At 69.5% G+C, this 41,072-nt stretch carries 38 protein-coding genes and 1 tRNA gene (1 of these 39 cut by a window edge); 15 read left to right on the plus strand and 24 right to left on the minus strand.

Translation table 11 applies throughout. From position 1 onward, the window contains the following. On the plus strand, window positions 1-1,022 hold the 3' portion of the coding sequence (locus DEA06_RS08780) for a DUF4032 domain-containing protein (protein ID WP_116647656.1). 283 nt of this gene lie to the left of the window's left edge; the window shows 1,022 of its 1,305 coding nt (coding positions 284-1,305); its start codon lies beyond the left edge, outside the window; the stop codon is at window positions 1,020-1,022. A gap of 44 nt (window positions 1,023-1,066) precedes the next feature. Here DEA06_RS08780 and DEA06_RS08785 read toward each other — a convergent pair whose 3' ends face one another. The 3 genes from DEA06_RS08785 to cysS form a co-directional block, all read right to left on the minus strand. After that, window positions 1,067-1,708: an NAD(P)H-binding protein gene (locus DEA06_RS08785; RefSeq protein ID WP_116647657.1), complete on the minus strand. Its 642-nt coding sequence runs from the start codon at window positions 1,706-1,708 to the stop codon at window positions 1,067-1,069. A 67-nt stretch (window positions 1,709-1,775) separates the two neighbouring features. Then, a complete protein-coding gene (gene rlmB / locus DEA06_RS08790) occupies window positions 1,776-2,783 on the minus strand; it encodes a 23S rRNA (guanosine(2251)-2'-O)-methyltransferase RlmB (RefSeq protein WP_116647595.1) in 1,008 nt (335 codons plus the stop codon). Then, the gene (gene cysS / locus DEA06_RS08795; protein ID WP_116647596.1) at window positions 2,776-4,203 is read right to left on the minus strand and encodes a cysteine--tRNA ligase; all 1,428 of its coding nucleotides are present in this window, start codon (window positions 4,201-4,203) and stop codon (window positions 2,776-2,778) included. Before cysS ends, rlmB begins: the two co-directional genes overlap by 8 nt. A gap of 63 nt (window positions 4,204-4,266) precedes the next feature. Here cysS and DEA06_RS08800 point away from each other — a divergent pair, with 63 nt between their 5' ends. After that, a complete protein-coding gene (locus DEA06_RS08800; RefSeq protein ID WP_116647597.1) occupies window positions 4,267-5,187 on the plus strand; it encodes an EamA family transporter in 921 nt (306 codons plus the stop codon). Between the two features lie 123 nt (window positions 5,188-5,310). On the opposite strand, the gene ispD is transcribed toward DEA06_RS08800, so the two are convergent. Beyond that, the gene (gene ispD / locus DEA06_RS08805; RefSeq protein WP_116647598.1) at window positions 5,311-6,510 is read right to left on the minus strand and encodes a 2-C-methyl-D-erythritol 4-phosphate cytidylyltransferase; all 1,200 of its coding nucleotides are present in this window, start codon (window positions 6,508-6,510) and stop codon (window positions 5,311-5,313) included. A 19-nt stretch (window positions 6,511-6,529) separates the two neighbouring features. Further along, window positions 6,530-7,012 (minus strand): CarD family transcriptional regulator, encoded by a 483-nt coding sequence (locus DEA06_RS08810; protein ID WP_116647599.1) that lies wholly within the window; start codon window positions 7,010-7,012, stop codon window positions 6,530-6,532. Between the two features lie 132 nt (window positions 7,013-7,144). Here DEA06_RS08810 and DEA06_RS08815 point away from each other — a divergent pair, with 132 nt between their 5' ends. After that, window positions 7,145-7,651, plus strand: a complete 507-nt coding sequence (locus DEA06_RS08815; RefSeq protein ID WP_240606877.1) for a DNA modification methylase — start codon at window positions 7,145-7,147, stop codon at window positions 7,649-7,651. 55 nt (window positions 7,652-7,706) lie between these two features. Here DEA06_RS08815 and DEA06_RS08820 read toward each other — a convergent pair whose 3' ends face one another. Together DEA06_RS08820 and DEA06_RS08825 are read right to left on the minus strand one after the other, a co-directional pair. Continuing rightward, on the minus strand, window positions 7,707-8,390 hold the full coding sequence (locus DEA06_RS08820) for a response regulator transcription factor (protein ID WP_116647601.1): 684 nt from the start codon (window positions 8,388-8,390) through the stop codon (window positions 7,707-7,709). After that, on the minus strand, window positions 8,387-9,604 hold the full coding sequence (locus DEA06_RS08825) for an ATP-binding protein (protein WP_116647602.1): 1,218 nt from the start codon (window positions 9,602-9,604) through the stop codon (window positions 8,387-8,389). The genes DEA06_RS08820 and DEA06_RS08825 overlap by 4 nt, the downstream gene beginning before the upstream one ends. A 169-nt stretch (window positions 9,605-9,773) precedes the next feature. On the opposite strand from DEA06_RS08825, the gene phoU reads away from it, so the two are divergent. After that, entirely contained in the window at window positions 9,774-10,445 is a 672-nt protein-coding gene (gene phoU / locus DEA06_RS08830; protein ID WP_116647603.1) for a phosphate signaling complex protein PhoU, read from the plus strand. A 64-nt stretch (window positions 10,446-10,509) separates the two neighbouring features. Here phoU and DEA06_RS08835 read toward each other — a convergent pair whose 3' ends face one another. After that, complete coding sequence (locus DEA06_RS08835; protein WP_116647604.1) at window positions 10,510-11,259, minus strand: phosphoglyceromutase; 750 nt, start codon at window positions 11,257-11,259, stop codon at window positions 10,510-10,512. On the opposite strand from DEA06_RS08835, the gene DEA06_RS08840 reads away from it, so the two are divergent. Beyond that, complete coding sequence (locus tag DEA06_RS08840) at window positions 11,258-12,094, plus strand: class I SAM-dependent methyltransferase (RefSeq protein ID WP_116647605.1); 837 nt, start codon at window positions 11,258-11,260, stop codon at window positions 12,092-12,094. The genes DEA06_RS08835 and DEA06_RS08840 overlap by 2 nt on opposite strands. Window positions 12,095-12,128: 34 nt before the next feature. Here the strand turns inward: DEA06_RS08840 and DEA06_RS08845 are convergent, their stop codons facing one another. From DEA06_RS08845 to DEA06_RS08860, 4 genes are all read right to left on the minus strand, one after another. Further along, window positions 12,129-13,244 (minus strand): FUSC family protein, encoded by a 1,116-nt coding sequence (locus DEA06_RS08845; RefSeq protein WP_205781246.1) that lies wholly within the window; start codon window positions 13,242-13,244, stop codon window positions 12,129-12,131. Beyond that, entirely contained in the window at window positions 13,241-14,347 is a 1,107-nt protein-coding gene (locus tag DEA06_RS08850; protein WP_116647606.1) for a folate-binding protein YgfZ, read from the minus strand. The genes DEA06_RS08845 and DEA06_RS08850 overlap by 4 nt, the downstream gene beginning before the upstream one ends. Further along, entirely contained in the window at window positions 14,347-14,946 is a 600-nt protein-coding gene (locus DEA06_RS08855; RefSeq protein WP_116647607.1) for an FABP family protein, read from the minus strand. Before DEA06_RS08855 ends, DEA06_RS08850 begins: the two co-directional genes overlap by 1 nt. Before the next feature lie 129 nt (window positions 14,947-15,075). Next, the gene (locus DEA06_RS08860; RefSeq protein WP_116647608.1) at window positions 15,076-15,366 is read right to left on the minus strand and encodes a hypothetical protein; all 291 of its coding nucleotides are present in this window, start codon (window positions 15,364-15,366) and stop codon (window positions 15,076-15,078) included. Window positions 15,367-15,472: 106 nt separating this feature from the next. Here DEA06_RS08860 and DEA06_RS08865 point away from each other — a divergent pair, with 106 nt between their 5' ends. The 4 genes from DEA06_RS08865 (at window position 15,473) to DEA06_RS08880 (ending at window position 19,869) form a co-directional block, all read left to right on the plus strand. Then, window positions 15,473-16,171 carry a response regulator transcription factor gene (locus DEA06_RS08865; protein WP_116647609.1) on the plus strand — a complete coding sequence of 233 codons (699 nt, stop codon included), beginning with the start codon at window positions 15,473-15,475 and terminating at the stop codon, window positions 16,169-16,171. Window positions 16,172-16,232: 61 nt separating this feature from the next. Beyond that, on the plus strand, window positions 16,233-18,398 hold the full coding sequence (locus DEA06_RS08870) for an RNA degradosome polyphosphate kinase (protein ID WP_116647610.1): 2,166 nt from the start codon (window positions 16,233-16,235) through the stop codon (window positions 18,396-18,398). Beyond that, window positions 18,395-19,333 carry an NUDIX hydrolase gene (locus DEA06_RS08875; RefSeq protein WP_116647611.1) on the plus strand — a complete coding sequence of 313 codons (939 nt, stop codon included), beginning with the start codon at window positions 18,395-18,397 and terminating at the stop codon, window positions 19,331-19,333. Before DEA06_RS08870 ends, DEA06_RS08875 begins: the two co-directional genes overlap by 4 nt. Before the next feature lie 2 nt (window positions 19,334-19,335). Beyond that, window positions 19,336-19,869 (plus strand): chemotaxis protein CheY, encoded by a 534-nt coding sequence (locus tag DEA06_RS08880; RefSeq protein ID WP_116647612.1) that lies wholly within the window; start codon window positions 19,336-19,338, stop codon window positions 19,867-19,869. Window positions 19,870-19,903: 34 nt separating this feature from the next. Here the strand turns inward: DEA06_RS08880 and DEA06_RS08885 are convergent, their stop codons facing one another. The 4 genes from DEA06_RS08885 to DEA06_RS08900 form a co-directional block, all read right to left on the minus strand. Next, window positions 19,904-21,325, minus strand: a complete 1,422-nt coding sequence (locus DEA06_RS08885; protein ID WP_116647659.1) for a PepSY-associated TM helix domain-containing protein — start codon at window positions 21,323-21,325, stop codon at window positions 19,904-19,906. 127 nt (window positions 21,326-21,452) lie between these two features. Next, a complete protein-coding gene (locus tag DEA06_RS08890) occupies window positions 21,453-22,070 on the minus strand; it encodes a hypothetical protein (RefSeq protein ID WP_133241731.1) in 618 nt (205 codons plus the stop codon). Between the two features lie 33 nt (window positions 22,071-22,103). Further along, window positions 22,104-23,411 (minus strand): M1 family metallopeptidase, encoded by a 1,308-nt coding sequence (locus DEA06_RS08895; RefSeq protein ID WP_240606878.1) that lies wholly within the window; start codon window positions 23,409-23,411, stop codon window positions 22,104-22,106. A 68-nt stretch (window positions 23,412-23,479) separates the two neighbouring features. Continuing rightward, on the minus strand, window positions 23,480-27,460 hold the full coding sequence (locus tag DEA06_RS08900; protein ID WP_116647615.1) for a Pls/PosA family non-ribosomal peptide synthetase: 3,981 nt from the start codon (window positions 27,458-27,460) through the stop codon (window positions 23,480-23,482). Window positions 27,461-27,639: 179 nt separating this feature from the next. Here DEA06_RS08900 and pstS point away from each other — a divergent pair, with 179 nt between their 5' ends. The 4 genes from pstS to pstB all read left to right on the plus strand — a co-directional run bounded on the left by pstS (window position 27,640) and on the right by pstB (window position 31,691). Continuing rightward, window positions 27,640-28,743 (plus strand): phosphate ABC transporter substrate-binding protein PstS, encoded by a 1,104-nt coding sequence (pstS, locus tag DEA06_RS08905; RefSeq protein ID WP_116647616.1) that lies wholly within the window; start codon window positions 27,640-27,642, stop codon window positions 28,741-28,743. Window positions 28,744-28,842: 99 nt separating this feature from the next. After that, on the plus strand, window positions 28,843-29,796 hold the full coding sequence (gene pstC / locus DEA06_RS08910) for a phosphate ABC transporter permease subunit PstC (RefSeq protein ID WP_116647617.1): 954 nt from the start codon (window positions 28,843-28,845) through the stop codon (window positions 29,794-29,796). 1 nt (window position 29,797) lies between these two features. Further along, window positions 29,798-30,892 (plus strand): phosphate ABC transporter permease PstA, encoded by a 1,095-nt coding sequence (gene pstA, locus DEA06_RS08915; RefSeq protein ID WP_116647618.1) that lies wholly within the window; start codon window positions 29,798-29,800, stop codon window positions 30,890-30,892. A gap of 19 nt (window positions 30,893-30,911) precedes the next feature. Beyond that, a complete protein-coding gene (pstB, locus tag DEA06_RS08920) occupies window positions 30,912-31,691 on the plus strand; it encodes a phosphate ABC transporter ATP-binding protein PstB (RefSeq protein WP_116647619.1) in 780 nt (259 codons plus the stop codon). 148 nt (window positions 31,692-31,839) lie between these two features. Here pstB and DEA06_RS08925 read toward each other — a convergent pair whose 3' ends face one another. The 4 genes from DEA06_RS08925 to sigK form a co-directional block, all read right to left on the minus strand. Then, complete coding sequence (locus tag DEA06_RS08925) at window positions 31,840-32,724, minus strand: aminodeoxychorismate lyase (protein ID WP_116647620.1); 885 nt, start codon at window positions 32,722-32,724, stop codon at window positions 31,840-31,842. 158 nt (window positions 32,725-32,882) lie between these two features. Further along, the gene (locus tag DEA06_RS08930; RefSeq protein ID WP_116647621.1) at window positions 32,883-33,521 is read right to left on the minus strand and encodes a DNA-directed RNA polymerase subunit beta; all 639 of its coding nucleotides are present in this window, start codon (window positions 33,519-33,521) and stop codon (window positions 32,883-32,885) included. A 63-nt stretch (window positions 33,522-33,584) separates the two neighbouring features. Next, window positions 33,585-34,358, minus strand: coding sequence for an anti-sigma factor (locus tag DEA06_RS08935; protein WP_116647622.1), 774 nt, complete (start codon window positions 34,356-34,358; stop codon window positions 33,585-33,587). Further along, the gene (gene sigK / locus DEA06_RS08940) at window positions 34,355-34,957 is read right to left on the minus strand and encodes an ECF RNA polymerase sigma factor SigK (protein ID WP_205781247.1); all 603 of its coding nucleotides are present in this window, start codon (window positions 34,955-34,957) and stop codon (window positions 34,355-34,357) included. Before sigK ends, DEA06_RS08935 begins: the two co-directional genes overlap by 4 nt. Before the next feature lie 235 nt (window positions 34,958-35,192). Between sigK and DEA06_RS08945 the strand changes: the two genes are divergently transcribed. Together DEA06_RS08945 and DEA06_RS08950 are read left to right on the plus strand one after the other, a co-directional pair. Then, window positions 35,193-35,867 (plus strand): fasciclin domain-containing protein, encoded by a 675-nt coding sequence (locus DEA06_RS08945; protein ID WP_116647624.1) that lies wholly within the window; start codon window positions 35,193-35,195, stop codon window positions 35,865-35,867. A gap of 258 nt (window positions 35,868-36,125) precedes the next feature. After that, a tRNA-Lys gene (locus DEA06_RS08950) sits at window positions 36,126-36,201 on the plus strand. 393 nt (window positions 36,202-36,594) lie between these two features. On the opposite strand, the gene DEA06_RS08955 is transcribed toward DEA06_RS08950, so the two are convergent. From DEA06_RS08955 to DEA06_RS08965, 4 genes are all read right to left on the minus strand, one after another. Then, window positions 36,595-37,638 carry a hypothetical protein gene (locus tag DEA06_RS08955; protein WP_133241732.1) on the minus strand — a complete coding sequence of 348 codons (1,044 nt, stop codon included), beginning with the start codon at window positions 37,636-37,638 and terminating at the stop codon, window positions 36,595-36,597. Window positions 37,639-37,964: 326 nt separating this feature from the next. After that, window positions 37,965-38,195: a hypothetical protein gene (locus DEA06_RS16365; protein ID WP_133241733.1), complete on the minus strand. Its 231-nt coding sequence runs from the start codon at window positions 38,193-38,195 to the stop codon at window positions 37,965-37,967. A 136-nt stretch (window positions 38,196-38,331) separates the two neighbouring features. Beyond that, a complete protein-coding gene (locus DEA06_RS08960) occupies window positions 38,332-38,610 on the minus strand; it encodes a hypothetical protein (RefSeq protein WP_133241734.1) in 279 nt (92 codons plus the stop codon). Window positions 38,611-39,750: 1,140 nt separating this feature from the next. Then, window positions 39,751-40,332: a hypothetical protein gene (locus DEA06_RS08965; protein WP_133241735.1), complete on the minus strand. Its 582-nt coding sequence runs from the start codon at window positions 40,330-40,332 to the stop codon at window positions 39,751-39,753. Window positions 40,333-41,072: the final 740 nt, after the last annotated feature.

A 41,072-nucleotide genomic window follows, 5' to 3' on the forward strand; every position in this document is an offset into this window, starting at 1 on the left:
CCGACGGCGAGCCCCTCCCCGCGGCGCTCGTCACCGCCCACCTGCGCTTCTCGCTGCCCTACCGCGCGCTGTTCACCCAAGTGCTGCGGCCGGATACCGCCACGCGGCTCGTCGACGCCCTCGCGGTGCTGCTGGTGCGCCTGCACAACGTGGGCTTCTTCTGGGGCGACGTCTCACTGTCGAACACCCTCTTCCGCCGCGACGCGGGCGCCTTCGCGGCCTACCTCGTCGACGCCGAGACCGGCGAGCTGCACGAGGGCGGCCTGACGCGCGGCCAGCGCGAGCACGATCTCGACGTGGCCCGCACGAACATCGCCGGCGAGATCATGGACCTCGAGGCGGGCGGGCGCCTCGAGGGCGGCATCGACGCGGTGCAGATCGCCGACGGCATCATGTCGTCGTACTGGTCGCTGTGGGCGGCCCTCACCGACCAGGAGACCTTCACCGTCGACGAGTCGTGGCGCATCACCGAGCGGGTGCAGCGCCTCAACGCGCTGGGATTCGACATCGGCGAGATGTCGATGCAGACGACCTCCGACGGCACGCGCGTGGCGATCGAACCCAAGGTCGTCGACGCCGGACACCACCAACGGCGCCTCATCCGATTGACCGGCTTGGACGTCGAGGAGAACCAGGCCCGACGACTGCTGAACGATCTCGACGAGTTCCGCGCGCGCATCTCTCGCCTGGGCGCCGACGAGGAGATGGTCGCCCACGAGTGGCTCACCCGCGTGTTCGAGCCGATCGTCATGGCGATCCCCTTCGACCTGCGCGCGAAGCTCGAGCCCGCCGAGGTGTTCCACCAGGTGCTGGAGCACCGCTGGTACATGTCGCAGGCACGCGGGCGCGCCGTGCCGCTGGCGGAGGTGCTGACCTCCTACATCGACGACGTGCTGCGCCACCGCCGCGACGAGGCCACTCTGATGGGCCCGTCGACCGAGACGCTGACGATCCCCGTCATCACGGGCAGCATCCCGACCCCCGACCCCGCCGACGACATCGACTGGCGCGACCTCGTCTGACCTGGCGCGCTGACCGCGAAACCCGTTCGGGCGTCAGAAGAGCGTCAGTAGCCGACGGTGAAGCGGCCGCGCGGATGCTGCGGCGACTCGATCTCGTCGATCACGGCGACCCCCAGGTCGGGCCCGGAGATGAACGATTCGCCCTCGGCGTCGGTCACGAGCACGTCGCCGCCGTCGCGGTACGAACCCGTACGCTCGCCCGGCGCCCACGCGCCGAAACCGCCGGCGGGGTGCACGTAGAACCAGTCGCGCGATGCCGGCGTGCGCTCGAGGTCTTCGAGGATCTCGATGGCCTCCCGCGCTTCGGGCTTGTACTCGTCGGCGAAGCCGTCGGTGTCGATGAGCCGCGGTCCTCCTGCGGCGACGAGGCTTCCGCCCGCGCCGCCGACGACGCCGATCCGCACCGTGTCGGGCAGAGCCGCGACGAGCTCGGCAACGGCCGGGCGCACCTTTCCGAGCATGTCGCCGCGGCCGGGCACGGTCGACACGATCACGTCGACCCCCTGCAGCTCGGCGACGAGGTTCGGTACGTCGAGCAGGGTGCCCTCGATGTAGGTCGCGCCCTCGACGCGCTCGTTGGGCACGGTGCGTGCGACCGAGACCACCGTGTGACCACGGCGGACTCCCTCGGCGAGGATGTGGCTGCCGGCGTAGCCGGTTCCTCCGATGACGGCGATACGGGCCATGACGTTCCCTTCGATCGGTGCGCGGATCATCGAGCGGGCCTCGGCGGGGTCAGCCCCGCCGACGGCGTCACTCGCGGACGGAGCGCAGAGTGGAGACCTGGTACAGGGCGACGGATGCTGCGATCCCGGCGTTCAGCGACTCGGTGGCCGTCGAGATCGGGATCGAGACGATCTGGTCGCACGTCTCGGTCACCAGGCGCGACAGGCCCTTGCCCTCGGAGCCCACCACGATGATGACGGGACGGTCGGCGAGATCGAGCGCCGGCAGCGACACATCGCCGTCACCGTCGAGACCGAGCACGAACACGCCCTGCTTCTTGAGGTCCTTGAGGGTGGCGGTCAGGTTCGGCGCGAGTGCCACGGGAATGCGGGCGGCGGCTCCCGCGCTCGTCTTCCAGGCGGCCGAGTTGACCCCGGCGGACCGCCGCTGCGGAATGATCAGGCCCTGCCCGCCGAAAGCGGCGGTCGAGCGGATGATGGCACCGAGGTTGCGCGGATCGGTGACCCCGTCGAGGGCGACCAGCAACGGCAGCTCTCCCCGGTCGATGATCTGCTCGAGCAGGTCCTGCGGGTGCGCGTACTCGTAGGGCGGCACCTTGAGCGCCACGCCCTGGTGAACACCGTCGAACCCGGCCATGCGGTCGAGCTCGGGACGAGTGACCTCGAGCACGGGGATCTGCCGGTTCGTCGCGATCGAGAGCATCTCCTTCACGCGGTCATCCATCTCGACGCGCTGGGCGATGTAGAACGCCGTCGCGGGGATCTTCGCCCGCAGCGCCTCGAGCACCGAGTTGCGACCGGTGACCGTTTCGGTGTCGTCGTCCTGCTTCGGCCGTCCGCCGCGGCTGGCGTTACCGCCGGTCGCGCGCACGGCGGGTCGGCCGCCCTTGCCGCCACCAGCCGCGGCGAGGCGCTCCTGGGCGGCCTTGCGCTTGCCGGCGGGGTGCCAGGCGCGCTCCTCGGCCTTGGGGGTGGGTCCGCGCCCCTCGAGGGCCCGCTTGTTCTTGCCGCCCGTGCCTTTGGTCGGGCCCTTCTTCTTGCCACGCCCGGCCGACGGGTTTCCGAAATTAGCCACGGTTCACGCTCCAATGGGTCCCCTCGGGACCGTCTTCGAGGACGATGCCGGCCGCCGCGATCGCATCGCGGATGCGGTCGGCCGTCGCCCAGTCCTTGCTCGCTCGCGCATCGGCGCGTTGGTTGATCATGGTGAGCACGAGGGCGTCGAGGGCGGCGGCATCGGCGCCATCGCCGTCGTGCGACCATCGGGGGTCGAGGGGGTCGATGCCGAGAACGCCCGTCATGACGGCCACGGCGGCGAAGGCAGCGGCGACGGCGTCGCGGTCTCCGGTGTCGAGGGCGAGGTTGCCCTCGCGCACGGTCTCGTGGATGACGGCGAGCGCCTGCGGCACGCCGAGGTCGTCGTCGAGGGCGGCGGCGAACCGCTCGGGCACCGCGGCATCCATCTTCCGTCCGCCCTCATCGGGGGCGAGCAGCCGCACCGCGCGCTCCTCGAAGGTGCGGATGCGCTCGAGAGCGGCCTCGGCCTCCGAGAACGCGCGATCGGAGATGTCGAGGCTCGAGCGGTAGTGGGCCGCGCCGAGCGCGTAGCGCACGACGAGCGGGTCGCGCTCGGCGAGCACGTCGTCGGCGAGCACGAAGTTGCCGATCGACTTCGACATCTTCTGGCCGTCGACGGTGACGAGTCCGTTGTGCACCCAGTACCGCGCGAACGCGTCTCCGGCGGCCGTCGACTGGGCGAGCTCGTTCTCGTGGTGCGGAAAGCGCAGATCGAGCCCGCCGCCGTGGATGTCGAACTCCGCGCCGAGGTAGCGGCGTGACATCGCGGAGCACTCGATGTGCCAGCCCGGGCGTCCGGGGCCCCACGGGGAGTCCCAGATCGCGCTGGTGGGCTCGCCCGCCTTGGCGCCCTTCCACAGGGCGAAGTCACGAGGATCGCGTTTGCCGCGGGGGTCGGCATCGGCGGCCGGCTCCATCGCGTCGAGCGACTGATGGGTCAGCGAGCCGTAGTCGCCCCACGACCGCACGTCGAAATAGACGTCTCCCGCGGCATCCGCGCTCGCTGCCGAGGGGTAGGCGTGCCCCGCGTCGATCAGCCGCGCGATGAGCTCCTGCATCTGCGGGATCGACGCCGTGGCGCGCGGCTCGTAGGTCGGCGGGAGAATCCCGATCGCGGCGTAGGCGCGTGAGAAGGCGAGCTCCATACGGTAGGCGAGCGCCCACCAGGGCTCGACGGCTGTCGCGTTGGCGAGCACCTTGTCGTCGATGTCGGTGACGTTGCGGACGAAGGTGACACGACCGAAGCGGTGCGCGAGCCAGCGGCGCAGGATGTCGAACGCGAGGGCCGCGCGCACGTGGCCGATGTGTGGTCCTGACTGCACGGTCGGGCCGCAGACGTAGATCGAGACGTTTCCGGGGTCGAGCGGGACGAAGTCGCGCAGGGCCTGCGCTTTCGTGTCGTACAGCCGGAGAGTCACCGCTCCAGCCTACCCGGGGCCCTCGTGGCGTAACGGGCGCCCGGCAGCCGATAGAACTGGAGGATGCTCGCCCTGATCGCCGTGGTCGCCGCCGCCGTTCTCTTCGGCACGACGGGCACGTCCCAAGCGCTCGGTCCCGCCGATACGACGCCCCTCGCGGTGGGGGCGATGCGGCTCGCCATCGGCGGTACGGCGCTGGCGGCGATCGGGCTGTCGCTCGGCGCACGGTCGCGCCGTCGCGCATCGGCTTCGCCGCGCCTGACTCCGCGCGCCGTCGCACTCATGGCGGTCACCGGCGTGTGCCTGGCCGTCTACCAGCCGCTGTTCTTCCTCGGCACCGAGCGCAACGGCGTCGCGGTGGGCACCGTGGTGGCGCTCGGCTCGGCGCCCGTGATCGCCGGACTGATCGAGTGGGCCCTCACGAAGCGTCGCCCCTCGGTGGTCTGGGTGGCAGCGACGACCCTCGCCCTCGTCGGCGTCGTGTTACTGGGCGTCGGCGGCGCAGACGGCGCCGCCGGTGCCGACCCGCTCGGTTTCGTCGGCTCGGTCGGAGCGGGCGCCTCGTTCGCGGTGTTCGCGAACGCGCAGCGCCGGCTCATGGACGGCGGATGGGATCCGTTCACCGTCGCCGGCGCGATGGGCGCGACGTCGGCGGCCGTGGCCTTCGCGGCGCTGCCGTTCGTCGACCTGTCGTGGCTCGGTGCGCCCGGCGGGCTCGCCATGTCGCTCTGGCTGGGGCTCGCGACGATCGCCGTCGCCTACACGCTCTTCACGTGGGGACTCGGCCGCCTCACCGCGTCGGTGGCGGCGACCCTCACGCTCGCCGAACCCCTGACCGCGGGAGTGCTCGGGGTCGCGGTGCTCGGCGAACGTCTCTCCCCGCTCGCGGTCGGCGGACTCGCCGTCCTGGGCGCGGGCCTGGTGCTCCTGGCCGTCGGATCCCGGCCACGCCGCGATCCGGCACCGTTCGCCGTCGAGGGCTGACATCGACGCGCGGAGCCGACGCTTTCCTCGGCCGCGGAGTCGGACGGATGCTGCTACGCCGCGGGCGCCGTCGACGACCCGTTCTCGGCGTTCGTCGCGCGCGCTCTGACGTGCCGCGCGAATCTACGCCGGGAGGAGGAGGGCGACCGCCGTGACGGCGACTCCTTCGCCGCGGCCCGTGAAACCAAGCCCGTCGGTCGTCGTCGCGCTGACCGAGACGGAAGCCCCGCCGAGCGCTGCGGACAGGGCCGCTTCGGCCTCGGCGCGGCGCGGAGCGAAGCGGGGGCGGTTCGCCTGCATCTGCACCGAGACGTTGCCGATGCGCCACCCCGCCTCCCCGAGCAGCGCCGCCGTGCGCGAGAGGAAGACGTCGGCGTGCGCACCGACGTACTCGGGGCGGTCGGTGCCGAAGTGCGTGCCGATGTCGCCGAGGCCGGCCGCCCCCAAGAGGGCGTCGACGATCGCATGGGCCACGGCGTCGCCGTCGGAGTGCCCCGACAGCGCCGGCTCGCCCGGCCACTCCACCCCCGCGAGCCAGAGAGCACCGTCACCCCCGAAACCGTGCACGTCGGTGCCGAGACCCACGCGCGGGGCCGCCTGCGGCGCATCGAGAAGCGTCTGCGCCCGCGGCACCGGCGCGACGAGATGACGGGCTCGATCGAGGTCGGCGGGCGTCGTGATCTTGAACGCCAGCGGATCGCCGTCGACGATCGCGATCGGGTGGCCGGCGGCGGCCACGAGAGCGGCATCGTCGGTGTGCTCGTGGTCGGCCAGACGATAGGCCGTGTCGAGGATGTCGCGGCGGAACCCCTGCGGCGTCTGGGCCGCGACGAGATCGGCACGATCGACCGCTTCTCGTACGCGTGGCCCGGCGACGCGCTTGACGGTGTCGATGACCGGAAGCGCGGGGAGCACAGCGGGAAGACCGTCGTGCAGCGCGTCGAGCACGCGGGCGAACAGCGCCGCGGGCGCCAACGCCCGCGCGGCGTCGTGGACGAGCACGTATTCGACGTCGGGCCAGAGTGCCCGCAGCCCCGCGGCGACCGATTGCTGCCGCGTGGATCCGCCGGCGACGACGGTGACGAGGTCTCGTCGGCCGCCCGCCGCCGCCAGGGCGTCGGTCAGGGCATCGCCCTGATGCGTCGCGGGGGCGACGATCACCACCTGCGCGGGCTCGGCGCGGAAGACGCCGGCCAGCGCGTGGCGGAGGATCGACGACTCGTCGATTCCGACCATCGCCTTCGGTCCGCCCGCGCCGAGGCGGGTACCCGACCCGGCGGCGACGACGATGATGGCGACGTGGGGAACCGGCAGCATGCTCACGCCGCCACGCTATCTGCCTCTAGGAGGCGAGGACCTCATCGAGAACGAGACCCGCTCGCTCCTCGTCGGTCTTCTCGGCCAGAGCGAGCTCCGACACGAGGATCTGTCGCGCCTTCGCCAGCATCCGCTTCTCACCCGCGGACAGACCGCGGTCCTGGTCGCGGCGCCAGAGGTCGCGCACGACCTCGCTGACCTTGATCACGTCACCGGAAGCGAGCTTCTCGAGGTTCGCCTTGTACCGACGCGACCAGTTGGTCGGCTCCTCGGTGAAGGGGGCGCGGAGCACGTCGAACACGCGGTCGAGGCCCTCTTTGCCGATGACGTCGCGGACGCCGACGAGGTCGACGTTCTCGGCGGGCACCTCGATGATCAGGTCTCCCTGGGTGACGTTGAGCTTCAGGTATTTCTTGGACTCGCCACGAATGATCCGGTCCTTGACCTCGATGATCGTGGCCGCCCCGTGGTGGGGGTAAACGACCGTCTCGCCAACCTCAAAAAGCATGTAGTTATGTCCTTTCGGCAACGTCCAGGATACCACAGGCAGGTTTGCGCTAAGGTTCTCCACCCTGGAGCCGGGAACGCCACGGACGACGCGGTCCCGCGGGGGGTCGAGCGACCGCGTAGACTGCATGAGATGCCGTCTGCTCCGCTGGGAGGAACCGTGAAATCCCGCCTCATCGCGTCTATCGCCCTGAGTGCCGCCGTCCTCCTGGGAACGAGCGGCTGCGCCCTCGTCTCCACCCAGGCGACGAAGCTGCCCTACTCCCCCGGTGACGGGGTGAACATCCCCGACTCCGGGCCGCTGAAGGTGCGCAACGTCGTCATCATCAGCGACGCCGACGGCGACGCGGCCAACATGATCGCCGCGATCGTCAACGAGACCGACGAACCGCAGACCCTGAGCCTCGAGCTCGGCGAAGGTTCCACCGCTCAGACGGCGACCGTCCGCGTCGGCGCCCGCGAGACCGTGAGCCTCGGCGACTCGGCGGAGAACGAGCCGCCGCTCGCCCTCGACGCGATCGACGGCCTCCCCGGATCGACGATCCCGGTCTACTTCCAGTCGGGCGATTCCGAGGGCGTGCTCTACCAGGTGCCCGTTCTCGACGGCGAGCTCGACTACTACGGCGACTTCCAGCCCTGAGGCCTGATCACGCCGTGACAGCCGCGCTCACCCCGACGGGTGAGCGCGGCTTCTGTCATCCCTCGAAGCGGTAGCCGAGACCCCGCACCGTGACGAGCATGTTCGGGTCACTGGGGTTCTGCTCGATGCGCGATCGGATGCGCTTGATGTGCACGTCGAGCGTCTTGGTGTCGCCGAAGTAGTCGGTGCCCCAGACGCGGTCGATGAGCTGGCCGCGCGTGAGAACGCGACCCGCGTTGCGCATGAGCACCTCGAGGAGCTCGAACTCCTTCAGCGGCATGCTGATCTCGTTGTTCTCGACCGACACCGTGTGCCGGTCGATGTCGAGGGTCACACGCCCGCCGGTGAGCACGCGGTCGTCGAGGTCGGACTCCACCTGCGAATAGCGCCGGAGCACAGCCCGCATGCGGGCGAGGAGCTCCCGAGCCGAGTAAGGCTTGGTGACGTAGTCGTCGGCGCCGAGCTCGAGCCCCACCACGATGTCGACCTCGGAGTCCTTCGCGGTGAGCATGATGATCGGCACGGTGGTGCTGAGACGGAGCTGACGGCACACCTCCGTGCCGGGCATGCCGGGGAGCATGAGGTCGAGCAGCACGATGTCGGCACCGCGCTCACGGAAGGCGGACAGCGCGATCGCGCCGTCCTCGGCGATCTCGACCTCGTACCCCTCCCGACGCAGCAGATAGGCCAGCGGGTCGGCGAGATCGGGCTCGTCCTCCACGATAAGCACTCGGGTCATGCTGTTTCCCCCTTCACGGGTGTGGAACGGCTCGTCACGGCCGCCTTGCGGGGCTTGCGACGGGCTTTGGTGCGCGGCGCCCGATCCTCGGGCACATCGGCCAGGGGCAGGCGGATGGTGAACGTCGATCCGCGACCGGGGCGCGACCAGAGCCGCACCTCACCGCCGTGACGCTGCACGGCGTGCTTGACGATCGACAAGCCGAGGCCCGTGCCACCCGTGCGGCGCGAACGAGCCTGGTCGGCGCGGTAGAACCGTTCGAACACACGGTTCTGGTCGCTCTCGTGGATGCCGATGCCGCGGTCGGTCACGGCGATCTCGACCACTCCGTCGATCGCCTTCACCCCGACGCCGACGCTCGAGCCCTGGGGCGAGTAGGCGATGGCGTTCGCGATGAGGTTGCCGACGGCCTCGCTCAGCACCTGCGCCTCGCCGCGGACGTACAGGCCGCGGGTGCCGCCGCGGACGATCGAGACCTGCGCGGAATCCGCCTGCAGCGTGTGGGCATCGACGGCCGAGGCGACGACCTCGTCGATCGAGACGTCTCGCACCTCCGTCAGCTCGGCCGACGCCTGCAGCCGCGAGAGGCTCATGATGCGCGAGGTGAGGGCACCGAGCCGCGAGGCCTCGGCGCTGAGGCGCGCGGTGAAGATGCGCACCTGGTCGGGGTCGTCGGCGGCCATCTCGATCGCCTCGGCGAGCAGAGTCACCGCGCCGACGGGGGTCTTCAACTCGTGGCTGGTGTTGGCGACGAAGTCGCGGCGCATCTCCTCGACGCGCTCGCGCTCGGTGATGTCGCGGATCAGCACGAGTGTGAGCCGTGGCGAGATGGCCGTCGCCCGCGCGGCGACCAGACGCGGTTCCGACGGCGCGGCGCCGCGCTGCAGACGCAGGTTCTCGGTCGCCGGCGCGCCCGAGTCGCGCGAGAGACGCGCGAGAGTGCGCACCTCGTCGCTCGGGATGACCTCGCCGACGCGAAGGCCGAAGACCTCGGCCGGCGCCGACGCGGCCAGCACGGTAGATGACGCGTCGGTGACGATCGCGGCGTCGTCCATCGCGGCGAGGATCGCCGACACACCCGAGGGCACGTCGTCCGACGTGCGGGCGATGGCGCGATCCCGAATCCGGAAGGCGTAGGAGATCAACCCGCTCACACCGCCGCCGATCACCGCTCCCAGGAGGAGGGCGAGCAGCGTGAGCTGCGTCTGATCCATAGGCCAAGAGTAAACGGCACGAGACGTCAACCCCCGCCCAGCCCCCGTCGTACCCCGTTCGCACCCGATACTGTTCACTCGTAAGGCACCGCTCGTTAACCTCGGCTGGGGAAAATCGCCTGGGTAGCGGGATGCACCGGCGTGCCTGCGAATCAGGAAGGTTGCCGCAATGCGTGAAGTATTCCACCAGTCCCTCGAGGACGTGCAAGCACGACTCGTCGAGATCGCCGAACTCGTCACGGTCGCCATCGAGAAGGCCACCCAATCGTTCTCCACGAGCGACGTCGGCCTCGCCGAAGCCGTCATCGAGGCCGACGCGATCATCGACGAGAAGGCTGCGGCCCTCGACGAGCTCGCCATCGAGATCCTCGCCCGCCAGCAGCCCGTCGCCCGTGATCTGCGCATCGTGGTCACCGCGCTGCGCGTGAGCGCTTCGCTCGAGCGCATGGGCGACCTCGCCGAGCACATCGCCCAGCTGTCGCGTTCGCGCTTCCCCGAGCGCGCCATCCCCAAGGGCCTCAAGTCGACCTTCACCCGCATGGGCGAGCTCGACGTGACGGTCGCGAAGAAGCTCACCGAGCTGCTGCGCACCGAAGACCTCTCCATCGCGGAAGAGATCCGCAACGACGACGACGCCATCGACGAACTGCACCTCAGCGTGTTCGAGAAGGTGCTCGGCGAAGGCTGGACGGGCGAGGCCACCGCAACGGTCGACGCGACCCTCGCCAGCCGCTACCACGAGCGCTTCGGCGACCACGCGGTCTCCGTCGCCAAGCGGGTCGTCTACCTCGCCACCGGCGACTGGGCGGGCGCCGACGACTCGGTGACGCTCCCCATGTGACGACGCTCGAACGACGAAGAGCGGATGCTGCGCAGCATCCGCTCTTCGTCGTTTCAGCCTCGGGTCAGCCCTTGCCCTGTGCGGCCACGGCCGCGGCGCCGGCGGCGGCGGCCTCCGGGTCGAGGTACTCGCCCTTGCCGACGGGCTCGAGGTTCTCGTCGAGACGGTAGACGAGCGGGATGCCGGTGGGGATGTTCAACTCGGCGATGTCGTCGTCGCTGATGCCCTCGAGCTTCTTGACGAGGCCCCGCAGCGAATTACCGTGGGCGGTGACGAGCACCGTCTTGCCGGCGCGCAGGTCGGGGACGATCGCGTCTTCCCAGTACGGGAGCATGCGGTCGATGACGAGCTTGAGCGATTCGGTGTGGGGCACCTCGCCGTCGATGCCGACGTAGCGGGGGTCGCCGACCTGGCTGTACTCGTCGTCGGCGGGGAGGGCCGGCGGCGGAACGTCGAACGAGCGACGCCAGAGCTTGAACTGCTCGGGTCCGAACTCTTCGAGCGTCTGGGCCTTGTCCTTGCCCTGGAGGGCGCCGTAGTGGCGCTCGTTGAGACGCCACGACCGCTTCACGGGGATCCACAGCCGGTCGGCCGCGTCGAGCGCGATGTTGGCGGTCTGGATCGCGCGGCTGAGCACCGACGTGTGCAGCACATCGGGCAGCAGCCCCGATTCGGCCAGCAGTTCGCCGCCGCGGGCGGCCTCGGTCTTGCCCTGTTCGGTGAGACGGACGTCGACCCAACCGGTGAACTGGTTGGTCTTGTTCCACTCGCTCTGGCCGTGTCGGAGGAGGATCAGCGTGTAAGGCGCGGTCATGCCGCCATCCTATCGAGAGCGGCCCTGGCACACTGGGGATGTGGGGGCGTCGCCGGTCGGTCAGATCACCCGCGGCACCACCGGTACGAATCGGCTGCGGCGGGTCGATCGATGGATCGCCCGGCACCGGGTGCTGCGACGAACCGATGACCCGCTCGTGGTCGATCTCGGCTTCGGCGCCAGCGCGGTGACGACGCTCGAGCTGACGCAGCGACTGGCCCGCGTGCGCCCCGATGTCGAGGTTCGCGGCCTCGAGATCGACCCGGAGCGCGTGGCGCGAGCGCGGGCGCAGCTCGACGCATCGGGCATCAGTGGGGTGTCGTTCGCGCGCGGCGGGTTCGAGGTTCCGCTGCCCGCCGGGCGGCGTCCTGCCGTCATCCGCGCGATGAACGTGCTGCGCCAGTACGACGAAGGCGACGTCTCCGACGCGTGGGGACGCATGGCCTCACGTCTCGCGCCCGGCGGGATGCTCGTCGAGGGCACGTGCGACGAGATCGGCCGCGTGATGACCTGGGTCGAGGTCGGCCACGACGCCGCACCGCGGAGCCTGACCCTGTCACTGCGTCTGGCCGGGCTGCAGCAGCCGTCGATCGCCGCCGAGCGGCTGCCCAAGGCCCTCATCCACCGCAACGTGCCCGGCGAGCGCGTGCACGACCTGCTCGCCGCGCTCGACCGCGAATGGGAGCGCGCTGCCGCGCAGTCGGCGTTCGGCCCCGTCTCGCGATGGCGTACGGCCCTCGCCGCCGTCGCGGACGCGGGATGGCCGCTGCTCGAGCGCTCGCGATGGCGCCTCGGCGAGGTCGGCGTGCCCTGGCACGCGGTCGCGCCCCGCTGAACGCTGCGACGGCCTCGGCGAGCCGCACGCCGGGTCAGATGCGCGGGATGATCGCCCGGGCATCCCCCGGCGGCATGCCGGTCGCGGTGAGGAGGTCGACCGCGAGCGGCCGGAGCGCCGCGATCAGGTTGTGGTCGCCGAGGCCCGCCCCGGGCATCATCGCGGCGGGGTCGAGCCGGGCGGCGATGCCGACGATCACCGCCCGGGCGGCGGGCTCCACCGAGATGTCGTCGAGGGAGTCGGCGACGAGCCGCGCGGCGCGACCGAGTTCGGCGAGGAGATCGGCGGCGACCTCCCGGGGCTGGCCGTCGTCGACGAGATACGAGATGCGGCGGGCGACGACCCGCAGGTTGCGGGTCGCGAGATCCATCGACTGGCGCATGCGTTCGTGTCGCGCAAGCTCCGAGCGCTCGCGGTGCAGGAAGGGCGAGATGCGGGCGATCGCGAGCCCCGACTCGAGCGATGTGCGCCACTGGTCGACCGCCGCCTGGAGTGCGCGCGCCTTCTCGAGGCCGCGATCGGCGCGCAACCGGTCGCCCCGTCGCAGCGCCTGCACGAGCGTGGAGATGGCACTGTCCACCCCGGCGAAGAGGGTGGCCGCGTCGCGCAGCTCCGGCCGACGCCCGCTGCGGGGCACGAGGGCGGTCACGAGCAGCGCCGCGATCCCGCCGACGATGCCGTCGAGTAGCCGCAGGAACGGCGGCGCTCCCACACCGACGGTGAGAGCGATGAGCGCCTGAATGGCCGCCGCGATGGCGAAGCCGGGCTGCGCCGAGAGAAACCGGGCGACGATCAAGGTCGTGCCCAGCGCGAGCGCGATCTGCCACCAGCCGCCGCCGGCGACGAGCACGATGACCTCGGCGATGAGGATGCCCACCAGCATCCCGGCGACCGTTTCGATGACCCGTCGCGGTCGTGCGTCGCGCACGAGCCCGAGACTCGACACGGTGACGGTCGCGGCGACGAGCGGCAGCGCGTGACCCAGGACGAGGTGGGCGAAGGTGTAGGCCCCGGTGGCGGCGAGCACGATCTGGATGATCGCGGCTCCCGAGTCGCGCACCCGGAACAGGCGAGGACGAAGGTCGAGTCTCGACCGCCACCCCGTCGTGACGACTCCCGTCGTCGGTGCGGGCTCGTTCGCGGAGCTCACGACGAAGCGGCGCGCCGCCCCAGCCGAGGAAGACGGGGAACGGATGCCGTGGCCCCCGCGTCGCGCGGAACGACGACCTCCTGGGCGGCCGAGACCGGACCGTCGCTCGTCTCGACGACGAGGTCGACGTCGGTGGGCGCCGAGCGCTTCACGATCGCCAGGGCGATGGGGCCGTCCTCGTAGTGGAGAGCGACGGACGTGATCGCCCCGACCTCGTTCTCCCCCGCCCGAACGATGTCGCCCGGCGCGGGCAGCACGCTGTCGCTCCCGTCGAGCTGGAGAGCGACGAGACGGCGCGGCGGATGCCCGAGGTTGTGCACCTTGGCGACGGTCTCCTGTCCGCGGTAGCAGCCCTTCGACAGGTGGACGGCGGTGCGCATCCAGTCGAGCTCGTGCGGGAGGGCGCGTTCGTCGGCGTCGGCGCTCACTCGGGGCCGCCAGGCGGCGACACGGAGCGCATCGACGGCGTCACGGCCGGCCAGGGCGATCTCGCCGCGCGCGGCCGAGGCGACGATCTCGTCGAGCTCGGCGAGGGTGACGACGGCCTCGGTCCAGTCGCGGTCGGCACCGGGGTGCGGCTCGACGGCCGCATAGCCCCAGCCTCCCGGCGAGACGTCGGGCCACGGGTCGCGCCAGCGCACGGGGGTGCCCGTCGGGCCGACCGCGGCCAGGGCGGCGACGGCCGCTGCGGTGCCGCCCACGATCGCCAGGTCGTCGGAGCGGTCGCGCACCTCGACGCGCAGCCGGAAGCGCATCTTCGTGAGCCAGGTCGCCAGGGCCGCAGCATCCGAGTCGTCCACGAGCAGCCACGCCGTCTCGCCGTCGTCGACGACGGATGCAGCGTGCTCGACCCGGCCCTGCGGGTCGAGGATCAGGGTCTCGGTGCCGACGCCGGGCGCCAGATGGGTCAGCGACTGCGACGACAGCGAGTCGAGCCAGCTCAGCCTGTCTTCGCCCGAGACCGTGAGCACGCGGCGATCGCCCAGCGGGGCGACGGCACGGCCCGCGACGAGCGCGCGCTGCTCGGCCAGCGGACCGCCCACGTGACGCAGGCCCCGTTCGTCGGCGACGGCGCCCGCAACGCCGGAGTAGTCGGTGGCCATCAGTCGACCCGCGCCAGACGCGCTGAGGCGTGCGAGCGCAGCTCCTGGCCGAAGGCCGCGATGTCCCACGCCCAGAGCAGATGGGCATCGACGAGCCCGTACATGCGGGTGGCGGCGACGTAGTCCTTCGCACCGGCCGCACGCACCACGGCGTCGGTCGAGAGATCGATGCGGGGTCCGCGCACCTGACCGAGGTACAGCTCGTGCACCCCGTCGGCGTGCACGAGCGAGACCTCGATGTCGAACCCGCCCTCGGCGTTGCGGAGCGCTTCGACGTCGTCGACGGTGCGGGCCGTGGCGGGTTCGCGTGCCGGAAGGAGACCCGGCCCCGCGTCGGCGTCGGTGGCGGGACGGCTCAGACGCCAGTAGCCCATCTCGGACACGAGCGGTGTGGTCGCGTCGCCGGACTGCAGCCACGCACTGGCCGAGTAGTTCAAGTACGAACCGCCGTCATGGCTGAAGCTCACCCGGTGGGCGAACTCGCCGGCATAGGTGTGCCCGGATGCTTCGTAGTCGAGCACGCCCGTCCCCTCCCAGACGCCGACCAGCCAGGAGAGCGGCGCGAGGTCTGCGGGGAGGTCGGTGGGAAGGTCGAACACGTTCTATCAGCGCTGACCGCGGTACAGGTTCTTCACGACGACCACCGAGACGAAAGCGATGGCGAGCGAGGCCAAGCCCAGCAGGCCCACGAAGAACAGTTCGAGCGCGAGGAGGTCCATGCGTGCAGTCTATCCGGGAACGATCGCGGCGAGCCCGAAGCCCGCGCTGATGACGCCCAGCACGACGAGTGCCCCGAGCACGCTCGCGGCGACCCGCTCGACGAACTGCTGCGAACGGCCGTACGACAGCTGGATGGTGAAAGCCAGCACGAGGCTTGCGGCGAGTCCGACGGTGAGCCAGGCGGCTCGATCATCGGCGGGCACGAAGATTCCGATCGCGATCCCGGCGAGGGCGGCGGCCACCCAGACGGCGATCACCCCGCCGACCGTGCGGCGAGGTGCGAGTTCAGGACCGGGCATTTCGACATTCTCGCCTACGCGGCGCCCGCGCGCACCCGCGAACACCGGTTCGCCCGAGTCGCCCTAGGATGGGCACGTCGCGGGGAACGCGACGCGGAGGTCCCTGTTGGCACAGCTTCTCGTTCTGAGTTCCGCCCCTGGCGGCAGCTCCGTGCTGCCCGCGCTCGAACTCCTCAGTCATCGCGTTCGGCAGATCCCTGCCGAACCGGCGCAATTGGTGAACGCCCCCAGCGCCGATGTGGTGTTCATCGACGCCCGCGCCGACCTCGTCGGCGCGAAGTCGCTCTGCAAGATCCTGAACACCACGGGGCTCGACGCCCCGCTCGTGCTGGTCGTCACCGAAGGCGGACTCACCGCGGTCTCGACCGACTGGGGCGTCGACGACGTCATCCTGATGACGGCCGGACCCGCCGAGGTCGACGCGCGCATCCGGCTCGCCGTCGGTCGGATGGCGAAGGAGCAGGTCTCCAGCCGCATCCAGACCTCCGGCATCACGATCGACGAGTCGTCGTACTCGGCGAAGGTGCACGGCAAGCCGCTCGACCTCACCTACAAGGAGTTCCAGCTGCTGCACTTCTTCGCCACGCACCCCTCCCGGGTGTTCACGCGCGAGCAGCTGCTGAGCGAAGTCTGGGGCTACGACTACTTCGGCGGCACCCGCACGGTCGACGTGCACGTGCGACGCCTGCGCGCGAAGCTCGGCGATCTCGAGCAGCTCATCGGCACGGTGCGCAACGTCGGCTACCGGTTCAACGTGTACGAAGACGACGTTCCTCCCGGCGCCGCAGCACCGGGAGCCTCGTAGGCGCTCGAAAAGCCGTCGGCCCGTTCACGCGGGTGTCACCTCGCCCTGCCATGATGAGGGAATGATCCAGGACGACGCGCTCGATTCAGGTCTCGGCGACGCGGATGACGACGACTTCGACGAAGCGGTCGAGGCGGCCGACGCCCAGCTTCCCGAGAATCGCTACCTCGACCGCGAGCTGAGCTGGCTGGCCTTCAATCAGCGCGTTCTCGAGCTGGCCGAAGACCCGACGCTCCCCACCCTGGAACGGGCGAACTTCCTGGCGATCTTCGCCAGCAACCTCGACGAGTTCTTCATGGTGCGCGTCGCGGGTCTCGCACGCCGCATCCTCACCGGTCTCGCCGTGCCGACGAACGTCGGACGCGCGCCGCAGGAGGTGCTCGCCGACATCTCGGCCGACGCGCACGCGCTGCAGTTGCGCCATGCCGCGGCATGGAACGACCTGGTGCGCCCGGCGCTGTCCGACTCGGGCATCGACGTCGTCACCTGGGACTCGCTCGAGGACGGCGACCGCGAGACGCTCACCGAGTACTTCCAGACGCAGGTCTTCCCCGTGCTCATGCCGCTCGCCGTCGATCCCGCGCACCCGTTCCCCTACATCTCGGGCCTGTCGCTGAACCTCGCCATCCGGGTGCGCAACGCCCGCACCGGTCGTCAGGAGTTCGCGCGCTTGAAGGTGCCGCCGATGCTCCCCCGCTTCGTCAAGGTCGCGGCGAGCGACCGGGTGCGCTACCTGCCGCTCGAAGAGCTCATCTCCAACCACCTGGGGCACCTGTTCCCCGGCATGGAGGTGCTCGACCACCACGCCTTCCGGCTCACCCGCAACGAAGACATGACGATCGAGGAGGATGAGACAGAGAACCTCATCCAGGCCCTCGAAGCCGAGCTGCTGCGGCGCCGGTTCGGGCCGCCGATCCGCCTCGAGATCACCGACGATATGGACGATCTCACCCTCGATCTGCTCATCACCGAGCTCGATATCACCGAGCAGGAGGTCTACCGCCTCCCCGGCCCGCTCGACCTGCGCGGCCTGTTCGACCTGTCGAAGATCGACCGGCCCGATCTGCACTACCCGCCCCACGTGCCCAAGACCGCCGCGGCCTTCCAGCCGGGCGAGCAGAACGGCCGCGCCGACCTGTTCTCCGCGATCCGATCGGCCGACGTGCTGGTGCACCACCCGTACGAGTCGTTCGCAACGAGCGTGCAGGCCTTCCTCGAGCAGGCCGCACGCGACCCTCACGTGCTCGCCATCAAGCAGACGCTGTACCGCACGTCGGGAGACAGCCCGATCGTGCAGGCGCTCATCGACGCCGCCGAGGCCGGCAAGCAGGTGCTCGCCCTCGTCGAGGTGAAGGCGCGTTTCGACGAGGCGAACAACATCGTCTGGGCCCGCAAGCTCGAAAAGGCCGGCGTCCACGTGGTCTACGGCCTCGTGGGACTCAAGACCCACTGCAAGCTCGCCCTCGTCATCCGCGAGGAAGAGGGCGTGCTGCGCCACTACAGCCACGTCGGCACGGGCAACTACAACCCCAAGACCAGCCGCATCTACGAGGACTTCGGCCTCTTCACCGTCGACGACCAGGTCGGCCGCGACCTCACGCGCCTGTTCAACGAGCTGAGCGGCTACGCGATCGAGAAGAAGTTCAAGCGCCTGCTGGTGGCCCCCCTCCACCTGCGCAAGGGGCTCGTACGCCTCATCGAGCGCGAGCGCGACAACGCCCAGGCGGGCAAGCCCGCGCGCGTGCGGATCAAGGTCAACTCGATGGTCGACGAGCAGATCATCGACGCGCTGTACCGCGCGAGCCAGGCCGGCGTGAAGGTCGAGGTGTGGGTGCGGGGCATCTGCTCGCTCAAGCCGGGCGTGCCCGGACTCAGTGAGAACATCACGGTGCGCAGCATCCTGGGGCGCTACCTCGAGCACTCGCGCATCTTCGCCTTCGAGAACGACGGCGATCCGCAGGTGTACATCGGCAGCGCCGACATGATGCACCGCAACCTCGACCGCCGCGTCGAGGCGCTCGTGCGCGTCATCGATCCCGCGCAGTTGCTCGAATTGAGCGCCCTCTTCGACCTCGCCATGAGCGACGGCACCAGCTCGTGGCACCTTCGGGCCGACGGCGAGTGGATCCGTCGGAGCGTGGACGCCGACGGCCGACCCCTCGTGGACATGCAGGACAAGACGATGGTGAACGTGCAGCGTCGGCGCCGGGCCCGGGCGGTTCGATGACCGAGACCGCTGTCTATGCCGCCGGCGGTGTGGTGTGGCGAGTGGTCGACGGAAAGCTGCGCGTGCTGCTGATCACGCGCACGCGGTACCGCGACCTGACGCTGCCCAAGGGCAAGCTCGAGCCGGGCGAGACGCTCGCCGAGGCCGCCGTGCGCGAGATCCGCGAAGAGACGGGCCTGCGCGTCGCTCTCGGAGCGCCCGTGGGGGTCTCGCGCTACGCGATGCCCAACGGCCGCACGAAGATCGTGCACTACTGGGCGACCGAGGCGACGGATGCGGCGGTGCGCTCGACATCGTTCGTTCCCAACAAAGAGGTCTCCGCCGTCGAGTGGATGAGCGTCAAGAAGGCCCGCGCACGGCTGAGCTACCCCGTCGACATCGAGATCCTCGACGCGTTCACCGCGCTCGTCGACGGTGGCGTGCTGCGCACGTTCCCCCTCGTCGTGCTGCGCCACGCCAAGGCGAAGGCGAGGGAGGACTGGGACGGCGACGACGCGGCACGTCCGCTGAACACCCGCGGTCGGCGCCAGTCCAACGCGATCGTCGGACCGCTCCTGGCGTTCGGGGTGCGGCGCATCGTCTCCAGCCCCGCCGAACGATGCATCCGCACGGTCATGCCGCTCTCGGCCGCTCTGGGACGCCGCGTCGACCGCTCCGACCTCATCAGCGAGCAGGCGTGGTCGGACGGCGTGTCAGACCCCCGCACCGTCGTCGTCGAGCGAGTTCGCGCGCGCAAGCCCGTCGTGCTGTGCAGCCACGGACCGGTGCTCCCCGACATCCTGTCGGAGCTGGCGGCGGCCACGGGCACCCGCCCCGGCGCCTATCTCGGCAGCGCATCCACGCTGGACACCGCGGCCTTCTCGGTGGCGCATCTGTCGGTCGACAACCCCGGCGCGGGCATCGTCTCGATCGAGACGCACGACCCGAGGCTCTAGCGATGACGGGTGCCCCCACGTCGCTCCGCCTCGCGTGGGGCCGCGTGCCGGCCGGCCTCGCGCGGCGCACGGCGGCCTGGGAGCTGATCCGCGACCTCGTGCCCGGGGCCGCGCTGTCGAACCGATGCGCGCGCTGCGGCGGCGACCACGGGCCGGTGCGCATCGCCGGCGCGGAGTTCGAAGCATCCGTCACCTACGCCGGCGACCATGCGGTCGTCGCCGTCGTCTCGCGCGCGGAGGCCGCGGCCGTCGGCATCGACGCCGAGCTCGTCGACGATCCGCGCCGCGACGCGGTCGGCCTCGCGGGCGTGCTCGGCGAGCGGCCCGCCGACGTTCGCGCGTGGACGCGCGTCGAGGCGACCCTCAAGGCCGATGGACGGGGGCTCCGCCTCGACCCCGCTCTGGTCGACGTGGTCGGTACGGCCGCGTCGTGGACCGCCCGCGTGCCCGGCCGGGCGTTCGCGCTCTCCGGCGTCGACCTCGACGGGCCGACCGGGATCGTGCTCTCCGCCGCTTTCGCGACGACGTCGGGCTGACGGCCGGGACACGCGTCCCGACCGTCAGCGGTGGTCAGGCGCGGGTTCTCGAGCGCTGCCACCATCCGACGACGACGTCGATCACGACGAACGCCGCCAGCGTGTAGCCGACGAACGGCAACCAGAGCCCGACGGCGACCGCGCCGACGATCACGGCGACGAGGCCCCACCACGGTGCGCCCCGCAGCGCGCCGCGACGCGGGGGCGTGCCGACGAGAGCACCCGTGCGCGTGGGGCGCCGCTTCCACCACATCGCGTAGCCGAGCACGACCATCGCGGCGATCCCCGAGGCGATGACGAACATCACGATCTGGTTGACGAGGCCGAACATCGAGCCCATGTGGATGTCGATGCCCCAGCGCGCGAGCTTGGCGGGGAGCGAGAACTGCGCGAAGTCGACGCGGTCGACCACCTCGAGGGTGGAGCCGTCGACCGCGACGGCGTCGACCTCCGTGGGGAAGCTGCGCTGGATCTCCTTGACCACCCAGGCCGTGCCGGGCTCGGCGGGAGGTGTGATCTCCACGCGGCCGGTGTTGACGTTCACGCCCTGCGCGACGGCGAGGACGGCGTCGAACGTCGCGGGGTCGGCGCCACCGGTCGAGGCGCTCCCCCCGCCGTGGTGGTCGGCGTGCTCTCCGCCGCCGGCGTCCGCCTCACCCGAGAGGCTCGTACTCACCGAGGGGGTGCCCCAGTCGAGCGCCGCCCGGAGGTCGGTGACGTTCGCGCCGGCGTAAGCCGACCACGTGATGCCCGTGGCGGAGAGGAAGAGCGCGCCCACCAGCACCCAGATGCCGACGGAGGTGTGCCACGAGAGCACCCGACGGTATCCGCGGTACGCGCGATTGGGGCGCACGAAGTCTTTCTTGGTCTTCGAGCGGCGGACGCGGATGATCCACAGAGCGAGACCCGCGAGGGCGACGACGCCGAGCCAGGATGCCGCGAGCTCGCTGTAGTAGCGACCGGGTTCGCCGAGATTGAGGTTGCGGTGCAACTGATCGACCCAGGTGCGCAAGGGCAGTGCCCCGCTGGTGCCGTAGACGACGAGGTCGCCACGGATCTGCCCCGTGCCGGGGTCGATGAAGACCGCGCGCGACTCGCTCTCGCCGAGTCCGTCCTGCGCGAACAGGATGCGGGTGGTGTCGCCGGGTTCGGGGGCCGGCCGCACCGCCGAGAGCGCGGCGGCGTCGCCGATATACGCCTCGGCGATCTCGATCTGGTCGCCGAGGGTCAGCGAGGTGCCGGTGACCGGGGCGCGCAGCTCATGGTCGTAGACGACCTGCTCGACCTGCGGGGTCAGGGCGTAGAGGGCGCCGCTCACGGCGGCCACGAAGATGAACGGGCCGACGAGAATGCCGGCGTAGAAGTGCAGGCGGAGCAGCAGCTGGCCGAACCAGCCTCTCTGCTTCTTCGCCTCGGGAAGCGCCCCGCCGTCGGGGCGCGCGAGTGTCGTGGTCATGGGGAGGTCTCTCGTTTCGGGGTCGTCGACGACGGCGCCGCGCACACCCGTGAGGGAGCACGCGGAGCGGACGCGTCGATCGCAGAAGAAGGGGTCGTCGAAGGGTCGGTGCGCGGCGCTGCCGTGCTCAGACCGCGGGGACGACGGGCGGACCCCTCCGGCGCGATGACGCGACGACGACGACCGACAGGGCCGGTCGTACCGAGACGACCCCCGCCCGCACGAGGCGGGGCACCGGGGGCGAGAAGATCGAGGGAGTCAGGATGCGGCGGCGCACCCACGACAGGAGTCGGCGGGCGAGCTCGATGAGCCGTCGCCCGGTGGCCTCACCGCGGTGAACCGCTGCGACGGTGACGATCGCGGCGATCGCGTGCGCGAGCCACATCGCGGCGCCGGCACCGGTGACGACCGTCTCGGCCGCGGCATCCATCGGCATGCTCAGGCCCACCTGGTGCACGTGGGCGCGGTTCGTCGCCACGCCGCTGGAGGGCGCGAAGGTTCCGAGCACGAACAGCGTGTGGAACAGCGTCTGACTGATGCCGACGGCGAGCCCCAGACGCACCGCCGAGAGGCTGCGACCGGCGAGGACGACACAGACCGGCACCGAGATCATGAGCGGCACGACGATGCCGATCCAGCCCGGCATCGCGCCTCCGGCCGACACGTGCGAGAGGAGGGCGACGAAGGTCGCCACGCACGCCGCGAGCGACCCGCGCACGAGGCGAGACACTCGCAACCGTCGCATGGCGTCCATTCTGGCAGTACGCCGACGCCGCACTCAGCCGAGCGGCGGCAACGGCGTCCTGTCGATCCACGCGCCCAGCTGCGCCACCGCGGCGGCTCCGCCGGCCGTCGCGACCGCGCGGCGGAAGTCGTCGGTCACCACGGTGCGGTGCCGATGCACCGCGGTCCAGTCGCGCAGCATCCGGAAGAACGTCTCGTCGCCCAGGAGCGTGCGTAGCGCGTGGAGGGTCAGCGCGCCGCGCTTGTAGACGACGTCGTCGAACATGCGGTCGGGTCCGGGGTCGGCCAGAACGAGATCCTGCGGTTCGGCGGCGAGACGGGCGTGGTACGACGCGGCGAGCGCGGCGGCACTGGTGGAACCGGATGCTTCCGACCACACCCATTCGGCGTAGCAGGCGAAGCCCTCGTTGAGCCAGATGTCTTCCCAGCGCGCGAGCCCGACGCTGTTGCCGAACCACTGGTGGGCGAGCTCGTGGGCGACGAGTCGCTGCGACGCGGGCGCGAGATGGTTGGAACCGAAGACGGCAAGCCCCTGCGCCTCGAGCGGGATCTCGAGCACGTCGTCTGTGACCACGAGTGCGCAGTCGGCCTGCGGGTAGGGTCCGAACGCCTCGCCGAACACGCGCAGCATGCGCGGCACGTCGGCGAAGGCCGACGCGACCGCCTCGCGGAGGGCCGGCGGTGCGCTCACGCGCACAGTGGGAACGGCGGCGACTCCCGTGCCGGCGAGGGGTGTCGTGCGGTAGCGGCCGATGTGCACGGCCGCGAGATAGGTCGCGGTCGGGGTGTCGGAGGCGAACGTCGTGGTGACCGTTCCGCCGCGGCGCACGGGCGCACTCGGCGTGCCGGTCGCGGCGGTCTCGTAGCCGTCCTCGGTCGTGATCTCGAGCCGGTAGCGCGCACGGTCGGCGGGCCGGTCGTTGCACGGGAACCACGTCGGGGCTCCCGTGGGCTGAGCGGCGACGAGCGCCCCGTCGTCGAGCTCCTCCCAGCCGATGGCACCCCATCGGGAGCGACGAGGGGCGGGCTGCCCGGCGTAGACGACCTCCACGGTGAAGCGCTCCCCCGCGGCGATCGGGGCGACGGGCACGACGCGGAGCTTGCGGGGCCCGGGGCGGTATGACGTTCTCGCCTCGCCGTTCACGCGCACCCGCGTCGCACGAAGCCCCACCAGGTCGAGCGTGAACGCCCGAAGAGCGACGTGGGCGACCGCGTGCAGAGTCGCCACCCCCTCCAGGCGGTTGGTTCGCACGCGGTAACCGATCCGCAGGTCGTACGACTCGACGCCGAACGTCGGATCGCCGCTCTGGGGCGTGTACGGGTCGTGCGCGAGCTCTGTCACTGGGCCTCTGTCGGGGTGTCCGTGGCGCCGGGCGTGCGGAGCCGTTCTCTGGTGTTCACCCCAGCCTGTCATTGTGTCGACTGGTAGGCGCGGGCCTTGACCGCGCGCCACGGACCGATCGGGTTTCCGCTCCACCGCGATCCGACCGGGACGGTCTCGCCGCGCATGACGAGCGACGCCGGCCCGACCGTCGCGTGGGCGCCGATCGCCGCGGCCGGCAGCACCACGCTGTGCGGGCCGAGGGTCGCCCCCGCCTCGAGCTCCACCGCATCCATGCTCATGATCCGGTCGTGGAAGAGGTGCGTCTGCACGACGCATCCGCGGTTCACGGTCGAGGCATCGCCGAGCGTCACGAGGTCGGGCTCGGGCAGCCAGTAGCTCTCGCACCAGACGCCCGTGCCGATCTTCGCGCCCAGCGATCGCAGCCACATCGCCAGGGCCGGGGTTCCCGTCGCGGCGCGGGCGAACCACGGTGCGGCCACCATCTCGGTGAAGGTGTCCGACACCTCGGTGCGCCACACGAAGCTCGACCAGAGCGGCTGCTCGCCCGCACGGATCGGACCGACGATGATCCACTTCGCCAGGGTCGACACCGTCGCCGCCACCGCACCGGCAGCCAGCATCACGACCCCCGACAGCAGGAGCGCACCGACGGGGCCGAGAGAATCCCACAGCGCCGCGAGGGCGAACAGCACCAGCACACCGATCGCGCACGTGACGAAGACCGGCACGACGCGGCAGATCTCCCACAGTGCCCGGGCCACGCGCAGGCCCGGCGTCGGGCGGTACGTGCGCGATTCGTCGCCGGCGGCCGAGAGGCGCCGCAGCCGCACGGCGGGCGAACCCAGCCACGACGACCCCGCCTTCGCCTTGATCGGCGCCGAAGACAGAACCGCGACGAGACCGTCGCGCGGCACGCGATGACCGGGCGCCGCCATGCCGGAATTGCCGAGGAAGGCGCGCTTGCCGATCCGGACGGGACCGATCCGCAGCCATCCGGAGTGCAGCTCGTAGGAGGCGACCATCGTGTCGTCGGCGAGGAAGGCGCCGTCCTCGATCCGCGCCATCGACGGGATCAGCAGAACCGTCGATGCCTCCACGTCGCGGCCCACGCGGGCTCCCAGCATCCTGAGCCACACCGGGGTGAACAGACTGGAATACAGCGGGAAGAGGATCGTGCGCGACGCGTCGAGCAGCCGCTCGATCGTCCATGCCTGCCAGGCCACACGACTGCGCACGGGGTGCACCCCCTCGCGGAGGGCGATCGAGAGCACCCGCACGAGCACGACGACCGAACCCGCGAAGACGACCCCCACCGCGAGGACCGCCGGCACGAGCCACACGAGGGCGGCGGCGAGCGCCGAGGCGAGGTCTGCCGCGCCGCGCATGCCCTGCGCGAGCACCAGCCCGCCGACGGCGAACGCGACGAGCGGCAGCAGCGCGAGTGCGGCGGCCGACGCGGCATACCCCCACAGCCAGCGGTGAGCGGCCGGAGGTCTCTCGGCCGGCCATCCGCCGCCCGCACCGCCGACCCGCACAGCGGGCGAGCCCGCCCAGGTCTGGTCGGCGCGCACGCGGCCGAACACGGCCGAGCCCGGCGCGATCTCGGCGCGCTGCCCGATCCGGGTTCCCGGGGCGAGGGTGCTGCGCGCGCCGATGCTGGCTTCGGCGCCGATGCGCACTCGTCCGATGCGCACGAGGTCGCCGTCGATCCAATACCCCGTGAGGTCGACCTCGGGTTCGATCGATGCGCGGTCGCCGATCTCGAGCATGCCGGTCACCGGCGGGAGCGTGTGCAGGTCGACGTCACGGCCGATCTTGGCACCGAGCGCGCGGGCGTAGTACGTCACCCACGGGGCGCCGGCGAGGCCGACCGCATCGACCTGGGCCGCGATCTGCTCGGCCAGCCACAGCCGCAGGTGCACCGAGCCGCCGCGCGGGTAGTCGCCGGGTACGAGGCCGGCGAGCAGAAGCCGGGCGGATGCTGCGGCGATCGCCATGCGCCCGAACGGCGTCGCGAACACGACGAGGCCGATCACGATGAGCGGCCACGGCGCGGTCGGGAGAGCGTCGAAGCCGGGCACGAGCTGCAGGATGGCGCTGGCGGTCAGCAGGTAGAGCAGCCAGCGCACGCCCGAGAGGATGAACAGCGGAACGCCGAGGAGGGTCTGCGCCCACTGCGTCGCGCGCGGTGTCGGCAGCGGGCGGCGGAATCCCGCGTTCGCGTCGTCATCGCCGAGCGGCCCGAGCGCCTTCGCCATCGCGCCGAGCCGGGGGACGTCGTAGATGTCGGCGACCGAGAACTCCGGCACGCGCGCGCGGATGCGCGACACGAGCTGAGCTGCGGCGAGCGAGCCACCGCCGAGGTCGAAGAAGTCGGCCTTGCGGTCGGGCACCGGCATGCCGAGCACGGCCTGCCACTGCTCGGCGAGCCAGGCCTCCGCGGGCGAGAAGTCGACGGCGACCGGGGCGTCCACACCCGGGAGCGGCCACGGGAGGGCGGCGCGGTCGACCTTGCCCGAGGTGCGCACGGGCAGTTCGTCGACGACGGCGAGGAGCGGAATGGTCGCCGCCGGCAGTCGTTCGCCCAGCGCCGCCCGCGCGGCCGAGCGGTCGAGCTCCGCACCGCCTTCGGTCACGAGGTAGCCGACGAGGATCGGCACGCCGGCCTCGGTGTGGCGCACGGCGACGGTGGCGGCGGCGATCCCGGGCAGGTCTTGCAGGGCCGACTCGACCTCGCCGAGCTCGATGCGGCGCCCGCCGACCTTGACCTGGTCGTCGGCGCGGCCCTGGAAGACGAGGCCCTCGGGGTCGAAACGCACCAGGTCGCCCGAGCGGTAGGCGCGGTCCCAGCCCAGCGTGGGCATGGGCGCGTACTTCTCGCGATCCTTCGCGGGGTCGAGGTAGCGCGCGAGTCCCACCCCGCCGATGATCAGCTCGCCGATGCCGCCCTCCGCGACCCGGTGGCCCGCGTCGTCGACCACCGCGAGCGCCCACCCGTCGAGCGGCAGACCGATGCGGACGGGCATGGATCCGTCGAGCGGGGCGCCGCACGCGACGACGGTCGCCTCGGTCGGTCCGTAGGTGTTCCACACCTCGCGCCCCTCGGCCACCAGGCGTGCCGCGAGCTCGGGCGGGCACGCCTCACCGCCGAAGATCAGCAGGCGCACATTCTCGATCGCGTCGCCCGGCCACATCGCGGCGAGCGTCGGCACCGTGGAGACGACGGTGATGCCCTGACGCAGCAGCCACGGCGCGAGGTCTTCGCCCGACCGCACGAGCGAGCGCGGCGCGGGCACCAGGCAGGCACCGTGCCCCCACGCGAGCCACATCTCCTCGCACGACGCGTCGAACGCGACCGACAGGCCCGCCAGCACCCGGTCGCCCGGGCCGAGCGGAGCATCCTGCAGGAACATGCGCGCTTCCGCGTCGACGAACGCCGCCGCCGATCGGTGCGAGACCGCGACCCCCTTCGGCACTCCCGTCGACCCGGAGGTGAAGATGATCCAGGCGTCGTCGTCGACCGTGGGCGGGGCGACGATGGGCGTCGATCGGGTGCTCGGATGCGGCGCATCTCCGGCGAACAGCGTGGAGACCGGCAGCTCTTCGACAGCGACATCGGCATCGTCGTCGTCCACGGCCGGCGTGTAGTCGCCGGTGCCGGTGATCACGCCCGCGACCCGCGCCTCCCCGAAGACCAGGCGCGCGCGCTCCTCCGGGTCGTCGGCGTCGACCGGCACGTAGGCCGCACCGGCGGCGAGCACGCCGAGGATCGAGACGTAGAGCTCCTTCGAGCCAGACGGCATCCGCACCCCGACGCGGTCGCCACGCTCGACGCCCGCCTCGTGCAGGCGTGCGGCCGTCTGCCACACGCGCGCCAGCAGCTCGCGGTAGCTCAGCGCGCCCGATCCGTCGTCGACGGCGGAGGCCTCGGGATGGCGTGCGGCGACCTCCGCCAGTACGTCGATGAGGGTACGCGGAGCGGGTGCGGAGGCGGAGCGGTCGAGCACGGACTGCGCGCCGAGGGGAGGAGAGTCCGTCACGGGCATTTTCACAGCCTATTGAACCGGCCCCCAGACCCGCGGAATCCCGGGCCTGTTCACCGTCCGTTCACCTCTTCAGCCCGGTTGCTTAAGAGTCGCTGTCTAGCGTTCACGACGAACCCTGCACCGGGTTTCGAACCCTGCACCGGGTTCTTCTCTTCCCTCACACGCGAAGGATTCACATCGTGAAGCTCAACCGTTTCGCCCAGTTCGGCGCCGTGGCTGCTGTCGCAGCCCTCGCCCTCGCCGGGTGCGCCTCGAACGAGGCTCCCGCCGACTCCGGCAACGACAGCTCGTCCAGCACCGGCACGCTCACCGGCACCCTCGTCGGCGGCGGCGCCTCGTCGCAGGAAGTCGCCGTCCAGACCTGGACCGCGGGCATCCAGACGGCCAACCCCGAGCTGACGGTCAACTACGACGCCGCCGGCTCCGGCGCGGGCCGCGAGTCGTTCCAGGAGGGCGCTTTCGCCTTCGCCGGCTCCGACCGCGCGTTCAGCGCCGAGGAGATCGAAGAGGGCCCGTTCGGCTCGTGCGCCGAGGGCTCCGACCTCGTCGAGCTGCCGACCTACATCTCGCCGATCGCCGTCGTCTTCAACCTCGAGGGCGTCGACTCGCTGAACCTGGACCCCGCCACTCTGGCCGGCATGTTCGCGGGCACCATCACGACCTGGAACGACCCGGCCATCGCCGCGTTGAACGCCGGCGTCGAGCTCCCGAGCACCGCGATCACCGCCGTGCACCGTTCGGACGACTCGGGCACCACCGAGAACTTCACCGACTACCTCTTCGCAACCGCCCCCTCGGTCTGGACCAGTGAGCCCGACGGCGTCTGGCCGCTCTCCGGCGGAGAAGCCGCCAACGGCACCTCGGGCGTCATCAGCGCCGTCCAGGGCGGACAGGGCACCATCGGCTACGCCGACGCCTCGCGCGCCGGCGACCTCGGCACCGTTGCGGTCAAGGTCGGCGAAGAGTTCGTCCCCTACTCCCCCGAAGCCGCCGCGGCGGTCGTCGACGCCTCGCCCGAGGCGGAGGGTCGCGCCGCGACCGACATCGCCATCGAGATCGACCGCACCACCACCGCGGCCGGTGCCTACCCGATCGTGCTCGTCAGCTACCTCATCGGCTGCGCCGACTACGAGGACGAGGCCGCAGCCGCGAACGTGAAGGGCTTCTTCACCTACGCAGCCAGCGAAGAGGGCCAGGACGCCGTCGCCGCTGCCGCCGGCAGCTCGCCGATCTCCGACACCCTGCGCGAGCAGATCACCACGGCGATCGACGCCATCAAGTAAGACCCCACAGATGCCCGGTCCGGCCGTAAGGTCGGACCGGGCATCTTCAGGCCCGCAGCGCTCCTCCCCGACACCCGACTCCGACCGAGAATCGAAGCAATGACCACAACACCGGCGGTCACCAGGACCGAGCCCCCGAAAGCGAAGAGCCGCCCGGGCGATCGATGGTTCTCGGGAGCGGCGCTGTTCGCCGGCTCGATGATCCTCGTCACCCTCGCCGCCGTCGCCATCTTCCTGATCGTGCAGTCGCTCCCGGCGTTGTTCGCCACGAACGCGGACGCCTCGATCCTCCCCGCCGACTTCTGGTCGTACGTCGGCCCCCTCGTCTTCGGCACCGTGTGGGCAGCCGCTCTCGCGCTGCTCATGGCGGTGCCGTTGTCGATCGGCGTCGCTCTCTTCATCTCCCACTACGCGCCCCGCCGACTCGCCCAGGCTCTCGGCTACGTCGTCGACCTCCTTGCCGCCGTCCCCTCGGTCGTCTTCGGCCTCTGGGGCATCGGCGTCCTCGCCCCGGCCGTCCAGCCCGTCTACACCTGGCTGGTCGACAACGCCGGGTGGTTCCCGCTGTTCGCAGGCCCCGTCTCCAGCACCGGCCGCACGATCTTCACCGCCGCCATCGTGCTCGCGGTCATGGTCACCCCGATCATCACGGCGATCTGCCGAGAGATCTTCCTCCAGACGCCCAACCTGCACGAAGAGGCCGCGCTCGCGCTCGGCTCGACGCGCTGGGAAATGGTGCGGATGGCGGTCTTCCCCTTCGCCCGCAGCGGTATCGTCTCGGCCTCGATGCTCGGCCTCGGCCGCGCCCTCGGCGAGACCATGGCCGTCGCCATGGTGCTCTCCGTCTCGGGAGGCGTGACCTTCGCGCTCCTCACCCCCGACAACCCCAACACGATCGCCGCGAACATCGCGCTGAGCTTCCCCGAGGCCTACGGGCTCAACGTGAACGTGCTCATCGCCACCGGCCTCGTGCTGTTCGTCGTCACATTCGCCGTCAACGCGCTCGCTCGCTACATCGTGAGCCGGCGCAAGGAATTCTCGGGGGCCAACTGACATGTCGACTACAACGCTGACCCCCGCGCGGCCGTCCGTCTCGACCGACGGCCTGACCAACGGCCGCCTTCCGGGCTGGTCGCCCTGGGTGCTTCTGATCGGCTCCCTGGCCGTCACCTTCGCCGCGTTCGGCATCATGGCCAGTGCGTCCGGCGCCGGCCTCAACATCGCCGGGGCCGCCGTGCTCGGCGCGCTCCTCTACCTCGTGCTGATCTTCACGATCTCCGCGATCGTCGAGGGCCGCCGCAAGGCCGTCGACCGTCTCGTGACCGGCGTCGTCACGGCCGCCTTCGCCGTGGCCATGGTTCCGCTCGTCTCGGTCGCGGTCACGGTGATCGTCGCCGGCGCCCCGAACTGGACGGCGACGTTCTTCACCTCCTCGATGCGCAACGTGGTGGGAGAAGGCGGCGGTGCGCTCCACGCGATCGTCGGCACGCTGCTCATCACGCTCGCCGCGGCCGTCATCTCGATCCCGATCGGCATCTTCACCGCGATCTACCTGATCGAGTACGGCAAGGACAACCGCCTCGCGAAGGGCATCACCTTCCTCGTCGACGTCATGACGGGCATCCCGTCGATCGTCGCCGGCCTGTTCGCCTACGCCCTCTTCGCGCTGTTCTTCGGCCCCGGCATCCGGCTCGGCATCGTCGGTGCGGTGGCCCTCGCGGTGCTGATGATCCCCGTCGTCGTCCGCTCGACCGAAGAGATGCTCCGCCTCGTACCCAACGAGCTGCGCGAAGCGGCGTACGCGCTGGGCGTGCCGAAGTGGCTGACGATCGCCAAGGTCGTCCTCCCGACGGCCATCGCGGGAATCACGACGGGCGTGATGCTGTCGATCTCGCGCGTGATCGGCGAGACGGCTCCGCTGCTCATCACCGCGGGCGCCACAGCATCCATGAACTACGACCTGTTCAGCGGACGCATGATGAGCCTCCCCGTCTTCACCTACACCCAGTACATGAACCAGGGCATCCCGGCCGAGGCGTTCGTCGGTCGCGCGTGGGCAGCAGCCCTCGCGCTGATCGTCATCGTCATGGTGCTCAACATCGTGGCGCGCGTCATCGCCAAGCTGTTCGCCCCCAAGACCGGCCGCTGAACCGAAAAGAAAGCCTGAAGTGTCCAAGAGCATCGAAGTCAACGACCTCAACGTCTACTACGGCGACTTCCTCGCCGTCGAGGGCGTCTCCCTCAACATCGAGCCCCGCACGGTCACGGCCTTCATCGGTCCCTCCGGTTGCGGCAAATCGACCTTCCTCCGCACGCTCAACCGCATGCACGAGGTGATCCCGAAGGCCCGCGTCGAGGGCAAGGTGCTGCTCGACGGCAACGACCTCTACGGCCCCGGTGTCGACCCGGTGCTCGTGCGCCGTCAGGTGGGCATGGTGTTCCAGCGCCCCAACCCGTTCCCGACGATGTCGATCAAGGAGAACGTGCTCGCGGGCGTGAAGCTCAACAACAAGCGCATCTCGAAGTCCGATGCCGACGCTCTCGTCGAGAAGTCGCTGCAGGGCGCCAACCTCTGGAACGAGGTCAAGGACCGCCTCGACAAGCCCGGCTCGGGTCTCTCGGGCGGGCAGCAGCAGCGTCTGTGCATCGCTCGCGCGATCGCCGTCTCACCCCAGGTCATCCTGATGGACGAGCCTTGCTCGGCTCTCGACCCGATCTCGACCTACGCGATCGAAGAGCTCATCTCCGAGCTCAAGAACGACTACACGGTCGTCATCGTGACCCACAACATGCAGCAGGCCTCGCGCGTGTCGGACAAGACCGCGTTCTTCAACATCGCCGGCACCGGCAAGCCCGGCAAGCTGATCGAGTACAACGACACCTCCTCGATCTTCACGCAGCCCAAGGTGCAGGCCACCGAGGACTACGTCTCGGGTCGCTTCGGTTGATCCGCACCCTCTGAACGCGAAGGCCCCCACCTCCCGGTGGGGGCCTTCGCGGTTCTGGGGCTGCCCGCGGCCGCGAGTTGCCGCAATGCGGGGCCTCCCGCCTCTCGGTGAGGCCCGGTTGCGGCAACTCGCGCCGAACCCGGCCCGGTCAGTCGCGGGGCGAGAGCAGGTAGGCGTTGATCGACGCCGTCAGGTCGCGGTCGAGCGCGAGGTCGACGCCGTCGACCGAGGTGATGGGGGCGGCGAGACGGATGCTGGAGACCAGCCACGCCGCATCCGCTTCGGCGAGCTCCGCCGGAAGCACGCGCCGGTACTGCGTCGCGTAGCCCTCGGCCTCGAGGTAGGCGAACAGGCTGAGCTGCGTCGTGCCGTGCAGAATGCCGCCGCTGGGCTCGGGGGTGACGAACACGTCGCCGAAGCGCAGCACGATCGACGAGGTCGGCCCCTCGAGCACGTAGCCGTCGGACGACACGAACACCGCGTCGTCAGCGCCGCGACGCTTCGCCTCGCGGATCGCGGCCATGTTCACCGCATACGAGAGCGTCTTCGCCCCGAGCAACAGCCACGGGGCATCGGCCGACGCGTTGACGCCGTAACCGCGGTCGAGCTGCACCACGCGGATGCCCTCGGTGCGCGGCCGGGTGTTGTCGGCCGCGCGGGCGAGCGTCACCCACGCCGTCGGGGTCGGGCCGTGCTCCACGCCGCGGCTCAGGATGAGTTTGATGACGCTCTCGCCGGGATCGGCAGCATCCGCCACGGTCTTCACGGCCTGCCGCCACTGGGCCAGATGCGGCACGGGCAGGTCGCACAGCTCGGCGGAGTGCACGAGACGCTCGAGATGCGCGTCGACCTCCTGCGGATGCCCGTCGACGACACCGATCGATTCGAAGATGCCGTCGCCGCGCTGCGTGCTCAGCTCCCCCACGCTCAGCGCGGGGGCCGTCGGGTCGATCACGGTGAACGTGTCGGCGAAGTCGGTGCGCGGGTCGTCGGCTGCTGCGGGGTCGATCACGAGGGCGAAGCTCCAGGCCATTCCCCGAGCCTAGACCTCGGGGAATACCCCCGAGCCGACCTTGTTACACTGGTATGGCCGGGCCGCAGTAACCCCGGGCTCCAACTTTTGCCGCTCTGAGCGGCCATGCGCCGAGAGGCGTTTCTGCGGCCCGGCTTTTTCGTGCCCTCGGGCAGGGGTCAGTCCAGCGACTGCCGACGCCAGAGCGTCGCGCACCCGGCAAGGTCGCCCGCGTACGTCGCCAGGCGCAGCGCGCGGGTCGTGAGCGTCGACGCGCGCTGTGGCTCGGTGGGCTCGTAGTCGTCGGCGAGGTGCGTGGCGCCGGCGGCCTGCACGCGGCAGAACGCCGCAGCGCGGTCGAGCGCGACGGCGAAGTCACCCTGGAACACCCCGCGCAGGATCGTGTCGATCAGAGCGACCAGCTCGTCGGGGCCGGCCGGCGTCGGGGCACCCGCGACCACGGGGTCGGGAGAGGCGATCTCGATGCGTCCGCGGTCGTAGAGCAGGGCGGCCGTCTGCGGATCGTCGTGGATCATCAGCTGCAGCAGATACAGGCGCCAGAGCGCCCCGGGGAGCGTTCGCGCGGGCGAACGCGACCACAGCTCGGCGATGTCGTCGATACCGTTGCGGTCGGTGAACGCGACCAGCCGCTCGACGACGTCGACGTCGGGGGCGTCCCGCACCCGTGAGATGAGCGCGTGCGCGGTGCTGTGTGCCACCCGCGACACCTCGGCCGGATCATCGCCAGCGAAGAGCCTGTCGAAGAGCTCCGCGGGCCGGCGCACCGGCTTGTGGTACTCCCTCGAATCGTCGCTCACCCATCAAGGCTACCCGCGGCGGATCGGGATCGGATGCTGCGCGGCATCCTCTCTGCATGCGCCTCAGGCGGTGGCGATCGCCACGATCGGGTCGCTCGTCGGCACGCCCGTGGGCGATCCGCCGTCGGGCTCGATCGTCACCGCGATCGTGTCACCGGGCTGGTAAGCGCCGGCGAGCAGAGCGGTGGCGGTGCCGTCGGTCGGACCGAACGTTCCCGCCGGGATCGGAGCGCCCTCGCGCACGTACCAGAGCTCGAACGTCTGGTCGTCGGCGATAGCGGGCATCCCGTCGGAGACCAGCACGACCTCGCCGCGCTCGGCCGACCAGTGGGCGGTGGCTTCTCCGCCGCCGGTGAGAGTGACGGAGGCCGACTGCGCATCGGGGGCGCCCTGGATCTGCTCGAGAGCGACCACGGCGGCCGGGCGCGTCAACTGCTGCCCGATCGTCACCGCGCCGAACCCGAGGGCGAGTACGGCCACGATCGAGGCGGCCAGGGTGAACCACCGGCGTCGCATCCCTCCCGTGGCGGCGCGAGCGGGCGCGGTCACCGGAGCGGGGCCCGCTGCGGCGAAGTCCTCCTCGTCGGGCTCGGGAGCAGCATCCGATATCTGCGGAGTCACCAGGATGCGCGCCATCAGCTCTTCGCGGATCGACGCCGGCGGTGCGACCGGCTCGACGGTGTCGGCGAGCATCAAGACGGTTTCTGCCTCGGTACGCACGTGCTTCTCCCATTCGGGGTGCTCGGCGAGTGCGGCTTCGAAGTCCCGTCGGTCGGCGGCCGACAGGGCGCTCAGCGCAAAGCCTGTCGCGAGTTCCGCGAACGTGCTCTCGTTCATGTCGTCACCCCCATCAGGGTCCTCAGGCGGGACAAGCCGTCCCGCATTCGTGTCTTAATCGTGCCCAACGGCGACCCCAGGAGCGCGGCGATCTCGCTCTGGCTGTACCCCCCGTAATAGGCGAGGGTGATCGCTTCACGCTGCGCTTCTGGAAGCGCAGCAACGGCTTCAGCGACCCGTCGTCCTTCAATTCTCATCTCGACGCTCTCCGCGACATCGTCACGGGGCGCCTCGAGATCTCGGAAGCCCACACGCACATCACGATCGGCACTCGCCTGCGACGATCGCACGCGATCAACCGCTCGACGGTGTGCCATTGTGAGCACCCACGATCTTCCCTGACCTCTGTTCGGAGCGAACTTCGAAGCGGATTGCCAGATCTCGAGGAACACCTCCTGCAGCACTTCTTCGCTCTGAGAGCGGTCGACGAGCACGCGGAGGACGAGACCGAATACCCGCGACGACATCATGTCGTAGAGGCGGGCGAAGGCCGTGTCATCGCCCGCGGCGACCCGCTGCAGGAGTTCGCCCACGTGATCGACGTGATCGCCCCCCTCTTCGGGAACTTCCACACCGTCGATGACCATACGTACAAGCATGCCCCACTCCCCGGCGGGATACGACGCGCGAGACCCTGGGCGTTTCGACAAAATCATGCATCTCCTATGCGAAGACGCTCATTGGTCGCTTCGTGAAAGAAATTCCGCAGAAGGTCAATCCGTTTCGGCACCCGTCCCGAACAGCCTGTACACCGCCTCCACGGTGTGCCAGACCCCCGCACCGGGGTTTGTCCTGCAGCAGCCCGATCCCCGGGCTCCAAAATTCGGAGGAATCATGCTCAGCACCAAGAAGATCACCGGTGGCCTCGCCCTTGTCGTGGCATCCGTTTTCGCCCTCAGCGCCTGTTCCGGCGGCTCCACGGGTGGAGCCAACACCAGCGAAGAGTCGGCATCGTCGGCTCCCTCGATGAGCTCGTCGCCGTCGGCTAGCGAGTCCATGATGGACCCGGCCGCCAACCTCGTCGGCTCCGGCTGCGCCGACTATGCCGCCGCCGTTCCCAGCGGTGCCGGCTCGGTCGAGGGAATGTCGCAGGACCCGGTTGCGGTCGCCGCATCCAACAACCCCATCCTGACCACGCTCACCGCAGCGGTCAGCGGCCAGCTCAACCCCGACGTCGACCTGGTCGACACGCTCAACGGCGACGAGTTCACCGTCTTCGCGCCGGTCGACGACGCCTTCGCGAAGATCGACCCCGCGACCATCGAGGCCCTGAAGACCGACAGCGCCACGCTGACCTCGATCCTCACGTACCACGTGATCCCCGGTCAGATGACGCCCGACGAGATCGAGGGCACCTTCACGACCGTCAACGGCGCTGACCTGACCGTCACCGGCAGCGGCGACAACATCATGGTCGGCGACCAGGCTGCCGTCATCTGCGGTGGCGTCCAGACCGCCAACGCGACCGTGTACCTCATCGACACGGTGCTGATGCCCCCGGCTGCGTAAGCAGACCGGAACCGGCCTTCGGGTCGGACATGAACGGCGGCCGTCGGAACCCAGGCGAGGGGAACCGGCGGCCGCTTCTGTGTGCGCCCGGCGCGTGCGGCCCTGCCGCTCTGCGCCGGGCGCTTCGTCGTATGCGAGCCGCGCTGCCCGTGCGAAGTTCGCGCTGCCGTGGACGTGCGGTCGACCGGGGGACCGCTTCGGCACCGCAGGGCGGCGCGATCGGATGCTGCGACGAGTGCCGGTAGGCTGGGAGGTCAGGGGCCTCTAGCTCAGTCGGTAGAGCATCGGACTTTTAATCCGCGGGTCGTGGGTTCGAGCCCCACGGGGCCCACCACATTTTGACACCCTCGATCCCTACTCCCGGCTGGGATCGCAGCGGTTCACGCCTCGCCGAAATGGCGGCGCGACAACAATTTGACAACGCCCGTCCAAGTTTCTCCGCCAGCTTCAGCGTGCACTTCGATGTCTGCGACGCCGTTCTGTCTCTCAAGCTGCCGGCGTATCGGCGCCGTTGATCCGTCGGTCGCCTACGCCCCGCGACCGACGCCCTGCTGGACCTCGGAGCGGACCGTCCCCGAAAACCATGGTTTGCGGGACGCGGGCGGAGGTCGCTCGGGAGTTGTGCCGATAACGCGGTCCGTATCGGAACATCGTTTCGGGAGAAATGGTTTCGAGGTGTCATTCTGGGGCAGTAGGTCGTCTCGCCCCGTATTTCGCGTCGAGACTGTTAGAGCCCGGGAGTTCTCACTTCGGGGCTGTTCATGCCGTCGAAGGTGGGGAGAAGATACTGCTCGGCATCCTCGCGACTCATCGTGCGTAGGGATCCCAACAAGGCAGCTATGTCTTGGGGGCTGGCCGGTTCTGATCCTCCGACACGTTCAGCGTCGTATCCTCCGTATGCCTTGATCCACGTTGTGGTGCCCGAGTCGAAAACGAAGATCGCACTCCCGTCGGATCGCTCCCACCTGTTGCCTGAGTTGACACACCAGGTCGGGAGTTGCCCGTACCCCTGGTCCCATTCGAGCCCGGGGCCGACGATGAAGTTGCAGGGTGCGAGTGGGTCTGGTTCAGGCGAGTCCCACTGCGTAATTATCTGAGCGACGGCGCCGGCTTCGCTCCGCACCCAGGTTCCAGCATCCGAGCCGGTGGCTCTGACTTCGACATTCGACCAGCCAGGTAAGTCGGACACAAGCGGGAACCGTCCCGAGTCGAGCCACTGTGCTCGGGCCGCGTCGAGATCCTCGGCTGCCGCTTTCTCTTGCTCGACCGCGACGGTTTCTGCAGGGGTAGGAGTAAGGGCGAGGAGCGTGACCAATCCGACAGCGGACAGGGCGCCAGCGATACGAAGAGGCCACGGGCCGAGGAACAATCCCACAAAAAGCGAAGCCATCCCGCACACTGCGAGGTGCAGCAGCACGTCTTCCTGAAGTGCCAGGGGGCGGAGAATACCGTTGAGGAAGCCGAAAGCGCCGGCCCAGGTGAGGAGGGCAGCCGCGGCGATAGCGCCGAAGATGGTCGACTCTCCCGTGAGGACCTTGCTGAGCGCTACAACCACGCCCACCAGCAGTACGAACCCGGCGACTACGGCGCCGATAATCAGGGCGATCGAACCCGAAAAAAGCCCGGCGACCGTGGCGTAGGAGACACCGTAGTCCACCAGCAGCATTACCAGATTGGTGCCCGCGATGACCGCGAGCGGCCGCCAGCGGGTCGAGCGTGCGGACGTACGATCGCCACCGACAGTAGTCTCCGTCGCGCCAACGCGTTCCATGGAGGTCAGTGTGCCCTACTGCCCATTGCCTGCGCAGCATGCAGGGGCGCTCGCGATCGGGCCGACCGCGTGCGCTACCCCGGTCCGGATGCTCCGTACATTCCCCCGTCAGGGAGGGGTGGGCAGGTGCGGTGTCGGTTTGTGCCGCGACTTCGGCCCGGATCGCAACGTCCCCCTGATTCTTCGCGAGTGTGTAGACGATTCCTTCCTGCGCATCGGGGGCAGGGATGTATCCGACGATCGCTGAATCGACCGGTCCCCATTCCTCGGTCACAGGACCGTAGTTCGCCGTCATCAGGTCGGCCGTGGGATTCTCGATCAGCCAATTAGCCGCTTCGATCACAGTCGTATCGGGGAATGCCCCAATACCCTTTCAGCTCCTCGTAGGGGCCGCACGGCCACCCGGTGTACGAGTTGAGGCCGCCGGACGGGGTGTTGCTGCGAACGGCTCCGGATGGAAGGTTGGCCGCGTCGAGCCACGCCTGGGCCTGACCGAGCGCCGCGGCATCTCCCGCGGCGGCCGCGGAAGCGTCGCTGGACTGGACTGAAGCAGGCACTTCCTCGTCTCCGGCGCCCGGGGCGGCGTTCACTCCCCAGACAAGTTCCAGAACTTGGTGACAGTGTGCGAGAGACAGGCTTCGCGGCTGAAGGTTTCTCATCCGGTAAGGGACGAAAAATCGAAGTTCCGAGTGCTTACCCAAAACAGGCTCCGTCGCCGGAGCTGTCTTCACCGTCGCGTGTGAACATCAGCGTCCGGCCCGGTGTGAAGTTATCGGGGTCGAGCATCGGATCGACGGGGATGCACACACTCACCTGCCCCTCATGATCTCGCCAGAGGAATCCCACCGCCTCCTTTTGAGAGCACACGGCGCCCGCGACGCTGAGGGAGACGGCCGGTAAGGACGCGGACTCATCACCCGGATTCACTGACCACTCACCCATCACTTTGGCTCCCGCATCAAGATCATCCACATATCGCGCGCTACCCTCGCGGCAGTTCAGGTTCACCGGCCACGACGAGCCCGTCCAACTCCCGTCCGATTTCAGCTCTAGCCCGACGTTCGGACCGTTGACGGAGTTCCAAACCCCGGCAAGATCAGATGATTCGGTGCCATATGCGTACTGTCCGGAGCGGCTAACGTCGTCACCGACGGCACAGCCAGCCGCCAAGGTTGTCGTGACGAGGACTGCTGCGATGGCAAACCGCCGACCCATCACCGCGAGTAGGTTTCGGTACACACGAAAGTCTGACCGACCTCCGAGAATGGACCGGTTTCGGCCCGATTGGAGTTGAGCATCTCCACGATGGCCGCTTCCATCCCCGGTATCGGGAGTCCGGAGCCGAGAGTCGTCGAGTTCTTGGCTGTGTAGACGACAGTCGCATTGTCACTGTTTGCCACGCGCTTCACCTCCGGATCGAGCCTGTACGAACCAATGATTGCCTACGAGCGCTTGGCATCAGTGGCCGATCCCCAGGTGGGGAGAGTAGTTGCGTCTTGTCGAAGGACGTCGTTGCCCAGGTGGAGCTCCGTGTCGAACCCATCACCCACTGACCATGACCCGATCAGATCGTTCTCACTGACACCTGCAGCAGGGGTGCCTCTCCTTGAATCCAATCCGGGCGTAGGCGCGCCGCTTGCGAGTTGACAGCAGGCAATCCAGGGTGTAGTGGCCATCAATATCTCCCAAGATGTATCCGACAATCCACGCAACCTGATCCGCAAGAGGACCCGGGTCGACATCTACATCGGCCGACTGGAAACAAGATCTCCACACGGAGGTGTCGAAGAACTCACCACTACCAGGCGGCGAAAGCTCGACGAACCACTGGCCCCGATCTGCAAGTACCTGGATGGAACCCTTAGCCGGGTGCGAGATCAGCAGCTGATTTTTCGGGGAGTCGAATGATTGCGCCGTCAAGTTCTGCCCTCGATGAGCGAGCCAATCGGCAAGCTCTTTAATCGCGAGAGGGTGCTTTCGTTAAATCCATCATTCCTGAGCTCCTGAACAACATATTGCCCGTCGAGTTGGGCGCGAAAGCCTCTTCTAAGAAATAACTCACTTCGCGCGGCAGGCGCATCGGATGGCTGGGACGCGGATCGCTAAGGCACCTTAGAACATGTGCGCCCACGCTTCCGCTGCAGTCTTGGCGTTGCGCCGAAGAACATCCACCGGCAGCCCCCCTTCAACTCCTACGAGGTCCTGCTCGATTCCTCGCAAAGCGTGCTGCACAACCTCGGCTGAGAGAAGTTGGCGCTCAAGAGGTTCGCCATCGGACGCGCGCGAGTAACCGGAGTGTTGAGCAGCGAGGTCGGCGACCTCGTAAGCCTGGCGTGCCGCCCACACCGCCTCCTTCGCACTACCGGAGAGAGACGTGCGAACTGCGTACGCGGTACAAGCGGCTGCGTTCTGGGTATACCCAACCAACAAGGTCCACTGGTTGTCATCATCGTCGTCAGGAACCAGTCCTTCCGCGATCTGATCGTCCCCGCGCAGGTCACGGCCGCTTCCGCGAGTCCACTCCCATACCCGATCCAAGATGGGTAGGAGCTCGGCAACCACTCCCGCAGGACCGTTGGCGATCTTGACGAGAAGCTGCAGCAGCCGCTCGGCACAACACGCAGCGAACGCCGTCTTCTGACTCGCGTCTAGCCGCTCGAGGCGTCGGCGGATCGCTTCCTCGTCATAGCTCATGATCGAACCCGTCATGATGTCGTCAACCGGAGCTGGTTACCGAACGATATTGGGTCAGCTCCATATAAAGCGACCCGCTTCACCGGCGATCGGCTCCGCAACCTCTAAGGAGTTGGCGCGATTGCCAAGCGAGTACGCAAACAGGAAAAGGATTGCCACTCCCTCTCGGTGCTCAAGTGTCACCCTAATCGCATCCTTCTCGAGCTCCGGAACGTACACCTCTGCGACAACTGCACACGCCGAGAGACCGTGCTGCAATGATTGGAGTGTATGCACCAATCGAGGAATCGCGTCCTCGCCATAGGTGAACCAGGCTGTCTTCGATTTGCTTTAATGATTCCAGAATGCTTGATGAACCGTCAGGGGCCTGAGCTAACTCCAAATTCGTCGCCGGGCGCGATCTTATTACTGCGGTAGAAACCGCCCAACACCCCACCTTGATAACTCTGCTCGGCAACGGGCACCGCTCCTACGTAAGCCCCGCTCCCACCCTGGGCCGTCGAGGCAAAAGGATACTCGTCCAACGAGCGACCAGCACCAGCGGGAGCCTGGCCCCGCAGAGCCCCTGCGGTTCACCTAGGCTCAACCATGCTGAAGTCCCGAGGACTCTCCGAGACCAGAAGCATCGCCAGTTTTCGGCGAACAAGGATCTGGCGAAAAGAGTTCATTCCATCCCCGAACCATTCGGGACTGGCCGCAATATCCACGTCCTCCAGCCCGGGGATGTCCTGCAACGCCGG

The organism is Microbacterium sp. Gd 4-13 (assembly GCF_003095395.1).
GTDB lineage: Bacteria > Actinomycetota > Actinomycetes > Actinomycetales > Microbacteriaceae > Microbacterium.

What these genes read in the sequence shown, in the direction of transcription:
- DEA06_RS08820 (WP_116647601.1), bottom strand. Translation starts at nt 8,390, where the DNA reads ATGACCCGAGTGCTTATCGTGGAGGACGAGCCCGATCTCGCCGACCCG.
- DEA06_RS08945 (WP_116647624.1), top strand. Translation starts at nt 35,193, where the DNA reads ATGCTCAGCACCAAGAAGATCACCGGTGGCCTCGCCCTTGTCGTGGCA.
- DEA06_RS08965 (WP_133241735.1), bottom strand. Translation starts at nt 40,332, where the DNA reads ATGAGCTATGACGAGGAAGCGATCCGCCGACGCCTCGAGCGGCTAGAC.
- DEA06_RS08880 (WP_116647612.1), top strand. Translation starts at nt 19,336, where the DNA reads ATGACGGGTGCCCCCACGTCGCTCCGCCTCGCGTGGGGCCGCGTGCCG.
- pstA (WP_116647618.1), top strand. Translation starts at nt 29,798, where the DNA reads ATGTCGACTACAACGCTGACCCCCGCGCGGCCGTCCGTCTCGACCGAC.
- DEA06_RS08875 (WP_116647611.1), top strand. Translation starts at nt 18,395, where the DNA reads ATGACCGAGACCGCTGTCTATGCCGCCGGCGGTGTGGTGTGGCGAGTG.
- DEA06_RS08925 (WP_116647620.1), bottom strand. Translation starts at nt 32,724, where the DNA reads ATGGCCTGGAGCTTCGCCCTCGTGATCGACCCCGCAGCAGCCGACGAC.
- DEA06_RS08815 (WP_240606877.1), top strand. Translation starts at nt 7,145, where the DNA reads ATGCCGTCTGCTCCGCTGGGAGGAACCGTGAAATCCCGCCTCATCGCG.
- DEA06_RS08825 (WP_116647602.1), bottom strand. Translation starts at nt 9,604, where the DNA reads ATGGATCAGACGCAGCTCACGCTGCTCGCCCTCCTCCTGGGAGCGGTG.
- sigK (WP_205781247.1), bottom strand. Translation starts at nt 34,957, where the DNA reads ATGCTTGTACGTATGGTCATCGACGGTGTGGAAGTTCCCGAAGAGGGG.
- pstC (WP_116647617.1), top strand. Translation starts at nt 28,843, where the DNA reads ATGACCACAACACCGGCGGTCACCAGGACCGAGCCCCCGAAAGCGAAG.
- phoU (WP_116647603.1), top strand. Translation starts at nt 9,774, where the DNA reads ATGCGTGAAGTATTCCACCAGTCCCTCGAGGACGTGCAAGCACGACTC.
- DEA06_RS08955 (WP_133241732.1), bottom strand. Translation starts at nt 37,638, where the DNA reads ATGGAACGCGTTGGCGCGACGGAGACTACTGTCGGTGGCGATCGTACG.
- DEA06_RS08840 (WP_116647605.1), top strand. Translation starts at nt 11,258, where the DNA reads ATGCCGCCATCCTATCGAGAGCGGCCCTGGCACACTGGGGATGTGGGG.
- DEA06_RS08810 (WP_116647599.1), bottom strand. Translation starts at nt 7,012, where the DNA reads ATGCTTTTTGAGGTTGGCGAGACGGTCGTTTACCCCCACCACGGGGCG.
- DEA06_RS08935 (WP_116647622.1), bottom strand. Translation starts at nt 34,358, where the DNA reads ATGAACGAGAGCACGTTCGCGGAACTCGCGACAGGCTTTGCGCTGAGC.
- DEA06_RS08900 (WP_116647615.1), bottom strand. Translation starts at nt 27,460, where the DNA reads ATGCCCGTGACGGACTCTCCTCCCCTCGGCGCGCAGTCCGTGCTCGAC.
- DEA06_RS08835 (WP_116647604.1), bottom strand. Translation starts at nt 11,259, where the DNA reads ATGACCGCGCCTTACACGCTGATCCTCCTCCGACACGGCCAGAGCGAG.
- DEA06_RS08885 (WP_116647659.1), bottom strand. Translation starts at nt 21,325, where the DNA reads ATGACCACGACACTCGCGCGCCCCGACGGCGGGGCGCTTCCCGAGGCG.
- DEA06_RS08860 (WP_116647608.1), bottom strand. Translation starts at nt 15,366, where the DNA reads ATGCCCGGTCCTGAACTCGCACCTCGCCGCACGGTCGGCGGGGTGATC.
- DEA06_RS08850 (WP_116647606.1), bottom strand. Translation starts at nt 14,347, where the DNA reads ATGGCCACCGACTACTCCGGCGTTGCGGGCGCCGTCGCCGACGAACGG.
- DEA06_RS08870 (WP_116647610.1), top strand. Translation starts at nt 16,233, where the DNA reads ATGATCCAGGACGACGCGCTCGATTCAGGTCTCGGCGACGCGGATGAC.
- DEA06_RS08800 (WP_116647597.1), top strand. Translation starts at nt 4,267, where the DNA reads ATGCTCGCCCTGATCGCCGTGGTCGCCGCCGCCGTTCTCTTCGGCACG.
- DEA06_RS08890 (WP_133241731.1), bottom strand. Translation starts at nt 22,070, where the DNA reads ATGCGACGGTTGCGAGTGTCTCGCCTCGTGCGCGGGTCGCTCGCGGCG.
- DEA06_RS08785 (WP_116647657.1), bottom strand. Translation starts at nt 1,708, where the DNA reads ATGGCCCGTATCGCCGTCATCGGAGGAACCGGCTACGCCGGCAGCCAC.